Here is a 56707-nt window from a genome sequence, read left to right as displayed (position 1 = left end):
AGCTGGTAAAGCTGTGCGCCAAGGGTATCCGGGAAATTCAGGCTCTGCAGCGGAAGGTGCTGGAGGAGGGTGTTTGACCATGAAACTGGTGCTGGCCAGCAAGAATAAAAAGAAGCTGGTGGAGCTGGACACCATTCTCTCCCAGCTGGGGGTGGAGGTGTGCTCCGAAGCCGACGCGGGCGTGGACGTGGAGGTGGAGGAGACCGGAACCACCTTTGAAGAAAATTCCCTCCTGAAGGCCAAAGCGGTGATGGAGGCCTCCGGTCTGCCCGCCGTGGCCGACGACTCGGGACTGTGTGTGGACGCCCTGAACGGCGCCCCCGGAGTGTACTCCGCCCGGTACGGCGGGGAGGGGCTGGACGACACCGGCCGCTACCGCCTGCTGCTGGAGAACATGCGGGGCCAGATGCCCCGGACGGCTAAGTTCGTCTCGGTCATCACCTGCTGCTTCCCCAACGGAGATGTGATTTCCGCCCGGGGAGAGTGCCCCGGCACCATCGCCTTTGCCCCCATGGGGGAGGGCGGCTTCGGCTATGACCCGGTGTTCTTTGTACCCTCTCTGAAAAAGACCTTCGCCCAGCTGACGGCGGAGGAGAAAAACGCCATTTCCCACCGGGGCAAGGCCCTGGAAGCCTTCCAGGTGAAGCTGGAGGAATATCTGAAGAATCAGAAATGATACGATTGATGGAGCGTGACAAATGGAACTGACAAGCAAGCAGCGGGCCCAGCTTCGTGGCTTGGCCAACAGCATTGACACCATTTTGATTGTGGGCAAGGACGGCATTGGGGACAACCTGGTCAAGCAGGCCGACAACGCCCTGGAGGCCCGGGAGCTCATCAAGGGCCGGGTGCTGGAGAACTCCATGCTCTCTCCCCGGGAGGCTGCCGAGCAGCTGGCTCCCCTCACCCGCAGCGAGGTGGTGCAGGTCATCGGAACAAAATTTGTTTTGTATCGTCCAAGTCATAACAAGGACAAGAAGGACAAGATTGTACTGGTGGCAGACAAAAAGCGGAAGTAACCCGAGCGCCTGTCCGGAGATGCTGTCCCGCGGGTAGTCCCCCACGGGCAGAAGGAACCTGCGACAAAAATAAAATAAGGTGGTGCCTGTATGAAAATTGGAATCTACGGCGGAACCTTTAACCCTCCCCATCTGGGGCATCTGGCAGCGGCCAGGGCAGCGGTGGCGGCCCTGGGGCTGGATAAGCTGCTGTTTGTGCCGGCGGCGGTGCCGCCCCACAAGGAGCTGCCTCAGGATACCCCGTCGCCGGAGCACCGGCTGGCCATGGTGGAGAAGATGGCTGACGCCATGGCCATGCCCAAGGTGGTGGAAGCTTCGGGGATTGAACTGGAGCGGACCGGGAAAAGCTACACTTCGGAAACGCTGGAGCGCATCCACGAGAAGTATCCGGAGGCGGAGCTGTGGCTGCTGATGGGGACGGACATGTTCCTGACCCTGCACCTGTGGCACGACCCGGCGACCATCCTGCGGCTGGCCGGTATCTGCGCCTTTGGCCGGACGCAGCAGGACGGGGAGGAGCTCTTCGCGCCTCAGCGGGAGTATCTGGCCGAGAAATTTAACGCCCGGGTGACCACCATTACCCTGCCCGATCTGGTGAACATCTCCTCCACCCAGCTGCGGGACCTGCTGGCCCGGGGCGAGGGGCGGGAGTATCTGCCCCCGGCGGTGTACGGATACATTCTCCTGCACAACCTGTACGGCACCCATGCGGATCTCAAGCATCTGGACCTGCCCGAGCTGCGGGCCTGCTCCTACGCCATGATGAAGCAGAAGCGGGTGCCCCATGTGATGGGCGTGGAGGAGGAGGCGGTGCGCCTGGCGGAATTCTGGGGCGCGGACCCCGTATTGGCCCGGCGGGCCGGGATTCTCCACGACTGTACCAAGTACCTGGGGCTGGAGGAACAGCTGGCCCTCTGCGAACAGTACCACCTGGAGCTGGATCCCCTGGAGGAGCAGATGGTAAAGCTGCTCCACTCCAAGACCGGGGCGTGTATCGCCCGGTGGGTTTTTGGAGAACCTGATGAGGTGTACGAGGCCATCTACTGGCACACCACCGCCAAGGCGGATATGACCCTTCTGGAAAAAATCATCTACATGGCCGACTACATAGAGCCGAACCGGGATTTTGAAGGAGTGGATCGCCTGCGCCGACTGTCCTACGAGGACCTGGACAAGGCACTGCTGCTGGGGGTGGAGACCACCATCCAGGAGATGGAGGAACGCCGCCAGCCCATTCACCAAAAGACCATAGAGGCCCGTCAATGGCTGCGCAGCCATGGGGTAACAACAGAGGAAGGAACCGAATGAGTGATTTAAACAGACACGGTAAGCGGGAGCGCTCCCGCAAGGAGAGCTCCCTGGGACGGTATTGGAAGCAGTATAAGGATTGGGTGGCCGGATTGAACCGTGGACAGCGGATTCGTTACCGCTGTCTGCAGGTGGCCACCATTCTGGCCATTGTTGTGATTGTGGTGTGGGCGGTGCTCAGCGCTTGGATTCGCGTACCTGACCTGCCCGACTTTACCCAGGATGCCGATGGAGACGGCGTGTCCGACCTGACCTTCGACGGGGCGGAAGTGCCCGACATTGCCCGCAGCGGGCGCAAGGAGGGCATCTATACCTTCCTGGTAGCAGGACGGGACGTGGCCAGTGGCTCCACGGACACCATTCTGCTGCTCTCCTACGACACCAACAACAAGACCATCAAGGGCCTGAATGTGCCCCGGGACACCATGATCAACACCAGCGCCACCAGCAAGCGCATTAACTCGGTGTATACCCGGAACCGGGGTTCCTCCGACCTGCCCGAGAGTGAGCGGGTGGCTCAGGGCATGAAGGCCCTGGGACAGGAGGTGGCCAAGGTCACCGGTATCACACCGGACTTCTATGTTCTGGTGGAGTGGGAGGCCATCGGCGACCTGGTGAACGCTCTGGGCGGCGTTTACTTTGATGTCCCCTTTGACATGGACTATGACGATCCTTACCAGGATCTTTATATCCATCAGGAGGCGGGCTACCGCAAGCTGGATGGCGACGACGCCATGCAGGTCATCCGCTGGCGGAAGAACAATGATGGAAGCCATTCCGGCGGTGACGTTGCCCGTCTGGAGATTCAGCAGGAGTTTTTGAAGGCAGTGGCCACCGAGTGCCTCAAGCCTTCCACCTTCCTGAAAATTCCCGAGCTGGCCCGGATTTTTACCGAAAAGGTATATACCGACCTGTCTGTGGGTAACATTCTGGCCTTTGCCCAGATGGCCTACGGCATGGACCCGGAGAGCGGAGTGTCCTTTGAGACCGCGCCCATTGCTGATTCCTTCAAGTATAATGGCGCTGCTCTGATTACTCTGGACCCGGAGGGCATTCTGGAGATTGTCAATGACGGGATGAATCCCTACCAGCGTGACATTGAGACCCGGGATTTGCAGCTGGTCTATCGCAACAGCAACGGCAGCTTCGGCGTGACCAACGCGGAGCTGGCGGATCCCAAAATGGGCGGAGGGTCCTCCTCCTCCTCTTCCTCGTCTTCGTCGTCTTCTTCCTCCAGTTCCGACAAGGAGGAGGTGCCGGAAACGCCCGATACGTCGGACACCACCCAGACGGGTGACGGCAGCCAGAGCGGCGGCAGCAGCTCTGAGGGAGGACAGACCGGTGGAGACAGCAGTCAAACCGGCGGTGGAGATACCTCCCAGGGCGGCAGCCAGAGCGGCGGCGGAGATACTTCTCAGGGCGGCGGTCAGACCGGCGGTGACAGCAGTCAAACCGGTGGGGATGGCAGCCAGAGCGGCGGCGGAGATACCTCCCAGGGCGGCGGTCAGACCGGCGGCGACAGCAGTCAGGCCGGCGGCGGCCAGTCGGGAAGCGAGGGACAGGGCGGTTCCCAGTCCGTGAGCAGCAGCTCCGGCGCGGTACAGCCTGACCCCAACCCCAGCGTATCCCAGGGAAGCGAAACCAGCAACTCGGATCATACCGTGGCGGTTCTGCCGGCTCAGCCTGAGCCGGTGCAGCCCGCTGCGTAACGAATGAAAGGAGCGAATACAGTGACTTCCTATGATTTGGCGCTTTTGCTGGCCAAGGCTTTGGACAGCAAGAAGGGACAGGACATCAAGGTGCTCAAGACGCAGGATCTTACCACCTTGTGCGACTATTTTGTCCTGTGTACCGCTACTTCCAACACCCAGATTAAGGCCATGTCCGACGCCTGCGAGGAGGCGGCGGAGAAGCAGGGTGAGCCTGCCCACCACATTGAGGGACACCGGGGCGGCACCTGGCTGCTGATGGATTTCTCCTCGGTGGTGGTCCACGTCTTTACCGACGAGGCCCGGAAGTTCTATGATTTGGAGCGGCTGTGGGGCGACGCCCAGGCGGTGGATCTGACCCAGGTGCTTCAGCCAGAATGACAAAAATCCGGCAAGCAATCAGCTTGCCGGATTTTTTATGGCTTGTTCCGTTTATTTGCCCCGGAGAATGGTCAGGGCTTTGTTGCAGTTTTCCACCACATTGACGGTCTGGCCGCCTCCATACTCTCCGTCGATGGTCCAGTGGAGCGGCTCCTGGCCGGTAATGACCAGCCGGGAGGTCTGGAACTGAATGAGGGAGCCTGGGTCGCCGGGCTTCATGCTCAGAAACGCCTGGAAGCCGTTGGCCACGTCAGCCAGGGTGACAGGCTTTTTCACCAGGTAGACCTCGAACAGGCCGTCGTCCAAAACCACGTTGGAGCTGTTGGGCGGCCGCATGCCACCGATGGACAGGGCGTTGCTTACCATGCCGAAGAAGAAGTCATCCTCGATAACGCCCTGGTCATACTCCACCTTCAGGTGGATGGGGGAGATGGTGGGCAGCGAGGCGATGCCCTCCATCACATAGGCCAGATGGCCGAAGGTCTTTTTCAGGTCCTGAGGAGTGTCGTAGGCCACCTTGGTGAAGGCACCGAAGGCAGCCACATAGACAAAGGGCGTTCCGTTAAGACGGCCGATGTCGATGGGGGTGGGGATGCCGGTTTCGGCAGCAGCCTCAGCCGCCTGACGGGGCACCTTGGACAGGCCGAAGGTGGTGGCGCAGTCGTTGGTGGAGCCGGAAGGAATATAACCCAGTAAAGGAGGGTCTTTCAGATCGATGAGACCGGAAACCGTCTCGCTCAGCGTTCCATCTCCTCCGGCACAGACCACACGGGAGAAGGAGGGACCCAGTTCCCGGGCGATGCGGGTGGCGTCGCCCTTGCTCTGGGTGGGACGGACGGTGACCAGCCAACCGGCCTTGGTAAAGACATCCACAACGGATGACAGCTTTTCCGCCACCTGGCCCTTTCCGGCAGTGGGGTTATAGATAAACAGCAGATTGTCCAAGACGGAGCCTCCTAAACTTTGCGGTGCGCGGCGGGAATGTCCGCCTTTTGAATGATAGGCAGACGGGCGCAGTATCATATTCAGCAGACCTTATTATAGGTTAAAGAAAGGAAAAATCAAGGTAAAATTCATGAATTTTTACCCTTTCTTAATGCCTGACGCGCTGGAATAGAGGAGGGGGTTGCACAGAGCGGAAAAAACGAGTAGAATATGGTGAAAAATTTTTGTCGATGAGGTGACGTTTGTTCTATGAACCGAAGAGCACTGGCCGCGGCCTTCCCGGTGACCATGCCGGTTTTGATGGGCTATCTGGCCATTGGAATGGCCTTTGGACTGATGCTTCAGTCCATCGGATACGGAGTGGGCTGGGCCTTTCTCATGAGCCTGACCATTTACGCCGGATCCGGGCAGTACCTGGGTGTTTCGCTGCTGGCATCGGGAGCGCCGCTGACCCAGGTAGCCTTTCTGACGCTGATGATCAACTTCCGCCATCTGGTCTATGGCCTTTCCATGCTGGAAAAATTTCGGGGCATGGGAATACGTAAGCTCTATATGATGTTTTCCCTCACCGATGAGACCTATGCGCTGCTCAGCTCGGCCAAGGCCCCGGAGGGAGTGGACGAGCATGCCTTCTACTTTTCCGTGGCGCTCCTGGACCATAGCTACTGGATTCTGGGCTCGGTGATTGGTTCCCTGGTGGGGACTGCCCTGGGCTTTGACACCACCGGAGTGGACTTTGCCATGACCGCCCTGTTCCTGGTTATCGCCGTGGGACAGTGGAAGGCCGCGGGCAGCCATCTGCCCGCCCTGCTGGGCATTGCGGCCACGCTGCTGAGCCTGTGGGCTGTGGGTGCGGAGGACATGCTGCTGCCCGCCCTGGGACTCATTATTATGACGTTGGTGGTGCTCCGTCCCAGACTGGATGGCACGGCCGAGAAAACAGAGAAGGAACAGGAGGTGCTCCCATGACATTGACCGTTGGACAGACTCTGGCCTCCATCGCCGTCATGGCGGTGGTCACCTTTCTGACCCGGGCGCTGCCCTTCCTGCTCTTTGATCGGGGCGATCATCCGCCCAAGCTGGTCCTCTATCTGGGCAAGGTGCTGCCTCCCGCCATCATTGCCATGCTCATTGTCTACTGCCTGCGGGGGATGACCTTTTCCGCTCCGGCGGGCTGGGTGCCTTCTGCTCTGGCGGGGGTGACGGCGGTGCTCCTCCACCTGTGGAAGGGCAATGATCTGCTGTCCATCTTCGGGGCCACCGGCCTTTATATGGTGCTGGTTCAGGTGGTCTTTGTCTGAGTTGGGAGGAGAGAAGCCATGGAACAAAACGTATTGATTACCGGGGGCTCCCGGGGCATCGGTGCGGCGGCTGCCCGGCGCTTTGGGGCCTTGGGCTGGAATGTGGCTCTGGGCTGCCGGAGCGGCGCGGATCGGGCCGCAGAGGTGGCCCTGGAGCTGGAGACCCTGGGACGGCGCGCTCTGGTGGTTCAGGGAGACCTGGCTGACCCAAACCAGGCCCAGAGCATGGTGGAGCAGGCGGAGGAGAACCTGGGGCCACTGGACGCTCTGGTATGCTGTGCGGGGATAGCTCTGCCCCAGCAGCTGATCACCGACACCACCGATGAGCAGTGGCGGCAGGTGATGGGCGTGGACCTGGACGGGGTATTCTATACCCTGCGGGCCGCGGTGCCCTTCTTTGTTCGTCGGAAGCGGGGGGCCATTGTCACCGTGTCCTCCATGTGGGGGGTGACGGGCGGTTCCTGCGAGGTGGCCTACTCCGCCGCCAAGGCGGGGGTCATTGGGCTGACCCGGGCTCTGGCCAAAGAGCTGGGGCCCTCCCACATCCGGGTCAACTGCGTGGCGCCTGGTGTAATTGACACGGAGATGAATGCCCACCTTTCTGCGGAGGATCTGGCTGCCCTGGGGGAGGAGACCCCGCTGGGCCGCATCGGTACGCCGGAGGAGGCCGCGGCTGCCATCTGCTTTTTAGCCTCGGAACAGGCGTCCTTTATTACCGGCCAGGTGCTGTCCGCCGACGGAGGCATGGTTATTTAATTGGTAAAATATGGATTGTCAAGAGTGGGAAAACTTGATATAATAAAAACGTTCCTTTTTAAAGCGATATGGTTGAGACAGCGAGATAAAACGCAGGTTTTTTGTGGAAATAGAAGGAAAATTGATTTGGCGGCCTCCGGTATTGCGAAAGAGATACGGAGGCGGGACACATAGAAAGGAGGACCTGCCGTGCGCCGGTCTCAAAGGGGTTACAGCAGCTACCGGGGCCGCCGGACGCTGACGGATGTTTTAAAGATCGTAGCCGCTGTGCTGGGTGTACTTGCTGTGGTACTGCTGGTAGCGGTGTGGATCGGCGGGAAGGATGGACTGCCGCTGAAGCTGCCGGATGTCTCTCAGCAGGACGGAGGGCAGTCCGATGTTTCCGGGGACGGACAGGGGGACGACCAGTCCGGCGGAACCGGGTCGGAAAGCGGCCAGGAGGAACCGGATACCTCCCAGCCTGAACAGCCGGAGGAGCCGGAGCAGGAGAGCGTCATGACGGCGCTGGAATTGCCCATTTCCGCCATTCTGGACGGCACCGCGGCGGCTCAGCTGGAGCAGGCGGGCGCCAACGCCCTGGTGCTCACCATGAAGGATGAGGAGGGCATGCTGGCCTGGAACTCCCAGCAGGCTCTGGCCCAGAGCTATGGCGTCAACGCCGGAGATGAGACGGTTCAGCAGCAGCTGCAGGCCTGGAACCAGGGTGAGGTCTACACCGTGGCGCGGGTGTGCTGCTTCCGGGACAATACCATCCCCTACCACCGCAATGACCTGGCCATGCGGGCCAGCTACGGAAACTGGCGGGATGAGAAGGGCCTTCGGTGGCTGAACCCGGCCAGCGAAGGGGCGCGTGAGTATCTGGCCGGCCTGTGCGGTGAGCTGGCCGCCGTGGGCTTTGACGAGATTCTGCTGGAATGCGCCGGATTCCCCACGGCGGGCTCGGTGGATCGCATTACCTCCGGCGCCGGGGAGCAGGCCCAGGCCGTGTCAGCTTTTGTGGAGCTGGTGGAGCAGGCAGTGGCCCCCTATGGAACGAAAATTTCCCTGCGGGCAGAGGCGGGTACGCTCACCGGTGAGCTGCCGGAGTGCGGCATTACCACCGCGCTGCTGTCCGGCCTGGAAGGCCGAATTTGGATGGCATCGGGTACCGAACCTGCACCGCAGGCCCTGTTGACCCAGGCAGGTGTAACGGACGGCGAAGGGCGTCTGGTGGAGATTGTGCCCCAGCTGGAGCAGGATTCGGCCGTGCCCCAGGCAAAGCTGCTGGATGAAACAACTTGACGGTCTTGCAATTTCCTGGACTGACTTCGTGCAGTCCAGGAAATTTTTTTATGCAGATAATTAAAGGAGGAAAAAAGAAAAATAGACTGAAACGGATAAAAACTTAAAAAATGAGTAAAAAAGAATGATGACGCATAAAAAAGAAAAGTAAGATGGTGAAATGAGGCCTGAAGATGGATAATGATGGCGAAAGAAGCGGAAAATAGCGCTTGCATTTAAGGGGAATATCAAATAAAATAGGCCGTAGATAACGATTTAAATTGATAGAAGAATCTGCGATGAAGCAGAGGAAGGAACTAGAACTAAAGGTGGTGAGGATTATGGCAGTAGAGGCCATTCAAAAGGTGACCCAGGTGGAGCAGGAAGAGAAGCGGCGCAAGGATGCGGCTGCGGCGGAAAACAAGCAAAAGCTTCAGAACGCCCAGCGTGACGCCCAGCGTCTGCTGGAGCAAGCCCGGGCCCAGGCGGAGGCCAAGAACCGAACGGTGCTGGCCCAGGCGGAGGCTGAGGCGGCCCAGGAGGCCCAGCAGCTGATGGAAGAGGCCGGCCGGGCATGTGAGAAAATGAAGGAGAGTGCCCGCCAGCGGCTGGACCAGGCGGCACAGTTGATTGTAGAAAAGGTTGTGAATCGCTGATGGCCATCGTCAAAATGAAGCATTTGCGGCTGGTTGCCATGAGGGAGAACCGGGATACCCTTCTCCGTCTGCTCCAGCGCATGGGCTGCGTGGAGATTGATGAACCGTCGGTGGACGAGAGCGACCCGGTGTGGGCGGGGCTGACCCGGCCCGGTACCGGGGGCCTGTCCGAGGCCCGGGATCGGCACAGCGCCGTGGAACGGGCACTGGCGGTGCTCAAGCGGAGCGCTCCGGCCAAAGAGAGTCTGCTGAAGCCCCAGCCGGGGCTGACGGAGGGAGAGCTCTTTGACGAGCGGGCGGCCGAGGCCGCACTCCGGGAGGCGGAGGAGATCAATGAGATGGACCGCCGTCTCAGTACCATCCACGCGGAAGAAACCAAACTGCTCGCTCAGAAAGGAGCTCTGGCTCCCTGGCTGAGCCTGGACCTGCCTCTGGACACCCAGTCCACGGGACAGGTGGTCATTCAGCTGGGCACGCTGCCCGCCAACGTACCCTTCGCCCAGGCGGAGGGAGAGGTGCTGGCGGCAGGAGATCTGTCCCAGCTCACCCTGGTCTCCACCGATCGGGAGCAGCAGTATCTGCTTCTGGTGTGCCATGTGAGCCAGAGTGAGGCGGTACTCCAGACGGTGAAGGACCTGGGCTGGTCCCGGGCCAACCTCCGCGACTGGAGCGGCACGGCGGCGGAGAACACCGCCCAGCTGGACAAGGAACTGGAGCAGCTGGCCCAGGAGGCCGCCGCTCTGGAGGAGAAGCTCTCCGGCATGGGGAATTGCCGGGCGGATCTCCGGCGGCTGGCCGACCGCACCGCGGTGGAGGTCAGCCGGGAGGAATCCCGGAGCCATCTGCTGGACACCGGACAGACCTTCTACCTGGAGGGCTGGGTGCCGGCGGAAAACTGGCCCAGCCTGCAGAAGGCCATCTCCCCCTACCCCTGTGCCTGGGAGGTCACCGACCCCTCGGAGGACGAGTACCCCAGCGTGCCGGTGAAGCTGAAAAACAACTGGTTCACCCGGCCGCTGAACATGGTCACGGAGATGTACTCCCTGCCGGCCTACGGCTCGTTGGATCCCAACCCCCTCATGGCCCCCTTCTTCATCCTGTTTTACGGGATTATGATGGCGGACATGGGCTACGGCCTCATTATGATGCTGGCCTCGGTGGTGGTGCTGACCAAGAAAAAGCCCAAGGGTGGCATGGCCCACTTCTTCGGACTGCTGGGCCTGTGCGGCGTGAGTACCTTTATCATGGGTATTCTGACCGGCGGCTTCTTCGGCGACTTCCTGACCCAGATCAGTACCCTTATTAACCCGGACAATCCCATTACGCTGCCCGCCCTCTTTACCCCCCTTAATGACACCATGATGATTCTGGTGGGGGCCATGTGTCTGGGCGCTGTGCAGATTATCACCGGTATGGCCATCAGCTTCTATAAGAAGCTGCGGGACGGCCAGGTGATGGATGCCATCTGGGAAGAGCTGACCTGGTGGATTGTGTTTGCCGGCGCGGCGCTGGCCATCCTGGGCATCACCAATGTGGTGCTGATCGTGGGCGGCGTCATGGTGCTGGTGGGATCCGGCTGGAACGCCAAGGGCTTCGGCAAGGTGACGGCCGTGTTCGGCTCCCTCTATAACCATGTGACGGGCTACTTCGGCGACATCCTGTCCTACTCCCGTCTGATGGCCTTGATGCTGGCCGGCTCGGTCATTGCCCAGGTGTTCAACACCCTGGGCGCCATCCCGGGGAACGTTATCATCTTCCTGATCATTTCCCTGGTGGGCAACACGTTGAACTTCGCGCTGAACCTGCTGGGCTGCTATGTGCACGACCTGCGTCTTCAGTGTCTGGAGTACTTCGGCAAGTTTTATCAGGACGGCGGAAAGCCTTTCCGGCCCCTGTCCTGGAATACCAAATATTACGACATTGTAAAAGAATAAAAGGAGGACATAGTCATGAGTTTTCTGGAGACAATCGGCGGTCTGGCCATCGCCCTGCTGGGCGCCGGTCTGGCGGCGGTCCTGAGCGGCATCGGTTCGGCCAAGGGTACCGGCATCGCCGGCGAGGCGGGCACCGGCCTGCTGTGTGAGGACCCCTCTAAGTTTGGTAAGGTCATGATTCTTCAGGTTATCCCCGGCACCCAGGGTCTGTACGGCCTGGTGGTTTGGTTCTTCGCCGTGTTCCGCATGGGCCTGCTGTCCGGCACCCTGCCCGATCTGACCGTGGCTCAGGGCATGCAGTACTTCGTGGCCTGCCTGCCCATGGCACTGGGCGGCCTGTTCTCCGCCATCGCTCAGGGCCGCGTGGCTGCCGGCTCCATCAACATTCTGGCCAAGAAGCCCGACGACTGGTCCAAGGGCATGGTGCTCTGCATCACCGTTGAGTTCTACGCCATTCTGTCTCTGCTGGCCTCCATGCTGATGATCATCAACATCAGCGCTTAAGGCTGGGAAAGGAACCGGCTCTATGGAAGGTATTGAAAAAATTACGGCCAAAATTGTCCAGGACGCCCAGGCTGAAATTGCCCGCATGAACCAGGAGACCGACGAGAAGGTCCGGAGCATCGCGGAGGCAGCCCAGGCTCAGGCGGACAAGGAGACGGCCGATACTCTGGCCCGGGGACAGCGGGCCGCCCAGGAGCGCCTGGAGCGGCTGAAGTCCGCGGCCAAGATGGAACAGCGCAAGCTGGAGCTGGCCGCCCGGCAGGAGATGCTGGCTCAGGCCTTCGAACTGGCCCTGGAGAAGCTGTGCTCCCTGCCTGAGGAGGAATATGTGCAGCTGTTGACCCGCCTGGTGCTGGAGGCCTCCACCACCGGGAAGGAACAGCTGGTGTTCTCTCCCCAGGACCGCGCCCGGGTAGGCAAGCAGGTGGTCGTGGCCGCCAACGAGGCCATGGTCAAGCAGGTAGCCCCCGAGCTGCCCGATGCCATCACCGACACCAAGGTGGGGGCGTTCCTGGGCAAGGTAGTGAATTCCACCACCGCCATGGTCACCGGCACGGGTATGCTCACCCTCAGTGAGGAGACCCGGCCCATGAAGGGCGGCTTCGTCCTGGTGGACGGAGACGTGGAGGTCAACTGTGCCTTTGAGACACTGGTCCGTCTGCAGCGTGAAAAGCTGGAGAAGGAAGTGGACCAGGTGCTGTTCCCCAAGGCCTGAGCCCCAGCGGAACATAGAAGTGCTTTGCGTCCCATACCACCGAGCTGTGAAGCCCCGACGGCACTCAGTGCGGAGTTGGAACAGCCGGGTGAGTGAGCCTTCGCCGTAAGGCGGAGGCATGGGATACAAGGCTTGCGAGAAAATGGCGGCGGAACGCCGCCCCAAACCGGAGCCCAACGGAGTGGGTCCGGTTTGGAGAGGAGGAGCAGCGGAATGAGCGAGCTTTCGCCGTAAGGCGGAAGTGAGGGATATGAAGCTTGCGACGACGACGAAAGGAGGGATATCTTGTCCCACCGCAAAGATACGGATTATCTCTCCGTCTCGGCCCGCATTCGGGCCATGGAGAACCGGCTTCTGACCCGGGAGCGTATGGACCGGATGATTGAGGCCCGGGACAACAGCGAGGCCATGAAGGTGCTGACGGAGTGCGGCTACCCCGACGGGGGCGGCAGTCTGGACGCCGTGCTGGCCCAGGCCCGGGCAGACACCTTCCGGGATATGGAGAACGCCTCCCCGGACCGTCGGCTGACGGAGATTTTCCAACTGAAATATGATTACCACAATGCCAAGGTGCTTATTAAGGCCAAGGCTGTGGGGGCGGACCCGGAGCGGCTGCTGCTGCCCGGGGGCCGGTACGACCCCCAGCAGCTGCTGGACGGCTGGCGCCGGGAGGAGCTTCGGGGCTGCTCGGAGCGCTTCCAGCAGGCCATGAAGCAGGCCCAGGCCGTTCTGGCTGACACCCGGGACCCACAGCAGGCGGATCTGATTCTGGATAAGGCCTGCTACGGCGAGATGGGTGTGCTGGCCGACGAGCTGGACAGCGAGTTTCTCAGGGGCTATGTCCGCCTGTCGGTGGATGTGGCCAACCTGCGCGCCGCCGTGCGGGTGTACCGCATGGGCAAGGAGGGCGACTTCCTGCGCCAGGTTCTGCTGGAGGGCGGCAGCGTCTCGCCCCAGTCCATTGCCGCCGCCCGGGGCGACGCCCTGGGTGAGGTCTTCCGCACCGGGCCCCTGGCCCAGGCCGCGGAGATGGGCGCCAAGCTGACCCAGCCGGGCAGCGGGGCGCTGACCGGCTTTGAGAAGACCTGCGACGACGCCCTTACCGCCTATCTGTCCGCCGCCCGGCGGATTCCCTTCGGGGAGCAGACGGTCATCGGCTACCTCTACGCCAAGGAGGCGGAGCTGACCGCCATCCGCACCATTTTTGCAGGACGGGCCGCCGGCCTGGACGGCGACACCATCCGCGCCCGGCTGCGGGAAACCTATGTGTAAGGGGGTGGAGGGAAGATGTATAAGATTGCCGTGATGGGCGACATGGACAGCGTTCTGGGCTTCAAGGCCCTGGGCCTGGAGGTTTGCCCGGTGAATACCCCCGAGGAGGGGCATGAGGCCCTCCACCGCATGGCCAAGGAGAACTACGCCATCATCTATATGACCGAGCAGCTGGCTGCCAAGCTGAGCAGCGACATTGCCCGGTACAAGGACGCCCTGACCCCGGCTATCATTCTCATCCCCGGCAAGGAAGGCTCGCTGGGCATTGGAATGGCCAACGTGAAAACCGCTGTGGAGCGGGCCGTGGGTGCGGACATCCTGTAAGAGTGCAGAATGCAGAAATGCAGAATGCAGAATGAGTCGAAGGGTACCAATTCTGTGTTCTGCAGTTGAGAAAGAAGGTTTAGCCTATGGGAAAGATCGTCAAGGTCTCCGGCCCGCTGGTGGTTGCCACCGGCATGGAGGAGGCCAACATGGCCGACGTGGTCCGCGTAGGAGAGCAGCGCCTGATTGGCGAGATCCTGAACATGAGCGGCGATTCGGCCTCCATCCAGGTCTATGAGGAGACCTCCGGCCTGGGCCCCGGGGCGGAGGTTGTCACCACCGGCTCCCCCCTGTCCGTGGAGCTGGGCCCCGGCCTGGTGGAAAACATCTACGACGGCATCCAGCGCCCGCTGGAGGTCATTATGGAGAAGGTCAAGGGCAACAATCTGCCCCGCGGCGTGGAGGTCCCCGCCCTGGACCGGGAGAAGAAGTGGGACTTTACCGCTACGGTGGAGCCCGGCACCCAGGTCGTCGGCGGTGACATCATCGGCACCGTCCAGGAGACCGCGTCCATTCTCCATAAAATTATGATTCCCCCCAAGATGAAGGGCAAGATTGTCTCCATCCAGTCCGGCTCCTTCACCGTCACCGAGACGGTGGCCGTGCTGGAGCAGGAGGACGGCTCCAAGGTAGAGCTGCCCATGATGCAGAAGTGGCCCGTCCGTGTGGGCCGTCCCTACAAGCATAAGTATCCCCCCGTTATCCCCCTGCAGTCGGGCCAGCGGATTGTGGATACCTTCTTCCCCGTGGCCAAGGGCGGCACCGCCGCCATCCCCGGCCCCTTCGGTTCGGGCAAGACCGTCATGCAGCACGCTCTGGCCAAGTGGTCGGACGTGGATCTGGTGGTCTATATCGGCTGCGGCGAGCGCGGCAACGAGATGACCGACGTGCTCCGTGAGTTCCCTGAGCTGGTGGACCCCCGGACCGGCGAGTCTCTGATGAAGCGGACCGTGCTGATTGCCAACACCTCCGATATGCCCGTGGCCGCCCGTGAGGCCTCCATCTACACCGGCATTACCATTGCCGAGTACTTCCGGGACATGGGCTACGCCGTGGCCGTCATCGCCGACTCCACCTCCCGCTGGGCCGAGGCTCTGCGTGAGATGTCCGGACGTCTGGAGGAGATGCCCGGTGAGGAAGGCTACCCCGCCTACCTCAGCTCCCGTCTGGCTCAGTTCTACGAGCGCGCCGGCTCCGTCTCCTGCATCGGCTCCGACGAGGACCGCCGGGGCAGCCTGACCGCCGTAGGCGCCGTATCCCCTCCGGGCGGCGACCTCAGTGAGCCCGTGTCCCAGGCCACCATGCGGATTGTTAAGGTGTTCTGGGCGCTGGACGCCTCCCTGGCCTACCGCCGTCACTTCCCCGCCATCAACTGGCTGAACTCTTACTCCCTGTATCTGGATTCTCTGAAGCCCTGGTACGACGAGAACCTGGGCAAGGACTTCCTGGTGAACCGGGAGTGGGCCATGGCCGTCCTCCAGGAGGAGGCCAGCCTGAACGAGATTGTGCAGCTGGTCGGTAAGGACTCCCTGTCCGCCAAGGACCAGATCACCCTGGAAGTGGCCAAGATGATTCGGGAGGACTTCCTGCAGCAGAACTCCTTCGTGGACATTGACTCCTACTCTGAGTACGACCGCCAGGCCCGGATGCTGGCCATGATCCGCCAGTATGATACCCAGTGCCGCGCGGCCTCCGAGCGGGGCGGCGAGCTGAACGCTCTGTTCACCATTCCCGCCCGTGAGGGTATCGGCCGTGCCAAGTCCGTCCCCGCCGACCAGTATAAGCAGGCCTATGCGGACCTGACGGCTCAGATGGAGGACGAGATTAACGCCATCGCAGAGAAGGGAGAGGATGAGCTGTGATTCGGGAATATAAGACCATCCAGGAGATCTCCGGCCCTCTGATGGTGGTAAACAAGGTCAAGGGCGTCACCTACGACGAGCTGGCCGAAATCCAGCTTACCGACGGTACCATCCGCCGCTGTAAGGTGCTGGAAGTCAACGGCGATTCCGCCGTGGTGCAGCTCTTTGAGAGCTCCGCCGGAATTAACCTGAAGGACTCCAAGATCCGCTTTTTGGGCCACCCCCTGCAGCTGGGCGTGTCCGAGGACATGCTGGGCCGGGTGTTCAACGGCATGGGCCAGCCCATTGACGGCGGCCCCGCCATCCTGGCTGACGAGTACCGGGACATCAACGGCCTGGCCATGAACCCCGCCGCCCGGGACTACCCCAACGAGTTTATCCAGACGGGCATCTCCACCATCGACGGACTGAATACCCTGGTCCGCGGCCAGAAGCTGCCCATCTTCTCCGGTTCCGGTCTGCCCCATGCCGCCCTGGCTGCCCAGATTGCCCGGCAGGCCAAGGTGCTGGACGGCGAATCCAACTTCGCCGTGGTCTTTGCAGCCATCGGCATCACCTTCGAGGAATCTGAGTTCTTCGTCAGCGAGTTCAAGCGCACCGGCGCCATCGACCGTACCGTGCTGTTCACTAACCTGGCCAACGACCCCGCCGTCGAGCGTATCGCCACCCCCCGTATGGCCCTCACCGCCGCGGAGTACCTGGCCTTTGAGAAGGGTATGCACGTGCTGGTCATCCTGACCGACATTACCAACTACGCCGAGGCCCTGCGTGAGATCTCCGCCGCCAAGAAGGAGGTCCCCGGCCGCCGCGGCTACCCGGGCTATCTGTATACGGACCTTGCCACCATGTACGAGCGCGCCGGCCGTCAGATGGGCAAGGAGGGCTCCATCACCATGATCCCCATCCTGACCATGCCCGAGGACGACAAGACCCACCCCATCCCCGACCTGACCGGCTATATCACCGAGGGCCAGATCATCCTGTCCCGTGAGCTCTACCGCCGGGGCATCAATCCCCCCGTGGACGTGCTGCCCTCCCTGTCCCGTCTGAAGGATAAGGGTACCGGCGCAGGCAAGACCCGTGAGGACCACTCCGGCACCATGAACCAGCTCTTCGCGGCCTACGCCACCGGCAAGGAGAACAAGGAGCTCATGTCCATCCTGGGCGAGGCCGCCCTGAGCCCCACCGACCTTCTCTACGCCAAGTTCGCCGACGAGTTTGAAAAGCGCTACGTGGCCCAGGGGACGGAGGAAAACCGCTCCATCTTTGAGACGCTGGACCTGGGCTGGGATCTGCTGAGCATCCTGCCCCGGAGCGAGCTGAAGCGAATCAAGCCGGAGCTCATTGACAAGTATCTGCCCAAGAAGGATTAAGGGGGGATTTGAATGCCTTCCACAACCATAAATCCCACCCGTATGGAGCTGACCCGGCTGAAGGGCCGGCTGAAGACCGCCCAGCGGGGCCATAAGCTGCTGAAGGACAAGCGGGACGAGCTGATGAAGCAGTTTATGGACGTGGTCCGGGAAAACCGGGCGCTGCGCAAGCGGGTGGAGGAAGGGCTCATGCGGGCCCACGGTTCCTTTACCGTGGCCGCGGCCCTCATGTCCCCCGAGATGCTGGAGCAGTCCCTCCTGTACCCCAAGCAGAGCGTGGAGCTGGAGATGACCTTCCAGAACGTCATGTCGGTGGATGTGCCCCAGTACCGCTTCCACACCAGCAGCCAGGACCCGGGCGAGGTCTATCCCTACGGCTTTGCCCAGACCAGCGGCGAGCTGGACGACGCGGTGGACGCCATGTCCAAGGTATTTCAGGACATGCTGCGGCTGGCAGAGGTGGAAAAGACCTCCCAGCTGCTGGCGGAGGAGATTGAAAAGACCCGCCGCCGCGTCAACGCCCTGGAGTACGTGAAGATTCCCCAGATGCAGGAGAGTATCAAGTATATCACCATGAAGCTGGACGAGAACGAGCGTGCCAACACCATCCGGCTCATGAAGGTGAAGGATATGATCCTGAAGGAGGCCATCCAGGAGCGCCGGGAGGAGGATGCCAGGGCCGCACAGGCCTGGAGCGATTCCGGCGAAGCACCCGAGGGGGTATAAACAGGCACTCCCGCTGGAATATCCAATGAAAATGGAAAAAGAGACGCTGTCCGAATCATCCGGACAGCGTCTCTTTTTCTGGAAAATAAGCATAGAATGGGAGCAGAAAGAGGAAATAAAAGGTTGGGAACGACTTTTTTTGACAAAAGGAGAGGGATGGAGTATAATGCCCAATTGTACTGTTTCTTGCAGAAAACGGATTTATGAATGAAATGGACGATATGGAGCGAATGAAAGAAAAGAATTTGAAAAAGTGGATTTGGCAGACAGGGGCTCTGCTGCTGGCGCCGCTGACGGCTGTGTGGCTGATGCAGCTGGCTTACGGCGCCGCACCCTGGTCCATGTCCCCCACCGCGGCCCTGGCCAATGCCCTGTGTATTGCCTTGATGTACTGGCCGCTGTGCGGACTGACGGGTCGGATTGCCCCCTGCTGCATCGGCATTCACCTTGCTGCCGGCCTCTGGGGTGCGGCCAACTATTTTGTAAATGCCTTTCGGGGCACCCCCATTCTGCCCTGGGACCTGTCGGCCCTGGGTACCGCCGCCGCTGTGGCGGGAAACTACCGCTTTGTACCTACCCTCTCCATGCTGGGGGCCCTGGCTCTAATTGTGGCGCTCGGGGCCTTTCTCCTGAGAAAAAAGCAGAGAGCCATGCTCCGGCTGAGCAGAGAGCAGTGGGGGGTACGGCTGGCCTGTGTGGGCACGGGACTTCTCTGCCTGGCTTTGCTGCTCCCCACCCAGAAGCTGGGGAACCTGGGCGTAAAGACCGACGTGTGGGATCAGGCCGGGTCCTACCAAACGGGAGGGTGTCTGGCCACCTTCCTGCGGAACACGGAATTTCTGGAGGTGGAGGAGCCGGAGGACACCTCTGTGGAGCGGCTGCAGCAGATCGTGTCCCTGGTGGAGCAGCCGGAGCCGGTGGAGGTTTCGGTGGACCGGCCCAACATTGTGGCCATTATGAACGAGTCCTGGGCCGACTTTGAGGACTACGGGACCCTCTCCCTCAGTGAGAGCGTCACCGACTACATCCGCTCCCTGGACAACGCCATCTTCGGACACGCCTATACCTCCGTGTTCGGTGCGGGGACCAGCGCCAGCGAATTTGAGTTTTTAACCGGGAATTCCATGGCCTTCCTGCCCTCGGGCAGCATTCCCTATCAGCAGTACGTACTGGGGCCCACCGCCTCCCTGGCCTTCCACCTGAAGGAGCTGGGCTACGATACTCTGGCCTTCCACCCTGGAGAGAAGACTTCCTGGCAGCGGGACCGGGCCTATCCCAATCTGGGCTTTGACGACTACAAGTACGGCGATCTCATGGACGTGCCCCAGACCTTTGAGCACGGTTATGTGAGCGACCAGTCGGATTTTGACCAGATCATCTGGGAGTTTGAACATAAGGAGGAGGGACAGCCCCTCTTCCTGTTCAACGTCACCATTCAAAACCATGGCGGCTACACGGTGGAGGACTACCCGGCCGAGGTGGCCCTCACCGATGCGCCCGGCCGGTACCCCATGGCGGAACAGTACCTCACCCTGGCCAATAAGACGGACGAGGCCTTCCGCACCCTGGTGGAGTACTTCCAGCAGTTGGAGGAGCCCACCATCATTGTCATGTTTGGGGATCACCAGCCCTCTGTGGAGCAGGAGTTCCTGGACAAAGCCTATGGAGTCACCCAGGGGGAGATGACCATGGAGCAGTACATGGGCAAGTACTATGTCCCCTTTGTGATCTGGGCCAACTATGACCTGCCGGAGGAGGGACCTGAGGTGACCAGCCTGAATTTCCTGGGGCAGTATGTGCTGCGCTACGCGGGAATTGAGGCGACCGCCTATGACAGCTTTCTGTGGCAGCTCCAGACCCAGCTGCCCGCCGTCACCTTTGTGGGCTATGTGGACGAAGCGGGTCAGGCGTACAGCCACCTGGAGACCAACGACTTTACCGCTCTCATTGAGGATTACCAGAGGGTTCAGTACAACAACCTCTTTGGCGGCGGAGACCGGCAGGAGGGGCTTTTCACCCTCCGTCCGGTGAACAATGGGGAAATTGCAAAAACAGAATATGCTCCCGGACAGGACCGGTGAGCAAGGACATAAACAGGCCCCGGGCACGTTTTACAGCGTGTCTGGGGCCTGTTTTGATACGTGCAGAGTTTGCCCCGGACAATGGGAAGAGAACCTTGAAGAACCGTCAGAGAACCGGGGGAAAAGCGCGCTTTTTTTGTCCAATCTGATACTTGAATTGGAGGCGGATTTCAGGTAGCATAGAAAACCGCGAAAGGGAGTAGTCCGCACGGGTTTCCGTGTCTGCATGGTCGTCATCACGTTGTTCCCGGGAGAGCATCCGGTCATGCATTTCAGCGACGAGACTTTGCTGTTTCATGCAGCGAAGGTCTCGTTTTTTGTTTGTCCAGATGGGACCCTGAGCGGTAAATACTGGAGGGAATAAGATAAAAATGGAAATGTTAATTTCACTGCTTCTTCTGATTGTGGGCTTTGTGATGCTGGTCAAGGGCGCGGACTGGTTTGTGGACGGCTCTGCGGGACTGGCTTCCCGCCTGGGTATTCCCCAGCTGGTCATCGGTCTGACCATTGTAGCCATGGGCACCAGCGCCCCTGAGGCTGCGGTGAGCATTACCGCCGCCTTGAAGGGGAGCGCGGATATCACCATCGGAAACGTGGTAGGCAGCAATATCATCAACGTCCTGGTGATTCTGGGCCTGGCTGCTACGCTGACTACCATTGCCGTGGCTAAGTCCACCATCACCCGGGAAATTCCCTTTATGATCTTTGCCACCCTGCTGCTCCTGGTGCTGGGGCTGGACGGGACCATCTCCCTGCTGGACGGCGTGATTCTGTGGGCCTTCTTTCTGCTCTACCTCTTCTATCTGTTCCGTATGGCCCGCTCCGGGAACGGAGAGGACGAGGAAATCAATTCGGACCGCCCCCTGTGGCAGATGGGGCTCTGGACCGTGGTGGGCCTGGTGTGCATCGTGGCGGGCAGCAATGTGACCGTCAATGCGGCTTCCAACATTGCCCGTATCCTGGGGCTGAGCGAGCGCCTCATCGGTCTGACCATTGTGGCTCTGGGAACCTCCCTGCCTGAGCTCTTCACCTCGGTCTCCGCGGCCCGGCGGGGCAACGCGGATATCGCCATCGGAAATATTGTGGGCAGCAATATTTTCAACATCCTCTTTGTGGTGGGCACCTCCGCTCTGGTCACCCCCGTGCCCTTTGCCCACGCCTTTCTCAGCGACACGGTTATCGCCGTGGTGGCGGCGGTCCTGCTCCTGCTGTGCTGTCTGCATCACTCCCGCCTCTCCCACAGAAGCGGCGTGACCCTGCTGACCAGCTATGTCACCTATTTTATTCTGGTCCTGCTGTGAGAACAGAAAACCGCCCCTTCGGATTACGTCCGAAGGGGCGGCTTTTTTTGTAGAGGAGCGGCTCAATAGCCCATGTCCAGACCGGCTTTCCGGCGGCTGCGGAACTCGGCAGCCGCGGTAAAGAGTACGTCGGAGGAGGAGTTGAGGGCGGTCTCGCAGGAATCCTGAATGACGCCGATGATGAAGCCGATGCCCACCACCTGCATGGCGATGTCGTTGGAGATGCCGAAGAGGCTGCAGGCCAGGGGAACCAGCAGCAGGGAGCCGCCGGCCACGCCGGAGGTGCCGCAGGCAGCCACAGAGGACACCAGGCTCAGCAGGAAGGCGGTGGGGAAGTCCACCGTCAGACCAAGGGTGTTGGCGGTGGCCAGGGTAAGCACGGTGATGGTGATGGCGGCGCCGGCCATGTTGATGGTGGCACCCAGGGGGATGGAGACGGAGTACTTGTCCTCATCCAGCCCCAGCTCCTTACACAGGTTCATGTTCACCGGGATGTTGGCGGCGGAGCTGCGGGTAAAGAAGGCCATGATGCCGCTGTGGATGAGGCAGCGCAGCACCAGGGGATAGGGATTGCGGCGGATGCACAGGAAGACGATGAGGGGATTGACGATAAAGGCGACAAAGAGCATGCAGCCTACCAGCACGAAAATCAGCTGGGCATAGGTCTTGAAGGAGTCAAAGCCGGTGGTGGACACAGTGGTGAACACCAGACCCAGAATGCCGAAGGGGGCGCACTGAATGACCCAGCGGATGGCGGTGGAGAGCATGGAGGACAGGTCGGAGAGAATGTGCTTGGTGCCCTCGCCTGCCTCCCGCAGGGCAAGGCCAAAGACCACTGCCCACACCAGTACGCCAATATAGTTGGCATTGGAAATGGCGGAGATGGGGTTGCTCACCGCGTTGTTCAGCAGGGTAGTCAGCACCTCGGCAATGCCGCCAGGGGCCTCAGAGGTGGCACCCTCCGCCAGAATCAGGGTGGAGGGGAACAGGAAGCTGGCCGCCACGGCGCACAGAGCGGCCAGGAAGGTGCCGATCAGGTAGAGAACAATGACCGTGGTCATATTGCTCCGGGCGCCCTTCTGGTGCTTTGCCAGGGAGTCCATGACCAGGAAAAAGACCAGCAGGGGGGCCAGAGCCTTCAGTGCGCCCACAAACAGGGTGCCCAGCATCCCGATGCCGGAGGCCTGGGGCAGAGCTACGCCCAGAATCGCGCCGAAGATCAGACCCAGTACAATTCGGAGTACCAGATGAATGCGGTTCCATTTGCGAATCAGTTCCATACAAACTCCTCTTTCCAATGAAACAACTCTTTTGTTTGCTAGGGTCAGAATTAGTATTTACCTGCCTGCAAAAAAATCCCACCCGAATGGGTGGGATTTTTAGCTGGAGCGAGTGACGAGGCTCGAACTCGCTACCTCCACCTTGGCAAGGTGGCGCTCTACCAGATGAGCTACACTCGCAGCGACAAATGGTATTATAGCAGATATTCGGCCGATGTCAATAGAAAAATGAAAAATTTTTAAAATTTATGATCCGCAGGCTGGAACGGTGCTGGTGTCCCAGGAATAGCCCTTGGCGGAGAGCTCTTGGTCGGTATAAAAGGACTGCCCGGAGGAGGAAGAAACGGTCAAATCCATGTGCCGCCACCCGGAATCGCTTTCCACCACATTCCAGAAGTGAGGCTGTCCATCCAGTGTGCCGGTGACCACCTGGCAGGAGAGGTCCATGGTCTGGCACAGCAGGGCCATGGCCAGAGCCAGTCCCTCACTGTCCGCGCCGCCGGTCAGAAGAGCGTCGTAGGCGGTGCTGCCCCCGGAAGACGGGCGGCCGTTGGTGTTGACCACCGTTTTGGCCGCAGCCAGGAACGCCGCATCCCCTTCCAGGGAGGAGAGGGGATGGGTGAGCGACTGCGCCTTCTGTTCCAGCAGATTCTGCCTCTGTTCCAGCTCCGCCGCATCCAGCGGGTATGTGAGCAGGATTTCCACAATCCGCTGCCGGCCGCTGTCGGGGTAGATGTGGATTTCCGCCTGGGGCATGCCCAGGGCAGCGGCCGGGGTGGCGTAGTAGGCCTCCCGTACCAGTTCCAGGATGTAGTCCGCATCTCCGTCAAAGTAGCTGATGCGCAGCACCTGTTCCGGGGCAAAGGAAGCCAGGGCAGACTTGAGTTCGCTCCGGATGGCAGTAGTGCCGGTGACGGAGACAATGGAGGAAATCTGTTCCTTAGTCCGGCGGTAGGTAATCTGCACGTCCGCCTGCTCATAGGTGACCACAGGGGTGACGCTGTACTTGATGTATTCCACCGCATAGGCGCCCAGAGCGTCTTCATGTGACACCTCCAGACAGGCCTTTTCCAGGTCATCCTCCACGGACTCAGAGTCCATATACAGCCGGACGGTGCCGGTTTCCACGCCCTGATTGATGAAGTAAATGAGGGCGTTGACCAACTCCTGGTAGCTCTCTGCCCGCAGGGTGAAGGGGTCCCCTTCCGTGGTAGGGGAGGCCGTATTGTGGGTTGTGACGTCCACAAAGTCCCGGTTGAGCATGGAGGAGCATCCCGGGGTAAGCAGCAGAGTGATGGCGGTCATACCCGCCAGAAGTTGTCGTTTCATGGGAGCGTCCTCCTTTGCATGAGAGCGGGCTGATGGGGATATCAGTAACCCAGCTCCTGGTTAATCAGCAGTACTTCGGTGACCTCAGCTCCCCCCATGGGCTCCCACAGCACTGTCAAGCCCCGGCAGATCCGCTCGGGACTGCTGCAGTTGTAGCAGCGGTCGCCCTTGACTGCGCAGGGGGTCTTCCGGCCCAGACGCTGGGCATTTTTGGGGGAGGCAATGTTACGGGCGCGCCACAGGGCGGCATCGTAGTCGGGGGCAATCTTGTTGACGCCCACCACAAAATAGACCCGGCGGTGGCCGAAGAGGGTGGAGGCCACCCGGTTGCCGGTGCCGTCAATGTTGATAAGCTCCCCCGTCTCAGCCAGGCCGTTGACGGAGGTGATGTACGCGTCGGTGCTCATGGCCTCCTGGAGGGTGCCGCCCTCCCAGTGCCAGATGGCCCGGTTGTGGGCGGCCAGCCGGGGATAGAGGCCCATCTGCTGGGCGGTGACGGAGCCGCCGAAGGCCACCGAGGTCTGATCAATCTGGCGGTCCAGGTAGTCAGCGACCTGCTCAGCGGTGTCAAAGCACCGGACTACAAAGCCCCGCTTCTCCAGATTTTGTGCCGTTTTTGTAATATCAGCCATAAAAATTCCACCTTGTATTTAAATATCCTGGCTGTGGTAGCGGCGGAAGCCGTTGCCCAGCACCTCGTGGGTGTTGCACACAATGAGAAAGGCGTCGGGGTCCAGGTCCTTCACCCGCTGCTTCATGGAGACAATCTGGCGCTGCTTGAAGGCGCACATCAGGACCTGGCGGGACTCTCCCGACCAGGCGCCCTCCCCCTGGAGGATGGTGACGCCCCGTTCCAGGTCCTGTGTCAGGGCCTGGGCGACCTGCTCGGGGCAGGCGGTGATGATGAAGGCCACCTTGGCGGTGTCCAGACCATAAAGGACCATGTCCATCACGGTTGTGGACAAGTACAGGGCCACCAGGCCGTACAGGGCAGTGTTCAGATTTTGAAACACCAGGGCGCAGGTACAGATGACCACCAAATCCAGTGCCAGCAGCAGCTTGCCCATGGGCAGCCAGGGCAGGGGCAGCTTCAAGAGCCGGGCCAGCAGGTCGGTGCCGCCGGTGGTGGCCCCCTGTCCCAGGATCAGCCCCAGGGAGACCCCCAGGATGGCTCCGCCGTAGATACAGGCAAGCAGAGGGTCCATGGGGGAAAAGGACACCAACCGATCCAGCAGGTCGATGAGAAAGGAGGAGAGGGTCATGGCGTACAGGGAGGACACGAGCAGCTGTCCGCCCAGCAGCTTCCAGCCCAGAAAGAACACAGGCAGGTTGAGGAAAAACACCAGCGTGCCCACGGAGAGAAAGCCGCCCAGGCTGTTGATAATCTGCGCCACGCCGGTGAAGCCCCCGTAGGCGATGTCGTTGGGGGCATAGCACCAGTTAAAGGCCAGCGCATAGATGAGGCAGCCCAGAGAGATGATGGCATAGCGGCGCAGAGTGGTTTTCTGCATAGCGGCTCCTCCTTTCCTTGTTCCGTTACAGAAGGGTCATTTGTTCCTCGCCCCGGTCCTCCTCCTTCAGCAGGGCTCCGGCCACAGGCAGGGAGCGGGAGCGGTAGCGGGCGGTGTTGACAATCGAGGTCTGCGTCAGGGGCAGAACCTTTTCCACCCGGTACTTGGGCTTCAGGGTCATCACGTTGACGCCCTGGGTGGTGCGGGTGGTCTTGGGGTTGAGACTTGCGGTGTGGAAGATGAGGCAGCGTCCTTCTGTGGAGATGACGGCGGCCTCAAAGTCCTCCTTCACCAGGAAGGCGGACACCAGGGGTGCCTTGTCCGAGTAGGCCCCGGTGAGCTTCTTCCGCTTGGTCTGGGTCTGGTAGGCGGACACCTCCACCCGGGCGATCTTGCCGTTGTCAAAGCAGAAGAGAATGCTGCCGGAGTAGTCCCCGGGGATGCAGGCCCAGACGGCCCGCTCGTCGGGATCCATGCCCAACTTGGTGGGCAGGTAATCACCCAGCACGCTGGCCTTGGAGTCGTCGAAGTCGCTCATCCGGGTCTTGTAGCACTGCTGCTTGTCGGTAAAGACCAGCAGCTCGTCCCGGTTGGTGGCTTCCCACTGGAGGAAGGGGCCATCCCCCTCCTTGTACTTCTGGTCGCTGGCCATGCGCAGAGACTGGGGGGTGATCTTCTTCAGATAGCCCTCCCGGGAGAAGAACACCGTCACGGGATAGTCGGGGGTCTCATCCTCCTCCGCGGCGGCGGTCTCCTGCTCCACGTCGTAGAGAATGTCCGTGCGCCGGGGCTGGGCATACTTCTTTTTCACGTCCTCCAGCTCGGAAATGATAATCTTCTGGATGCGCTTGGGGGAGTTGACGGTGTCCTCCAGGTCAGCAATCTCATCCGCCAGGGCGTCTACCTCCTGGGTGCGCCGGAGGATGTACTCCTTGTTGATGTTGCGCAGGCGGATGTCGGCCACGTACTCGGCCTGGACCTGGTCGATGCCGAAGCCGATCATCAGGTTGGGGACCACCTGGTCGTCCTCTTCGGTCTCCCGGATGATTTTGATGGCCCGGTCAATGTCCAGCAGGATGCGCCGCAGGCCTTTCAGCAGGTGCAGCTTCTCCTTTTTCTTGTTCATGGAGTAGTATATCCGCCGGCGTACCGATTCCATGCGCCAGGCCACCCACTCCTCCAGAATTTCCCGCACGCCCATCACCCGGGGCATGCCGGCGATGAGAATGTTGAAGTTGCAGGACTGGCTGTCCATCAGGGGGGTGAGGCGGAAGAGCCTCTGCATGAGCTTGTCCGGGTCGGTTCCCCGCTTCAGGTCAATGGTCAGCTTCAGACCGGAGAGGTCGGTCTCGTCCCGGATGTCGGCAATCTCCTTCAGCTTGCCGCCCTTGATGAACTCGGTCACCTTGTCGATGATGACCTCGGTGGTGGTGGAGTAGGGGATCTCATAGACCTCGATGAGGTTCTCGCTTTTGATATAGCGCCACTTGGAGCGCACCTTGAAGGAGCCCCGACCGGTGCGGTAGATGTCCGACAGGGCGGCCTCGTCGTAGATCAGCTCACCCCCGGTGGGCAGATCCGGAGCCTTCAGGGTGGTCATGATGTCGTGGTCGGGATTCTTGATGTAGGCGATGGTAGTGTCGCACACCTCGCCCAGATTGAAGCCGCACAGGTTGCTGGCCATGCCCACGGCGATGCCCTGGTTGGCGGAGACCAGCACGTTGGGGAAGGTGGTGGGCAGAAGAGTGGGCTCCTTCATCTTGCCGTCGTAGTTGTCCACGAAGTCCACGGTGTCCTGGTCGATGTCCCGGAAGAACTCACTGCAGATGGCGTCCAGCCGCACTTCTGTGTACCGGCTGGCGGCCCAGGACATGTCCCGGGAGTAAACCTTACCGAAGTTGCCCTTGGAGTCCACCAGGGGGTGGAGCAGGGCCCCGTAGCCCCGGGAGAGGCGCACCATGGTGTCGTAGATGGCGGCGTCGCCGTGGGGGTTTAACTTCATAGTCTGGCCCACCACATTGGCGCTCTTGGTACGGGCCCCGCCCAGCAGCTTCATCTGGTACATTGTGTAGAGAAGCTTGCGGTGGGAGGGCTTGAGGCCGTCGATCTCCGGGATGGCCCGGGAGACAATGACGCTCATGGCGTAGGGCATGTAGTTGAGTTCCAGCGTCTCAGTAATGGGCTGCTCCAGCACCTCGGCCCGCAGGCCCATCACGTTGCTGCTGTCTACCCGGGGCTTGCTGTCCTCCGGGTTCTTTTTCTTAGCCATTGGTATCAGTCCTTATCTATTTCCAGTTGAGAAATCAGGTTGCATGGGCAGGCAGAGATACTGTGCGTGCAGAGCTAAGCCCGCGCCCGGTGGAAGGCAGGAATCAGGCCCGCGAAGCAAATGACAAAAAAGCCCAGCATCTGAGCGCCCAGAATCAAATCCGAATCGAAGCGCACAACGTACCACAGCAAAAATCCCAGGGGACACAGGGCGGCGTTGAGCAAATACAGAATTCCCAGCACCCGGCACCATTTCCAGCGCACTTCTGCCGGGATCTGCTTGCTGGACCGGGAGTCGGGCAGCTCCCGGAACATCAGGCAGGCCCGGCCAAACAGAAACGAGGCCGCGGTGATGACGCCATACAGCACCGGAAGGGTGGGAAAATCGTCCCACAGCACGTTGAAAAACATGGTGGCGGTAAAAATTCCAATCAGTGTTGGCATGAATCGTTCCATAAACTATTCCTCCCTGGGCATATACTGCTGCCCGAAGGGGGTGGCGGCCAGGCCGCCCTTGCCCGTCTCCCGCAGGGTGTGGGGGAGGGAGCGGCCCACCTCAGCCATGGCATCCAGCACCTGGTCGGGAGGCACCCGGCTTTCAATGCCTGCCAGAGCCATCTGGGCGGCGGACAGGGCGTCCATGGCCCCGATGACATTCCGCTTGACGCAGGGTACCTCCACCAGACCGCCCACCGGGTCGCACACCAGCCCCAGCAGGTTTTTCACCGCCATGGCGCAGGCGTTGGCCATCTGCTCCGGCGAACCTCCCTGGAGATGGACCAGGGCGGGGGCGGCCATGGCGGCGGCGGAGCCGATCTCCGCCTGACAGCCTCCCTCGGCTCCGGAGATGGAGGCCCGGGCGGCGATGACCATGCCGAAGCCGGAGGCCACATACAGAGCCTCAATGAGTTTGGCCTCCTCAGCCCCAAAGTGGCGGGCGTAGGGCAGCAGCACCGCCGGCAGTACGCCGCAGGCACCCGCCGTGGGGGCGGCCACAATGCGCTTCATGCAGGCGTTGCACTCCCCCATGCGCAGGGCACCCGCCATCACCTCGGAGAGGAAGGGGCCGCACAGGGTGTCGCCCTGCCGGGCGCAGTCGGCCATTTTGCCGCCGTCGCCCCCCACAAGGCCGCTCTGAGAGCGGTCCTGGGCGCGGTAGTTCTCGTCGGCCTCCTTCATGGCCCGGAGCATCCCCGCCATTTTGGAGAGGGACTCCTCCCGGGAAATGCCCTGGCTTTGACAGTCGGCTTGCAGGATGGCCTCCCACAGGGGGAGTCCTTCCTCCCGGGCGGATTCCAGCATCTGATGAATGGACGTAAACTCGATCATTGGGCTGCCTCCTGTTCCGGGGTGTAGCGGCTCACCCGGAGAATGCCGGGCAGAGCCCGGATCTCCCTGGCGGCCTCCGTGGGGATGGGCTGGTCGCACTGGATGACCATGACGGCGCTGCCGCCCCGACCGCCCCGGTTTAATTGAAGGGTGGCCACGTTGATGCCCCGGTTTGCCAGCACGCCGGTGACCTGGCTGACGCAGCCGGGCTGGTCGCTGTTGTGGACCACAAGGGTGGGCAGTTCCCCGTTGAAGGAGGTGTCCAACCCGTCCACCTGAAAGACCCGGATGCGTCCGCCGCCGGGGGAGGAGGCGCCTACCTCCAGATGTCCGCCCTCTGCCCCATCCAGGGTGATGAGCACGCTGTTGGGGTGGACATCCCGCAGGGTGCAGGTGCCGAAGGAAAATTCCAGTCCCTGCTCCTTGGCCAGAGCAAAGCTGTCCGGCACCCGGCTGTCGTCGGGGGCCAGCCCCAGAAGGCCGGCAATGAGGGCCTGGTGGGTGCCGTGGCCCTTGCCGGTGGAGGCGAAGGAGCCGTGGAGCAGCAGCTGAGCCCGAAGGGGCCGCTGGCCCAGCAGGGCCCGGGCCACCCGGCCGATGCGCACGGCCCCGGCGGTGTGGGAGCTGGAGGGCCCCACCATCACAGGCCCCAGAATGTCAAAGAGGTTCATGGACACACTCCTTACCAAAGCAAATAAGGGAAAGCAGGCGGTCAGCTGATGTCTGCCAGGTCCAAATATTTATACCCATTGTCGGCAATATGATTCTTCCGCCCGGTGAGATCGTCTCCCAGCAGCAGGTCAAAGACCTGGGCGGTGCGCTCCACGTCCTCGGGCATGACCTTGATGAGACGGCGGGTTTCGGGGGACATGGTGGTCAGCCACATCATCTCTGGGTCGTTCTCGCCCAGACCCTTGGAGCGCTGGACGTCGTACTTCTTGCCCTGGAGGGTGGCCACAATGTCATTTTTCTCCTTGTCGGAGTAGGCAAACCAGGTCTTTTCCTTGCAGGTAATCTCATAGAGGGGGGACTCGGCGATATACACGTAGCCCTCCTGGATGAGGGTGGGGGTGAGGCGGTAGAGCATGGTGAGAATGAGAGTGCGGATCTGGAAGCCGTCCACGTCGGCATCGGTACAGATGACCACCTTGTTCCAGCGCAGGGCGGACAGGTCGAAGGCGGCCATGTCCTTGGCCCGCTTGTCCTTTACCTCCACGCCGCAGCCCAGCACCTTGAGAAGGTCGGTGATGATCTCGCTTTTGAAGATCTTGCCGTAGTCGGCCTTGAGGCAGTTGAGGATCTTGCCCCGCACGGGCATGATGGCCTGAAACTCGCCGTCCCGGGCCTGCTTCACGCTGCCCAGAGCCGAGTCGCCCTCCACGATGTAGAGCTCGCTGCGGGTCACGTCCTTGGTGCGGCAGGGGACGAATTTCTGGACCCGGTTGGAGATGTCCATGGAGCCGGTGAGTTTCTTCTTGATGTTCAGCCGGGCCTTCTCCGCCGTCTCCCGGGAGCGCTTATTGATGAGCACCTGTTCGGCGATCTTCTGGGCGTCCTGGGGATTTTCGATGAAGTAGACCTCCAGCTGGGCCCGGAGGAACTCGGTCATGGCCTCCTGAACAAACTTGTTGTTGATGGCCTTCTTGGTCTGGTTTTCGTAGGAGGTCTGGGTGGAGAAGTTGTTGCTCACCAGCACCAGGGACTCCTGAATGTCGTTGAAGGTGACCTTGCTCTCCGTCTTGGTGTACTTGTTCTGCTGCTTGAGCCAGGCGTCGATGGCGGAGACGAAGGCGGAGCGCATGGCCTTCTCCGGAGAGCCGCCGTGCTCCAGCCAGGAGGAGTTGTGGTAGTGCTCGATGATCTGGACCCGGTTGGAGAAGCAGAAGGATACGGACAGCTTCACCTTGTACTCCGGCTTGTCCGCCCGGTCCCGGCCCTTGCGCTCGGTCTGCCAGAACACGGGAGTGGTCAGGGCGTCCTCCCCGGCCAGCTCGGTGACGTAGTCCACGATGCCGTTTTCATAGCAGAAGTCGGTGGTCTCAAACTTGCCGGGGGTGGTCTCCACCTTCAGGCGGAATACCACGCCCGCGTTGACCACGGCCTGGCGCTTGAGCACGTCCTGGTAGTACTCCACGGGGATGTCGATGTCGGTAAAGACCTCCAGGTCAGGCTTCCAGCGGAAGGTGGAGCCCGTCTTTTTGCCCCGGTCCGTGGGCTCCTTCTGAAGCCCGCCGATGTTTTCACCCTTCTCGAAGTGGAGGGAGTATTTAAAGCCGTCCCGGCGGATGGTTGCGTCAAAGTATTCGCTGGCGTACTGGGTGGCGCAGGAGCCCAGGCCGTTGAGACCCAGGGAGTACTCGTAGTTGTCGCCGTCGCCGCCGTATTTGCCGCCGGCGTACAGCTCACAGAAGACCAGCTCCCAGTTGTATTTCTGCTCCTTCTCGTTCCAGTCCACCGGACAGCCCCGGCCCTGGTCCTCCACCTGGATGGATTTGTCCAGGTAGCGGGTGACGGTGATAAGCTGTCCGTGGCCCTCCCGGGCCTCGTCGATGGCGTTGGACAGAATTTCAAAGACCGCATGCTCACAGCCCTCCAGGCCGTCGGAGCCAAAAATAACGCCCGGGCGCTTTCGGACACGGTCGGCGCCTTTGAGGGCGGAGATAGATTCGTTGCCGTAGGTGGTTTTCTTCTGGGCCATGTTGTTCCTTCCTCACTCTTTCAAACATGTGCAATGTGCGCAACTATACAGCATAATGATATCAAAAGATAAGGTCGAAAGTCAAGGAATTGGGGCATGGGGGCAGGGAGACATGCGCATAATTCCGGAAAAAACTCAAACACTGTCCCCATGTAAGGGGGCTCGGTATGGAACAATTTTGTGTGGTGGAAGAGGACGAGGGAATCGGCAGAGCGATCCGGCAGGGCCTGCGGGGCCGGACGGGCCAGGGAGGTGTGAGCGCAGGCCATCCCACGCTTTTGGTGGTATCCCCCCAGGCGGCCCGCCGGGGACTGCACCTGCCGGCGGCCTGTCGGACGGTGCTGCTGCCGGGGGACGCGGGACAGCTTCTGGAGGGTGTGCGGGCGGCCAGTGCGGTCAGCTACGGCGTCTCTCCACGGGACAGCCTGACCATTTCCAGCCGGGAGGGAGACCGGCTGTGGGCGGCGCTGCAGCGGGAGCTGGTGACCGTGGACGGCCAGGTGGTGGAGCGGCAGGAGTTTCCCCTGGCGGTGCCCCGGGGCACCCGGGAGCTGTCTGCCCTGGCCGTGGCGGGGGCTCTGCTGCTGCTGGGCGTCCCGCCGGAGGAGCTGGACCAGGAGCAGACCGGGAAGCAGCGGACAGACCCGCCTCAATGACAGGAGGATTTCCAAGGGCTGGGAAACAAATCCAGACAAATTCCTGCATATCCCATCTTTTCCTGCGGATACTAAAGTTTGCTTCCTAAAATTCACAGCCATTGGAGGAATTTGTGATATGAAGGCAACAGGCATTGTGCGCCGCATCGACGATCTGGGCCGGGTTGTCATCCCCAAGGAGATCCGGAGAACCATGCGGATTCGGGAGGGCGACCCGCTGGAGATTTACACCGATAAGGATGGCGGCGTTATTTTTAAGAAGTATTCCCTCATGGGGGGAATTACGGAGTTTGCCAGCCAGCTGTGCGATACCCTCAACCGGACTACCGGTCACCTGACGGTTATTACCGACCGGGACAACTGCATCGCGGTCACCGGAGCGACCCGCCGGGAGCTTTTGGAGCGGGCCATCTCCCCGGAGCTGGAGCGGCTGATGGAGGGGCGGCAGATTTATCAGCACAAGGCGGGAGAGACCGCCATTCCCCTGCTGGCGGAGGACGGACGATTCTCCCTGTCCACGGCGGCCCCCATTTTATCGGAGGGCGACGTGCTGGGCTGCGTGGTGTTTGCCAGCCAGGGCGAGGAGCCGGAGGGCGGCGAGGTGGACTACAAGCTGGCCCAATCCATTGCCGGCTTTCTGGGCCGCCATATGGAAGGATAAAAAAGGACCCCGGACGTGTAATCCGGGGTCCCTTTGTGTTATTTCTTTTTCATGATGACAAACTTCATCATGGGGTAGTTGATGGCCACCTGCAGCACGATGTTCACCGCGTTGGCCACCGTGGCGGAGAAGCCGCCCAGGTAGGGGGTCAGCACGGGTACCAGGTAGCCGGGCAGGGCCACGCTGATGATGCCGGCCACCACCACGGTGAGGATATACCAGCCGATGGTCTTGCTGATGTCGATGGTGGCGCCGAAGACCAGCTTGCGCTGAACAATATAGTTGACGATCTGGGCGCACACATAGGCCAGCAGGAAGGCCAGGAATCCACCCAATCCCCCGGAGGCGGGAGAGGTGTAGTCAAAAATGAAAAACTGGAAGGGCTCGGTCATAGAGCCGAACAGGAAGGCGGAGGAGAGCCACAGAACCACGAAGTTGGTTACCGTGGCGCAGTTTGACAAAATGTTGAACAGAATGAACTCCCACAGGTCGGGGTGCTCTCTCTTCCACTTGCGAAAGGCTTCCATCAGATCCCATTTCTCCTCTCATTTTTCAGCTTGCGGCCGTCCAGAAGACCGCGGATGACGCCGCCCAGTCCCCGGAAGAAGTGTCCGTTGACTATGAGCAGAATGGAGCGGGCGGTCTTCTCCGTGGCCATGCCGCCGGTCATCTTGGCGATGCCGCGGAAGGGCATGTTGCACACGAAGAGGATGTTCAGGTCAGCAGAGCGGCCTGCCAGACTCTTTTCCATCTTGCCCACGATGATCTTGCCGGCCAGACGGGCCAGGGGATTTCTGGCGTCGGGCAGGCGGAGCAGGGCGTCGTTCCAGCCCAGCGGGGCCTTGGGGTCCCAATGGCTTTCGGGCAGGGGACGGCCCAGCAGAGCCTCGAATTCCTGGCTGCACACCGCCTCCACGTGGCCGCTGAAGTAGGAGGGCAGCTCCTTGGGGTCATAGGGCAGGGGAGCGCCGGTGCCCTCCACGGTGAGGGAAGCGGTGAGGCGGATGTCCTGCACGCTGGCGCCTACCTGGACGGAATACTCGCCGCCCTCCACCTCCCAGGCGTTGGTCTTCACGTTGAAGTAGCGGAAGGCCTTGTCGTCCAGGGGGATGGTGACGGTGCGGCTCTCGCCGGGCTCCAGGAACACCTTGGCAAAGCCCTTCAGCTCCCGGGCGGGACGGAAAATGCCGCTGTTCACGGCAGAGAGATACACCTGGGCAATCTCCCCACCGGCGCGCTTTCCGGTGTTGGTAATGGTAAAGGAAACCTCGTTCTGGGTAGCCTTCAGGTCGGAGTAGGCGAAGGTGGTGTAGCTCAGGCCGAAGCCGAAGGGGAAGCGGACGGCCTTGCCCACCGTCTCGTAGTAGCGGTAGCCCACGTAGATGGACTCCCGGTACTCCGCGGTGCGCTGGCGACCAGGAAAGTAGGTGTGGTTGGGGGTGTCCTCATAGCGGATGGGGAAGCTCTCCGCCAGCTTGCCGGAGGGGTTGACCGCTCCGGTGAGCAGGTCGGCCATGGCACCCGCCCCGGCCTGGCCGGACAGGTAGCCGTGGATGAGGCCCTTGCACTGGTCCACCCAGGGCAGCTCCACCGCACTGCCGCCGGAGATGACCACCACCAGGTTGGGGTTGACCTCGGCCACGGCGTACAGGAGCTTCTCCTGGTTGGCGGGCAGCCGCATGTGCTGGCGGTCCATGCCCTCGCTCTCGCTGATCTCGGGCAGACCCAGGTAGAGCAGCACCACGTCGGCGTTCTTGGCAGCGGATACCGCGCTGTCCAGCAGCGCCTGGTCCTCCTTGCCGTCCCGGCGGTAGCCCTGGGCCTGGCCGGTGATCTCCAGATCGCAGGCCCGCAGGCAGTCAATGGGCTTGTCCAGCTTGGTGGGGTTGACCACCGAGGAGCCGGCTCCCTGATAGCGGGGCTCCAGGGCCATGTCGCCCAGGACTGCCACCCGGGTGCCGGGGGCCAGGGGGAGGATGTCCTCCTCATTTTTCAGCAGCACGGCGGTTTCCGCGGCGGCCTTCCGGGCCAGGGCGTGGTGGGCCTCCACATCAAATTCCTTGGGGCCGTCGGCGGTGGCGGCGTGGGTGGAGAGAACGACGTCCAGCAGCTCGTCCACCCGCTGGTCCACCTCGGCCTCCGTGAGGGTACCGGCCTCCAGGGCGGCAAAGATCTCCTGGTCGCTGTCGCCGCCGGTGCCGGGCATCTCCAGGTTGCCGCCCGCACGGACCGCCTGGGCGTGGTCATTGGAGCCGCCCCAGTCGGTGACGACAAAGCCGTCAAAGCCCCACTCCTTCCGAAGCACATCGGTGAGCAGCCAGGCGTCGTCGTTGGCGTAGGTGCCGTTAATCAGGTTGTAGGAGGACATAATGGACTTGGGGTGGCCTTCCTTCACCGCGATTTCAAAGTTGGTGAGGTACAGCTCCCGAAGAGCCCGCATATCCACCACGCTGTCGCTGGCCATGCGCAGCAGCTCCTGGCTGTTGGCAGCGAAGTGCTTGGGGCAGGCGGAGATGCCGTTTTCCTGAATGCCCCGGATGAGGGCGGCGGCCATCTTGCCCGAGAGGTAGGGATCCTCGGAGTAGTACTCAAAGCTGCGTCCGCCCAGAGGGTTGCGCTTGGTGTTCAGACCTGGGCCCAGCAGCACGTTGACCTGCTGGCAGGCGGCTTCCCTGCCAATGGTCCGGCCGATCTCCTCGGCCAGGTCGGGGTTCCAGCTGTTGGCTACGCCGGCGGCGGTGGGAAAGCAGGTAGCCGGCTGGCTGGCGTTGAGGCCCAGGTGGTCGGAGGCCCCCAGCTGCTTTCGAACCCCGTGGGGGCCGTCAGAGAGGTACATAGCGGGGATGTTCTGCTGGGGAATGGGATAGGTGCTCCAGATGTCCCGCCCGGACAGGAGGGCCACCTTTTGTTTTAACGTGAGCGCTTGAATGAGTTCGGGATGCTTCATGGCGTCCTCCTTGTGATTGGCCGGCAGGCCCCTGTGAAAGGGACCTGCCGGTGAAAATAGGGGTGAATGTTAATTCTGGGTGTCATCCGTCTCGGTGGGAATGACAGGCTCGGACTGAGCGATGGTGCGGGACTTCTTCAGAATGGCCACGGCGCCCAGCAGCAGAGCGGCAGCGACTACCACATCGATGACGATAGCGGCAATCTGCCAGCCCTGGAGTCCGCCGCCGGAGAGATTGGCGGGGTCATAGGCGCGGGAGTTCACAGTGGTATACAGGATGTTCTTGCAGGCCTGACGCATGGCCAGCACGGAGGTGGCGCTGGTGGTGTCGGTGACGTGGTTGGTCTCAGTGTCATAGGCGACCAGCATGCAGTCGGTGCCGCCGCGGATGGCCTGGTCAGAGTCCATGTAGCCGTACACGCCGAAGTAGTCGGTGAGGACGAAGCCCTGGAAGCCCCACTCGTCCCGCAGAACGTTGTTGAGTAGCTCGGTGCAGGCGCCCGCCCAGGTGTTGCCGATATAGTTGAAGGAGGACATGACCGCCTGGCAGCCGCCGTCCTTCACGGCAATCTCGAAGGGCTTGAGGTAAATCTCACGGATGGCCTGCTCATTGGACCAGGTGCACAGCATACCGCAGCGGTTGGTCTCCTGGTCGTTGAGGGCGAAGTGCTTCATATAGGCGTACACGCCGTGCTCCTGGGCGCCCAGAATGGCGTTGGCCGCCATGTTTCCGCCCAGAACGCCGTCCTCGGAGTAGTACTCGAAGTTACGGCCGGCAAAAGCGGAGCGGTGGGTGTTCATGGCGGGGGCGTACCAGCCGGAAACGCCCATCTCGTCGGCCATCTTGCCGATGCCGTCGCCAAAGGCGTTGGCCAGATCCACATTCCAGGTGGCAGCAATCATCACGGCGGCGGGGAAGCCGATGGAGCCCTTGCCGGTGAAGTTGTTGTTGATGGAGGCAGGGCCGTCGCAGTCGATGGTCTGAACCTTGTCGATGCTGGAAACGGCGGAGGTCTGGTAGCCGCCCAGGGCGATGAGGGTATCCATATCAGACACGGTCAGCTGGTCCAGCAGGGAGTCCCACTGAGGATCGTCGTAGTCCACGCCCCGCAGGTCGGACAGAGTCAGACCATTCTTGGCGCCGGTGGTGGGCATCACGTCGTCGGGGTTATTAAACGCATTGGGATCGTAGTTGCTGTTGTTGTAGAAGGTGGCCTTGGTCTCCTCATCCATAGTGAAGTTGGTGGGAGCGGCAGTGGCCTCGGCGTAGTTGGCAAAGCCGTCGGCGCGGCTGAGGTAGGTCACATTGCCCTCAGCAAAGGCAAACTGGTTGGAAGCGGCCACAGCGTCAGTGGAGCGGGCGCTGTCCGTGCCGTAGGTGATGGTTTCAGCGACGTTGTAGGTCTGGGAATCAAGGATGGTGTGGGAGTCAGAGTTGATGGAGATGACGTAGTCACCGGCCTCCAGCACGTAAGCGCCGGCGCCGTAGGTGTCATAGGAAGCCATGTCCTCCGCGTTGAAGGAGATGGTCAGAGTCTGGGAAGCGCCGGGCTCCAGCAGGTCGGTCTTGTCGAAGGCGATGAGGTTGGCGGTGGCCTTCTCGATGCCGCCGTTGGTGTAGGGAGGATTGTAGTAGACCTGAACCACGTCCTTGCCGGCCACATCGCCGGTGTTGGTGACGGTCACGTCAAAGGTGATGGTGCCGTTGTTCTCAGAGATGGCGCCCATCTCCTGGGTGAAGGTGGTGTAGCTCAGACCGTAGCCGAAGGGATACTGGACGGTGGCGTCGTAATCAATGAGGCCCTCGGCAGCGGCGGTCTCATAGAACTTGTAGCCCACGTAGATGCCCTCTACGTAGTTGACGAAGGAGGGGACAGCGCCGTCTACGGCAAACTCGTCCATGTTATCATAGAACATGCTGCCGAAGTTGTTCCAGGTGGGGGTAGCGGTCAGGTCATAGACATAGGTGTCCACCATCTTGGCGGAGGGGTTCACGTTGCCCACCAGGATCTCGCCCAGGGCGTTGAATCCCTTCTGGCCGGGGCCGGCCATCACCAGGGCGCCCTTGATGGAGTCGTACTGGTCCAGCCAGCCCAGCTCCATGGCGTTGGCGGCGTTGATGACCACAATGACGTTGTCAAACTCGCTGGTGACGCGCTCCACCATGGCGATCTCGCGGTTGGAGAGCTCCAGGTAGTGCTTGCTGGCGTCCAGGTCATCGGTCTGGGAGCTCATGCGCATGCCGGAGGCACCGAAGGTGCCGCCCTCCTGGAAGGTGTCCTCGCCGTCGTAGCTGGTGGGCAGGTCGGCGCCCTCGCCGCCGGAGCGGGAGATGACGATCAGAGCGGTGTCGGAGAACTCCTTGGCATTCTCAAAGATGCCGGCGGCGTCATACTCCTCCATGGTGGGCTCGGGGATGGTCCAGTCCTGGCCCCACATGCCCACGGTGGGACGGGAGTCACGGAACTGGGTGTAGAAATCGGAGATGGTGGTGTTGTACTCGATGCCGGCGTTGCTCAGGCCCTCCAGCAGGGAGACGGTGGGATAGGACTCGGACAGGCCGCCGGAGCCGGTGCCGCCATAGACAGGGTTAGTGGAGGACCAGCCGAACACGTTCAGCTTGGTGTTGCTGAGGGGCAGGGCACCCTCATTCTTCACCATGACGATGCCCTCTTCGGCAATGGTCTGGCACAGCTCGTTGGCGGAGGCAGCGGTCTCGTCGGTGACGGAGCCGTCGCCCATGGCCAGGGAGATGAGGCTGCTCATGGGACCAAAGCAGATGAGGTTCACGGTGACGGCAATGGCCAGCACCATGGCCAGGGCGGCCTCGCCCCGGACCAGGAACTTCTTGGAGCGGGACATTTTGCTGGCGCCGATCATGGCTGCGATGGCCAGAATCAGCACCACGCCAAGCCCGATGAGATAGGGCTTGACTGTGTTCAGGACGTTTAAAACGTCTTCGATGTTGATGGCTAACATTTCATCAATCCTCCTGCAAGTGTAATCGGGACCGGGACACGCGCGTCCGGCCTCAGTTCTGTACCGGATTTTAACCTACTTTTTACCTCAGTGAACGGGTTTCTCGCAAACTGTACGTTTTTCACCGTAAATTGTACCCAGATAACTGCAATTTACACAAAAACAGCCCATGCCATTTGACAAATCAAACAACATGGGCTGTTTACTTATCCCATTGCAGTTTGGGGCTGAGGCAGAAGCACATCCAGTTCAAACCAGTGGTCCTTTACGCTGACGGAGATGGAACCGCCGTACTTCTGGGCGGTGTAGCGGATGGATTTCAGGCCGTATCCGTGATAATCCGTGCTGCCCTTGGTGGTGACGGGGAGGCCGTCGGAAAAGGACAGCTCGTCCTGACAGTAGTTTTCAAAGCGCAGCAGCACAAACCCTTTTCGGGCGGACACCGTCACATGAATAAGCCGCTTCTCCTCCTGAGGGATGGAGCGGACATATTCCATGGCGTTGTCCAGGGCATTTCCGAAGATGGTGCAGATGTCCATGACCTCCAGAAAGGAGAGCAGGGAGCCGTCCGCCACGCAGGTGAGCTGGATGTGGTTCTGGACACAGGAGAGGCTTTTGCTGGTGAGTACCGTGTCCAGCACCGAGCTGCCCGTCTTGTTCTGGGCCTCATAGGTGCGGATCTCCTGTTCCATCTGGTCCAGAAAGGCGGAGCGCCGGTCCGCGTCGCTCTCCGCCCGCAGGAGGGCGATCTGATGCTTCAGGTCGTGGTATTTCCGGTTGATGAGGTCGATGCTCTCCTTGGACTGCTGGTACTGGGCGTACTGGGTCTGGAGAATGTTCTGGATGGCGTCCAGCTCCCGGCGGGTGTGGAGCTGCTGGCGCTGCAGATGGTAGGCGCAGAGAATGACCAGGCCGGCCAGATCCACCAGGGTGCGGATGTTGTAAATCTCCGGGACCAGGGAGGAGCTGAAGGGAGTGTTGGAGTAGACAAAGCTGAGGTTGCTCACAAAAAAGGCGCACAGGGCAATAAGAGCCACGGACCCAAGCTCCGCCGGAGTGACGGTCAGCGGAATGTGGGAGGAGAGGCGCCGTTCCAGACGCCAGGCCAGAGCAAACACCACCACATAGGTGATGGCCATGAAGGCCCAGGACAGGGCGGTGCTGTACCGGGCCAGGCGGTAGGCGGTGTAGAAATAGAGCTGCCACTCCAAAGAGGCGGCAAACTCTGCCAGAATGAAGGCACGCACCGTGCAGTACCCCGCGGAGAGGGGAGACAGGTCGGAGCACACCCAGATGAGCAGAAACATCAGGCCAACCGCCGCCGCCATAGCCGGGATCCAGAAGGCCACTGGCAGAGGGTCGGTCACCTCCAGAAAGATGCACTGGACCACCAGCGCGCCTGTGCAGGCCGAAACCAGCCGTATGCCCGACAGCCGCCGGGGGGAGGAGAAGATGAAAAGCAGACAGGACAGCCACTCGGCCAGGGCGGTGAAAAGGCGGGGAATGTTGGGAAACAGCTCGTCCATTACTTGCTCACCCCGCCTGCGTAGCCGGCCAGCGCCTCCAGAAAGGCGTTCTTTCTGGGGCGGCTCACCACCAGCCGCTCCCCCTTTACCAGGGCGCAGCCATCCTGAAAGCCATCCACATGCTCCAAATTCAACAGATAGCCCTTGTTGCTGCGGAAGAAGCCCAGGGGGACCAGCTTTTCTTCCCACTCCCCCATGGACCCGGCGGAGATGTGGTCGCCGCCGGCGGTGTGGAAGACGAGGCGGTGCCCCTGGCTCTCCAGGTAATAAAGCTCGCCCGCGTCCAGCTTCAGCGCACCCCCCTTGATGGGAACCGTGAAAAAGTGCCGCTGGCGGTTTTTCATCCGCCGGATGGCCCGGGAAAGCCGCTGGGAGAGGGCAAAGTAACTCACCGGCTTGAGCACATAGTCCATGGCGTCCACGGCGTAGCCCCGAATGGCGTACTGGGCCATGTTGGTAATGAAGATGATGACCACCTCGGGGTCCTGCCGGCGGATGAGCTCGGCGGCCGTCATTCCGTCCAGAAAGGGCATCTCCACATCCAGAAGGATGATGTCAAACTGGGCTTTGTAGCTCTCGACCAGCTCGTCCCCGTCGGAGTAGGAGGTGACCTCCACAGCCAGGCCGGACTCCCGGCTGAAATCCTGAATATAGTCCTGCAGCTGCTTGGCGTACGAAGGCTCATCCTCCGCAATGGCAATTCGAATCACATCCTGCGCCCCCTCTCCGGACCTTACGTTTCACCTTAGTATAACAGAAAGAGAAATGACCGTAAAGAAGTGAATTGGTTGGAAATGCTGCCAAAGGAGAAGAAATTTGACGAAAAAAGTCCGGAAGCCCAGAAAAGGGCTTCCGGACCGGAAAAGCCGGGATTCAGCGGGAGACGGGCCCCAGTCCCGCCAGGGGATTGGGGTCGGTCCGGTCCCGGAGCATGGCCTCCACCTCGTGGCGGGGACAGCGGCAGTCCCCCTCGCCCCGGCGGTAGTAGGTGCCGGTGAAGGGGTCCTCCCCCAGATAGACCGGCCGGTGGCGGAAGTCCGCCCGGGGCACGAAAATGGCCACAATCTGATTGCGGCCGCTGCTCACGATCTGCACATCTTCCGGCTGGAGAATGTTGGCGCTGACCACCTTGGGGTCGTTCACCATGGACCAGAACTCGTCCACCAGCTCCTGAGGGTCGAAGAGGGGAACGGAATAGAGAGATTTGTCCTCTCCCTCCGCCACCCCCAGCAGAATGACGCCGCCCAGGGTGTTGGCAAAGGCGGAGTAGGTCTCCCACAGGCTGTGGGGCAGGCCGCCCTGGGCCCGCTTGGCCTCAATGCGGTTGTCCTCCCGGTAATCGGACAGAAAATCCAGTGTATCCAGCATGTCCCGCATGACGAGCCCCCCTTTTCTCCCAGTATAGCCCGGGGTGAAAGGGGCTGCAAGAGCATGGGTCAATTTTTGGCGAAAAAGTCCAGGGCATTGCGCCATAAAATCCGATCTGCCGCCCCGGAACCCAGCGGATCGGCCAGAACGGCGCCCAGTTGGGGCACCTTCTCGCAGTTGTTCAGGCAGGGGGGCAAATCGGCCCCGTCAAAGTCGGAGCCCAGTCCCAGGGAGTATTCCCCGCCCAGGCCCAGAATATGCCGGGCGTGGCGGAGCAGGTCGTCAAAGCCGGCCTCGCCTTCCGAACGCAGGAAGGGGGAGTAGTAATTGAGGCCAATGAGACAGTCCCGGGCGATGAGCTCCCGCAGCTGCTCGTCGGTGAGGTTCCGCGGGTGGGGGCATACCGCCCGGGCGTTGGAGTGGGTGGCCAGAAAGGGGCGGCGGGCCACATCCAGCACATCCCGAAGCCCCGCGTCGTTGAGATGGGACACATCCAGGAAGATGCCGCAGTCCTCCAGGACTCCTACCGCCTCCCGGCCCAGGGACGAGAGCCCCTCCCCGGTCTGATGGCCGGAGCCCAGTGCGTTTGGACCGTTCCAGGTGAGGGAGGCGATGCGCACGCCGTCCCGCCGGAGCTCCTCTGCCCGGCTGAGGTGGCCGCCCAGGAAGGAGGCGTTTTCCACCGTAAGGATGAGGGCGGTTTTTCCCTCTGCCCAGGCCCGCTCCACGTCCTCCGCGGTGCGGCAGGGGAGGGCACAGGCGGAAAACCGCTCCATCTGGCGGAAGAAGCGGTCCCGATGGAAGCGGTAGTACCCCCAGGCCTCCTCCTCCGTCAGACCGTCGGGGATAAACACCGCGCAGCATTGGCACCAATGTACCCCACTTGGGATCCGGGACAGGGCAAAGGCGGAGGCCGGGTCATTGAGCGTATCCGGGCAGCGGATGGGGTCCATGAAGGCGGTGAGGGTGTCGCAGTGGAGATCAAAAACGGTACAGCTAGGCATGTGGGGGCCTCCTCCAATTCAACATTACCGTATTGTATGTTCGGTGGAATGGAAATGGAACCAGTTTACTGCGGCTTTTTCATGGTCAGGCTGATGCGCTTTTTCTTCTCATCCACGTCAATGACCCAGACGGTGACCACATCGCCCACGGAGAGCAGCTCCGAGGGGTGCTGCACCCGCCGGGGCAGCTTGCTGATGTGGACCAGGCCGTCCTGGTGGACGCCGATGTCCACAAACACGCCAAAGTCAATGACGTTGCGCACTGTGCCCTTAAGCTCCATGCCCGGCTTCAAATCCTTGGCCTCCAGCACGTCGGTGCGGAGAATGGGGGCGGGCAGTTCATCACGGGGGTCACGGCCCGGCTTCATCAGCTCCTTGAGGATGTCCGCCAGGGTGGGGGCGCCCACGCCGCAGGTCTCCGCCAGGCGGTCGAGACCAATCTCCTCCGACTTCTCCTTCAGTCCGGCGATATTCCCCGCCTTCACATCCTCCAGGGTGAAGCCGCAGGCCGCCAGCAGCTTCTCCGCCGCGGCGTAGCTCTCCGGGTGGACGCCGGTGTTGTCCAGCACGCTCTTGCTCTCGGGCACCCGGAGGAAGCCTGCGCACTGCTCAAAGGCTTTGGGACCCAGCTTGGGCACCTTTAAAAGCTGCTTGCGGGCGGTGAAGGGACCGTTTTCCTCCCGGTACTTCACCACGTTTTTGGCGGTGGCGGCGGTGAGACCACTGACCCGCTGGAGGAGGGAGGGGGAGGCAGTGTTGGCGTCCACGCCCACCGCGTTGACGCAGTCCTCCACCACCCCGTCCAGGGCCTCGCTCAGACGGGCCTGGGGCATGTCGTGCTGGTACTGGCCCACACCGATGGCCTTGGGGTCAATTTTTACAAGCTCCGCCAGGGGGTCCTGAAGGCGCCGGGCGATGGACACCGCCGAGCGCAGGTTCACGTCGTACTGGGGGAACTCCTCCGCGGCCAGCTTGGAGGCAGAGTACACCGAGGCCCCCGCCTCGCTGACGATCATGTAGCTGAGCTTGCCCCCCAGTTGGCGGATGAGCTCCACCGTCATCTGCTCGGTCTCCCGGCTGGCGGTGCCGTTGCCGATGGCGATGTGCTCCACCCCGTGGCGGCGCACCAGCTGGGACAGCTTGGCGATGGCCTCCTGCTTCTGCCGCTCCCCGTGGGTGGGGTAGACCACCGCCGTGTCCAGCACCTTGCCCGTGCCGTCCACCACCGCGACCTTGCAGCCCATGCGGTAGCCTGGATCCAGGCCCATGGTCACCTTTCCCTTCACCGGGGGCTGCATCAGCAGGGGCTTTAAGTTCAGGGCAAACATGTGGATGGCCCCCTCGTCGGCCTGCTCGGTGAGGTAGGCGCGGATCTCACGCTCCATGGAGGGGCCGATGAGCCGGTCGTAGGCGTCATCCGCCGCGGCGCGGACGAAGTCCATGGCCGCCGCCCCGGGTACAGCGCCCCGGCGCACCGCCACGTGGGCAGTCTCGGGGTCCAGAGCCACGGAGACCTTCAAAACGCCCTCCCGCTCGCCCCGGTTGACGGCCAGCACCTGATAGCCCTGAATCTTGTGCACCGGGCACTTGAAGTCGTAGTAGAGGCGGTACACCGTGTCCTCCGGCTCCTTGTCCGCCGCCTGGGACACCAGCAGGGCCCGGCGCAGATAGAGCTGCCGCAGGTCCTTGCGGATATCTGCGTCGTCAGAAATTTCCTCGGCGATGATGTCGCTGGCCCCCTGGAGGGCGTCCTCCACCGTCTCAACCCCCTTCTCCGGGTCCACAAAGTCTTTTGCCGCCTCCTGAGGCACCATGGCGGGACCCTTGTCAAAGAGCAGCCGGGCCAGGGGCTCCAAGCCCTTTTCCCGGGCGATGGTGGCCCGGGTGCGGCGCTTGGGCTTGTAGGGGCGGTACAGGTCCTCCACCTCCGCCAGAGTGGCGGCGGCATCGATGGCGGCGGCGAGCTCGTCGGTGAGCTTCTCCTGGTTCTGAATGGAGGACTTGACCTCCTCCTTCCGGGCCTGGAGGTTTCTCAGGTACTGAAGCCGGTCGTAGAGCTGGCGCAGCAGCTGGTCGTCCATGGAGCCATGGAGCTCCTTGCGGTAGCGGGCGATGAAGGGAATGGTGGCGCCCTCATCCAGGAGGGTGACCACATTTTTTACATGCTCCGGGGAGCGTCCCAGCTCTCGGGCCAATGTCTCAAGAATAATGTCCATAATCGTCTCCTTGGTGAACGTGGTGTCCCTGACAGTGTAGCGGAAAACGGGGAAAATGTCCAGCCGGGCAGCGCCGGCTCAAATTGCACCCCGGAGAGAAACGTGCTATAATGGCAGCAACCAAAGGCGGCAGGTCCGCCGGAAGAAGGGGGAAGGGAAATGCGTACCCAGGAGGAGCTGGATCGGGAGCTGGAACAGGCCGGGCAGGCGCTGGAACGGGCGCGGAAGCTGGAGGCGGTGCTCCGGGATCTGCAGGCGCAGCGGGAGCAGTGCTGTCAGGCGGAGGCTGAGGCCCGGGACGTCCTGGCCCGGGAAGAGGCGGACGTGGACGAACTGGAGGGCATATCTCTGGCCTCCTTCTGGGCCCGCCTGAAAGGAGAACGTGAGGAGCGGCTGGACCAGGAGCGCCGGGAGGCTCTGGCGGCCAAGGCGCGCTATGATGCGGCCCGGCGGGCGCTGGAGGACCTGGAGGGCCGGCTGGCCTCCGTGCAGAAGGAGCGGGACAGCCTGCTGACGCAGCAATCCCGCTACCAGGCGCTGCTGGAGGAAAAAGAGGAGCTGCTGCGCCGGATGGGGGGCGAACAGGCCCGGACGCTCATCCGGCTGGAGGAGGAAAACCGGGAGATCCAGCGGCAGCTGCGGGAAGTTCAGGAGGCTGCCTCAGCGGGAGTGGAGGCCCTCAGAGCGCTGGAGGAGATGGGCTCCGCCCTGGACAGTGCCTCAAACTGGGGCACCTGGGACATTTTCGGGGGCGGTATGCTGGCCACCATGGCCAAGCACAGCGCCATGGACGACGCCCAGCGGTTGGCGGACCAGGCCCGGTGGGCGCTGAGCCGGTTCCGTACGGAGATGGCCGACGTGTCGGCGGTGGAGGTGCCTGACGTAGAGATCGGGGGCTTTGCCGCCATGGCCGATTATCTCTTTGACGGCTTATTTGCCGATCTGTATGTTCAGGGCCAGATTTCGGATGCCCAGGCGGGCGTCAGCCGCAGTCTGGACCAGGTGACGCAGCTGCTGAGCAGCCTGGACAGGGAGCGGCAGACCCTGGAAGGAAATGCGGAGCGGCTGGAGCGGCAGCGGGAAGCGTTCCTGTCTGCCCGGTAGAGATTGCTGGAAAAGGAGTGGGAAGGAAATGGAAGCGGAACAAAAGATTTTACAGCAGTGGATTGACGACAGCCGGGCCATTGTCTTTTTCGGCGGGGCAGGTGTGTCCACGGAGAGCGGCATTCCGGACTTCCGCAGCGTGGACGGGCTCTATAACCAGAAGTACGACTATCCTCCTGAGGAGATTTTGAGCCGCAGCTTCTTTGACGCCCGCCCGGAGGAGTTTTACCGGTTTTACCGGGACAAGATGCTCTGCTTGGACGCCCAGCCCAACCCCGCCCACCGGAAGCTGGCAGAGCTGGAGGCGGCGGGCAAGCTGCGCTCGGTGGTCACCCAGAATATCGACGGGCTGCACCAGAAGGCGGGCTCCCGGCGGGTGTGGGAGCTGCATGGCAGCGTCCACCGCAACCGCTGCATGCGCTGCGGCAAGTCCTATCCGGTGGAGTTTATCCGGGACAGCAAGGGGGTGCCCACCTGCTCCTGCGGCGGCACCGTGAAGCCCGAGGTGGTGCTCTACGAGGAATCCCTGGACAGCCGGGTGCTGGAGGGAGCGGTGAGCGATATCGCAAATGCGGATATGCTCATCATCGGCGGGACCTCCCTGGCGGTGTACCCCGCCGCCAGTTTGGTGCACTACTACCGGGGACACCGGCTGGTGCTCATCAATAAGAGCCCCACGCCCTACGACACCCACGCCGACCTGATGATCTCCGCCCCCATCGGACAGGTGCTGGGAAGCATTAAAGTTCGCTGAGTCAAATACTTGAGGCCGCCCCCTGGTGGGGGTGGCCTTTTTTCATGGGAGAATTTGGATTGTGGGGTGGGGGCCGTTATGCTATAATGATAAAAATTGTGCGTTTTGGATAAGAGAGAGAGACGTGGGGCAATCTGGTACCAAGTTTGGAAGGGCCCGGAAGGGGCCCGGACAGGAGAAAACATGATGACACGGACACTTTATTACGGCGGCCCCATTCTCACGATGGAGCAGCCACTGTACGCCCAGGCCCTGGTGACCCAGGGGGAGAACATCCTTTACGTGGGAGAGCTGGAGGAGGCCAGAACCCTGGCGGGTCCTGACGCCCGGCGGGTGAATCTGGAGGGGCGGTGCCTGATGCCCGCCTTTGTGGACCCCCACAGCCACCTGGCCGCCTGTGCCAACGCCCTGCTTCAGGCCCCTCTGGGGGAGTGCGTCACCCAGGAGGAGATCTGCAAGCGCATGTCGGACTTTGTCCGGGACAGCGGCGCCGAGCCCGGAACGTGGGTCATGGGGGCGGGCTATGACCAGAACAACCTGGTGGAAGGCGTGCCGCCCGACTGCTGGGCCCTGGACCGGGCCTGCCCGGAGAATCCCGCGGTTATCCAGCATGCCTCCGGGCACGTGGGGGTCTTTAACTCTCTGGCTCTGGAGCAGCTGGGTGTGGGGGAGGACACCCCCTGCCCCGACGGCGGCGTCATGGAGCGGGACGGGGAGGGGCGGCTCACCGGCTATATGGAGGAGAACGCTTTTCTGACCCTGCTGGGCCGGGCGCCCATGAGCGACGCATCCAAATTCCTGGAGGCCTTCTCCACGGCCCAGAAGCAGTACGCCGCCCGGGGCATCACCACCGTTCAGGAGGGCATGTTCCCCCGGCAGCTGGCGCCCCTCTACCACCAGCTGCTGGAGCATCAGATGCTGAAGCTGGATGTGGTGGCCTATGCCGATGGGGCGGACCCGGCTCTGGTGGAGGAGTTTGCCGACTATGTGGGAGGCTACCGCCGCAATTTCAAGCTGGGCGGCTTCAAAATTTTTCTGGACGGCTCCCCCCAGGGGCGTACTGCCTGGATGCGGGAGCCCTACGCCGGGGAGGCGGACTACCGGGGCTATCCCACCCTCACCGATGAGCAGGTCTATGAGCGGGTGCGGATGGCCGGAGAAAAGCACATGCAGCTGCTGGCCCACTGCAACGGGGACCGGGCGGCCCAGCAGTATCTGGATGCCCTGAAGCGGGCGGCAGGGGAGGGCAAGTGCCCGCCCCGCCCGGTGATGATCCACGCCCAGCTGCTGGGCCGGGACCAGCTGGAGCGGGTCAGAAAGCTGGGGGTTATCCCCTCCTTCTTTGTGGCCCACGTCTACCACTGGGGCGACGTCCATGTGAAAAACTTCGGCCTGGAGCGGGCAGAGCACATCAGCCCTGCCGGCAGCGCCCTGGCTCAGAACATCCCCTTCACCTTCCACCAGGACGCCCCCGTCATCAAGCCGGATATGCTGGAGACGGTGTGGTGTGCCGCCAACCGGCTGACCCGCAGCGGGCGCCTGCTGGGCGAGGACGAGCGGATTCCTGTCCTGGAGGCCCTGCGGGCGGTGACCGTCAACGCCGCCTGGCAGTACTTTGAGGAGGAGCGCAAGGGCTCCCTGTGCCCGGGTAAGCGGGCGGACCTGGTGCTGTTGTCCGCCGATCCCCTGGCCGTCCCGGCGGAAGAGATCCGGGAAATCCAGGTGCTGGAGACCATAAAGGCCGGGGAAACCATTTATCAGTCCGAGAACGAAGGAGGACCGAGAGCATGAAAAGCATTCTGAATGAACAGCGCCGCAGCAGCATCGCCGCCGCGGCGGTGACCATCCTGCTGGGGCTGATCCTGGTGTGGTGGCCCAATGGGTCGGTGCGCCTTTTGTGTATGCTGCTGGGCTTTGCGGTGTTTGTCACCGGAGTCATCTATCTGCTGGGCTGGATCTCCCGGCGCCGGGAGGGCTACCCCATTGTGTTCCTGCTGCCGGGAGTGGTGCTGTGCGCCATCGGCGTGTGGCTGATGACCAGCCCGGAGTCCGTGGTTGTCCTGATTCAGTATATCTTCGGCGCCATTCTGATCTTCCACGGCATCGTGGACCTTCAGGGCGCGGTGGCCCTGATGAAGCAGAGCTGGTCCCGGTGGTGGCTGGACCTGGCCCTGGGCGCGGTGACAGTAGCCCTGGGTGCTCTCGTTTTAATCAACCCCTTCGGGACCTTTGCCACGCTGATTATGCTCATTGGTCTGGCCCTTGTTTTTGACGGGGTCAGCGACCTATACATCATCTGGCGGCTGAGCCGGGCCTTCCGCCAGGCGGAGCGGGATCTGGACGATGACCGGTCGGACTGGTGAGCTGAGGGAGGTCAATCTGGAGCATGGCCTGCCCACCGTGGACCAGGCCATCCGCCAGCTGACCTTTGAGATCCACCGCAGCCGCAGCCTGGGGTTCCGGGCGCTGAAGATTATCCACGGCTATGGCTCCTCGGGGACAGGAGGCCGCATCCGGGTGGAGAGCCGGAAGTATCTGGGCCGGCTGAAAACCCGGGGAGAGATTGCGGACTTTATTCCCGGGGAGGAGTTCTCCATCTTCCATGCCGGTACCCTGGCCGCCTTCCGGCGCTGCGACGCCCTGCGGCGGGACCCGGACCTGGAGCGGCACAACAACGGCGTGACCTTTATTTTGCTATAAAGCAATAAAAAACTATTGTGATAAAGTGGAAAAGTTGTGCAAACAGACGGAAAAATGAAGGGCGAAAACGGAAAACTTGCGTTTTGTGCGTGCTATCAGGTATAATTGTCTCTAATCAGCGGACTGCGGGCAGGAATCTGCAGTGTGACGCAGGAAGCGGGAGAAATGAGTAGGGAGAGGAAGCGAGGATATGTTAGAGACGATTACTGCCATTAACAAAGCGGTCAACGGCTTTGTGTGGGGCCCCATTATGCTGGCACTGCTGGTAGGGACCGGCATTTTCCTCACCTTCCGCACCGGCTGGGTACAGGTGCGGCGGTTTGGCTACATTATGAAAAACACGGTGGGCTCGCTGTTCCGCAAGTCGGACGCGGACCACGGCAGCAACCTGTCCCCATTCCAGGCGGTGACCACCGCTCTGGCGGGCACGGTAGGTACGGGCAACATCGCCGGCGTCACCGGAGCCATCTTTGTGGGCGGACCGGGCGCGGTGTTCTGGATGTGGGTGTCCGCCTTTTTCGGCATGTGCACCAAGTATTCTGAGATCGCCCTGGCGCTGAAATTCCGCGTCACCGATGAGAAGGGCGTGCACAAGGGCGGCCCCATGTACTACATTGAGAGGGGCATGGGCAAAAACTGGAAGTGGCTGGCGGTCATCTTCGCCCTGCTGGGCGGCCTGGCCTCCTTCGGCATCGGCAACATCGCCCAGTGCAGTGAGATTGCCGGTGCTATGAAGGGCCTGTTCGGCTTGGATCCCCTGGTCACCGGCATCGGGCTTGCGGTGGTGGCAGGAATCGTCATTCTGGGCGGCGTGCAGCGCATCGGCCAGGTGACCTCCTACATGGTGCCCTTTATGGCCATCTTCTATATTGCCGCCGGCGTGGTGGTCATTGCCCTGCGCATCACGGAGGTGCCTGCTGCACTGGCCCTCATCGTGAAGAGTGCCTTCAGCTTTGAGGCTGTGGGCGGCGGCGTGTTCGGCTACGCCATTGTGGTGGCCATGCGTCAGGGCTTTGCCCGGGGTGTGTTCTCCAACGAGGCGGGCCTGGGCTCTGCCCCCATCGCCCACGCCGCCTCCTCCAACAAGGACCCCGGCGACCAGGCCATCTGGGGCGTGTTTGAGGTGTTTATCGACACCATCGTCATCTGCACCATTACCTCCCTCACCGTGGTTCTCTCCGGCCTGGAGCTAGGGGAAGAGGCTCTGGCGACTTACAGCTCCAACGGTGCGGCGGCGGTGGCTGCCTTCAACACCATCCTCCCCGGCACGTTGGGCGGCACCATCATCCAGGTGAGCCTTCTGTTCTTTGCCCTGTCCACCGTGCTGAGTTGGAGCTACTACGGCGAGCGGTGCTGGGGCTACCTGACCCACGACAGCAAGGCGGTCAACCTGCTCTATAAGGTTGTCTTTGTGCTGGCGTGCATTGTGGGCGCCACCGGGTCCGGCAAGCTGATGTGGGACATCTCCGACACCCTCAACGGCATGATGGCCATTCCCAACCTCGTCGCCCTGCTGGCCCTGTCCGGCGTGGTGGCCAGGGAGACCAAGCGGTATTTCAGCGGAAATCGCCTGTCCTGAACCCTTTATTGACACAGAAAAATCCCTCCGGAACATCCGGAGGGATTTTTTTAATCTTTTTTCGCCTTGGCCAGCTGTTCCAGCCGCTGGAGGAGAACACTCCGCTCGTTGGGGAGTATTCCCTCCGCCACCTGCTCCAGCAGGGCGCGCAACACCCGGCCGATGTCCGAACCCGTCAGTCCGGCGGCCATGGCGTCCCGGCCGTTCACTTCCAGCTCCTTCAGGGTGAGGCAGGGGCGCTGCCCGAGCACCTGCCGGGCCAGGACCTCGGCCTGTTTCCGGGCCTCTTCCCGTCCGTCGGCGGGAGTGCCGCAGGCCAGGCCATCTGCTGCCTTCAGCTCCATAAGCTGGAAGAAGGCCTCCTCGCCCAGCCGGGACAGCCACCGGCCCACCCACTGCCGGGTAGGCTCCACAGGCAGGTCGTGGCGGGCGACGAGGAGCAAAACCCGCTCCCGGGTGTGGTTGTCCAGCCGCAGACGGAGAAGGGCGTCCTCGGCCAGCCGGGCGCTCACCTTGGGGTGGCCGTAGAAGTGGCCCACGCCCTGTCCATCCAGAGAGAAGGAGGGGGGCTTGCCCACGTCGTGGAGGAGGGCGGCCAGCCGCAGAGCAGGGACGGGGGAGACCGCCTCCAGCGCCCTGACGCTGTGGGTATAGACGTCGTAGCGGTGATGGGGATTGCGCTGGTCAAAGCCCACGCAGGGCCTAAGCTCGGGTATGACCTGGACGGCGGCATCGGGAAAGTCCAATAAAATCCGACCCGCCGCAGGAGAGCAAATGAGGCGGACAAATTCGGCGGAGATGCGCTCCCAAGCCACATGGGAGAGCTGGGGTAGGTTTCGGCGGATGGCGTCGGCGGTGTCCGGATGGAGAGAAAAGTCCAGCTGGGCGGCCAGCCGCAGCCCCCGCAGCAGGCGCAGGGCGTCCTCCTGAAAGCGGAGGTCCGGACAGCCCACGCAGCGCACCTGACGCGTTCTCAGGTCCTCCTGCCCGCCGAAGAGGTCAGTCAGTCCCTCTGGTCCCCAGGCCATGGCGTTGATGGTGAAATCCCGCCGCTTCAGGTCCTCCTCCAGGCTGGTGGTGAAGGATACCTGGTCAGGGTGGCGGTGGTCAGAGTAGGTTCCCTCCCGGCGGAAGGTGGTCACCTCCACGGGGAGCCCCTGGCACAACACGGTAACGGTGCCGTGGGCAATACCAGTCTCCACGCACCGGAACTCCGAGCAGGCGGAGAGAATTTCCTGGGGCAGGGCGGAGGTGGCGGCGTCATAGTCGTGGGGGGCAAGGCCCAGCAGCCCGTCCCGTACGCAGCCCCCCACCAGCACCGCCTGGTGCCCGGCTTCTTTGAGCCGCTCCAGGACCCGAAGCGCCCTTGGGTCAAATTGGGTCATACCTCCACCTCCTTTTTCTCTGCCATAGTACCAGAGCTTTGGGAAAAAAACAAGGCGGAGGCGCGTATGCGCCTCCGCCTTGAACACATTACTGCCCCAGCAGGAACAGGTTCTGGTCGGTAACGAAGTTGGAGAAGGAGTAGAGCACCACCACATTGTCGATGTCGTGCTCCTCGATATAGCTCTTCAGGCTGGTCTTGTTGTAGCGCAGGTCGAAGAGGTGGATCTCCGAAAAACGCTCCGTGAGGAAGGGGGCCAGGGAGTCGGAGTAGGAATCCCGGACGATGAGCACGCTGGGAGCGTCGGTGTGCTCGGTCTCAATGACACACAGAGCCTGGTTGCCGCCCAGGAAGTAGGAGTACTTATCCTTCACGTCCAGGTAGCTGTCCACATAGAGAGAGCCCTGGGAGGGATTGCCGCCGAAGTAGGAGGTGACGGTGACGCCGTCCCCGGGGACGTAGGTGTCAATGCAGTCGGGCTTCACCCACCGTACGCCGGAGGAGGAGAAGGTGGTGCCGTAGAACTGGTCGGAGACAGTGGTCTTCTGATAGTCGTCCAGATTGAGAGGCTCCATTCCCATGGCCTCCAGCAGGGCGTTGGCGCCGTAGAAAGCCCCAAGGCTGGTCCAGTGGTGGTCGGTGCGGTAGTAGATGTCCTCGTCATTGTGCTCGTTGAGGGCGGAATACAGGTCCACGGTGTTGGCCCCGGTGGTGAAGTAGAGCTGGTCAATGATGGACTGCTCATCCGCGGTGGGGGCCCCGGCGGGGAGCCGGTCGGCCCAGATGGCGGCGGAGGTGGGGATGAGGCCGAAGTAGACGGGAATGGTGGTGTTGCTCACCAGAGAGTCCACGTAGCCCATGTCCTTGTTCAGCTTGTCCATGTCCGGGTCCTTCACCCGGTTGATGAGGGTGTCCTCCTTGCCGAAGTAGACCCCGTTATTCTCGTGCTTGCCGCTCAGGCGCTCGCTCCAGGCCTTGGCGGCCACCCAGAAGTCCCGGCCCACAATGTGGTCGGAGACATAGTCCTCCGCGTCCTCCATGAAGGTGCCGTCCGACAGAGTTTCCAGGCTCAGCTTTGGAGGCTTTTCCAGGTAGCGGTTTTCCAAGGGGGAGAACTCTTTTTTGGGCAGCAGCAGGCTGATGAGGAATACCCCGCCGATGAAGGCGCAGAACAGAACGGTAAGGAAAATGCTGTATTTTTTGGTCATGGTACTGCGCCTCCTTTAAAAGCGGAAATAGAGGAAGGGGTTGTAGGTGCCGTCCACCAGATAGGCAGTGCATACCACCAGTCCGGCTACCACCAGCACCGTGCAGGCCACCTGCTGAACCCGGACGCTGCCCCGGCGGTACAGGCTCACGCCAAGAGGCGTGGAGGCCAGGGCGGCCACGCACAGGATGGGCAGGTAGCTGGACAGATAGTAGCCCAGTTCCCCGTTGATCAGGGGCACGCCGCCCAGACCGAACATGACCTTCAGGTAGGCGGTGAGCTGGGTAAAGTTTTCCAGACCGAAGATGGCCCAGCTGACCAGCACAAAGAACAGGGTATAGACGTGTCCCACCAGAGCGGGAGCTTTTTTCAGCAGATTCAGCAGGAAGAACTTCTCCATCATGAGCAGGACAAAGAAGTAGAGACCCCACAGAAGGTAGTTCCAGCTGGCGCCGTGCCAGATACCGGTGGCGGCCCACACCACCAGCAGGTTAAACATCCAGCGGGCCTTGGAGCAGCGGTTGCCCCCTAGGGGAATATAGAGGTATTCCCGGAACCAGGTGGACAGAGAGATGTGCCAGCGCCGCCAGAACTCGGTGATGCTCTTGGAGATATAGGGGTAGTTGAAGTTGGCCAGGAACTCAAAGCCCAGCATCCGCCCAAGGCCGGTGGCCATATCGGAGTAACCGGAGAAGTCGAAGTAAATCTGGAAGGTGAAGGCCAGCACACCCAGCCAGGCCCCGGCCACGGTCAGGTCTCCGGGAGCCATGGCCTTGTAGGTGTCCCACAGCATACCCACGTTGTTGGCGATGAGCAGCTTCTTGCCCAGACCTACCATGAAAATCTGCACGCCGCTGGCGAAGCGCTCGGAGGAGTAGGTACGGCTGTCAATCTGGTCGCCCAGATCCTTATACTTAATGATGGGGCCGGCGATGAGCTGAGGGAAAAGGGTGACGAAGGTACCGAAGTTAATGATGTTGCGCTGGGCCCGGGCGTCCCCGCGGTAGACGTCAATGGTGTAGCTCATGGTCTGGAAGGTGTAGAAGGAGATGCCGATGGGCAGGTGGGTGTTCAGCACCGGCATAAAGGTCAGACCGACGGCCTGGAGGGAGGAGGCAATAAAGTCCCAGTACTTGAAGAAGAACAGCAGGGCCAGATTAAAGATGACCGAGGAGGCCACCGCCCACCGGGCGCCCTTGTCGTTGCCATTTTTCTGGCACCGTTCCACCAGAAGACCGTGGGTGTAGTCGATGGCGGTGGACAGGAGCATAATAAGGACAAAGACCCGCTCGCCCCAGAAATAGAAGAACAGGGAGGAGCACAGCAGTACTACATTGCGCAGACCACGGGGGACCAGGTAATAGACCAGTAGGGTCAGGACCAGAAAACAGAATAGAAAAATGGGGGTGGAAAAAACCATGGGAAGCCTCCTCATAGAAACGGCGGACGACTCGCTCGTCCGCCGTTTGAGATGTAAAACGCGCGCTTAACTAGTATGTGGAACAGGAAATCAAATTAAAACAGGGCGTTGAAGTCCTTCACGATGGAATCGCAGTCGCCGCAGACCACCAGCATCACGTAGTTGCCATTGGATACGATGCGGGAGTCTTCTTTCCACATGCGGATGGGCTCGGGATACCAGGCGGCGCCGGGATTCTCGTCGGTGCCCACCATGTTGTCAATGCGGGCCTGGAAGATGGACTTCACAGCGGCCACATCCTTGCTGTCCTTCACCTGCACCAGCACCAGGTCGCCGGCGGGGGAGGGAGACATCTGGCAGGTGTAGGCCGCCAGCTGGGCGGACAGATCGGACAGGCCGGGCAGGTAATTGGTCAGCATGGTGCTGTCCATCGCAGACATGAAGGGCAGCTCGTAGTCGGCAATCACGGTGTCGGCAAAGGCCTTCAGGTCCACGGTCTGGCTGGAGGATCCGCCGGAAGAGGAGCCGGAACCGGAGCTGGAAGAGCCGCCGGAAGAGGAACCGCCGTTGTCGGGCTGCTCGGGCTTATTCTCCGCCTTGCAGTACACCTTGCAGGTGGCGGTCAGGCCGCCGGCAGTGGCGGTGATGGTGGCGTTGCCGGCAGCGACGTAGGTGACGGTGCCGTCCTCGCCTACGGTGGCTACCTTGTCATTGCTGGACTTCCAGGTGACGGTGGCGCCCTCAGGGATTCCGGCGGCCTTCAGACGGAAGGAGGAGCCGGTGGTGAACAGGGCAAACTCGGTGCGGTTCAGGGTCAGCTTGCTCTGCTCGGGCTGGGAAACGTCAGGCTGCTGGGAGCTGCTGGCGGAGCCAGAGGACTGGCTGCCCTCGCTCTGGGAGCCGTCGATCAGGGAGGAGCCGGGGGCGGACACGTCGGAGCCATCCTGGCTGGAGGAGGATCCGCTGGACAGGTCGGAACCGCTGCCGGACACAGAGGAACCGCTGCCGCTGTTTCCTCCGCAGGAGGTCAGCAGGGCCAGAGACAGGGCGCAGGCCAGCGCCAGAGCAAAAATGCGTCGCTTCATGGTAAAACTCCTTTTCGGGCTGAGTCAATTCAGCGTATTTGGTTCGTCAGTGGGTTTGACGCAGGCCCGGAAAAAAAGTTCCCACTTTTTTCAACTATTTTTTTCGCCGGTTACCCAGGTCACCCCATTGCCGGTGTGCTCCCGTCGGCCGGGGAACAGAGGCCCCTCCGGCAGGCCAAGGGCCAGAGAGCAGCAGGGGAACTCGCTGGGCTGGGCGCCCAGCTCAGAGAGCAGAGCCTGCATCTCCTCGTCCTTGCGCAGGTGATAGGGCTGGT

Annotated in this window: 52 protein-coding genes and 1 tRNA gene (2 of these 53 only partly in view); 29 read left to right on the top strand and 24 right to left on the bottom strand. The window is 61.6% G+C overall.

Features of this window, described 5'->3' with window-relative positions:
- The 6 genes from rph to rsfS form a co-directional block, all read left to right on the top strand.
- Positions 1-77, top strand: the final stretch of a protein-coding gene (gene rph / locus AC3YUO_RS00780) for a ribonuclease PH (protein WP_489961142.1). It extends 646 nt beyond the left edge of the window; only the last 77 of its 723 coding nucleotides appear in the window; its start codon lies beyond the left edge, outside the window; the stop codon is at positions 75-77.
- A gap of 2 nt (positions 78-79) precedes the next feature.
- Complete coding sequence (locus tag AC3YUO_RS00775; protein ID WP_489961141.1) at positions 80-676, top strand: XTP/dITP diphosphatase; 597 nt, start codon at positions 80-82, stop codon at positions 674-676.
- A gap of 22 nt (positions 677-698) precedes the next feature.
- Positions 699-1019 carry a ribosome assembly RNA-binding protein YhbY gene (gene yhbY, locus AC3YUO_RS00770; protein ID WP_489961140.1) on the top strand — a complete coding sequence of 107 codons (321 nt, stop codon included), beginning with the start codon at positions 699-701 and terminating at the stop codon, positions 1017-1019.
- 90 nt (positions 1020-1109) lie between these two features.
- Positions 1110-2327: a nicotinate (nicotinamide) nucleotide adenylyltransferase gene (gene nadD, locus AC3YUO_RS00765; RefSeq protein ID WP_489961139.1), complete on the top strand. Its 1218-nt coding sequence runs from the start codon at positions 1110-1112 to the stop codon at positions 2325-2327.
- Positions 2324-4036: an LCP family protein gene (locus AC3YUO_RS00760; RefSeq protein ID WP_489961138.1), complete on the top strand. Its 1713-nt coding sequence runs from the start codon at positions 2324-2326 to the stop codon at positions 4034-4036. Before nadD ends, AC3YUO_RS00760 begins: the two co-directional genes overlap by 4 nt.
- Before the next feature lie 21 nt (positions 4037-4057).
- Positions 4058-4417 carry a ribosome silencing factor gene (gene rsfS / locus AC3YUO_RS00755; protein WP_489961137.1) on the top strand — a complete coding sequence of 120 codons (360 nt, stop codon included), beginning with the start codon at positions 4058-4060 and terminating at the stop codon, positions 4415-4417.
- 51 nt (positions 4418-4468) lie between these two features.
- Here the strand turns inward: rsfS and AC3YUO_RS00750 are convergent, their stop codons facing one another.
- Positions 4469-5362, bottom strand: coding sequence for a diacylglycerol/lipid kinase family protein (locus AC3YUO_RS00750; RefSeq protein ID WP_489961136.1), 894 nt, complete (start codon positions 5360-5362; stop codon positions 4469-4471).
- Positions 5363-5611: 249 nt separating this feature from the next.
- On the opposite strand from AC3YUO_RS00750, the gene AC3YUO_RS00745 reads away from it, so the two are divergent.
- From AC3YUO_RS00745 to AC3YUO_RS00675, 15 genes are all read left to right on the top strand, one after another.
- Positions 5612-6331 (top strand): AzlC family ABC transporter permease, encoded by a 720-nt coding sequence (locus AC3YUO_RS00745; RefSeq protein WP_489961135.1) that lies wholly within the window; start codon positions 5612-5614, stop codon positions 6329-6331.
- Positions 6328-6663 (top strand): branched-chain amino acid transporter permease, encoded by a 336-nt coding sequence (locus AC3YUO_RS00740; protein WP_489961134.1) that lies wholly within the window; start codon positions 6328-6330, stop codon positions 6661-6663. The genes AC3YUO_RS00745 and AC3YUO_RS00740 overlap by 4 nt, the downstream gene beginning before the upstream one ends.
- Positions 6664-6681: 18 nt before the next feature.
- On the top strand, positions 6682-7419 hold the full coding sequence (ymfI, locus tag AC3YUO_RS00735) for an elongation factor P 5-aminopentanone reductase (RefSeq protein WP_489961133.1): 738 nt from the start codon (positions 6682-6684) through the stop codon (positions 7417-7419).
- Positions 7420-7608: 189 nt separating this feature from the next.
- A complete protein-coding gene (locus AC3YUO_RS00730) occupies positions 7609-8700 on the top strand; it encodes a putative glycoside hydrolase (RefSeq protein WP_489961132.1) in 1092 nt (363 codons plus the stop codon).
- Positions 8701-9020: 320 nt separating this feature from the next.
- On the top strand, positions 9021-9335 hold the full coding sequence (locus AC3YUO_RS00725; protein WP_489961131.1) for a hypothetical protein: 315 nt from the start codon (positions 9021-9023) through the stop codon (positions 9333-9335).
- A complete protein-coding gene (locus tag AC3YUO_RS00720; RefSeq protein WP_489961130.1) occupies positions 9335-11269 on the top strand; it encodes a V-type ATP synthase subunit I in 1935 nt (644 codons plus the stop codon). The genes AC3YUO_RS00725 and AC3YUO_RS00720 overlap by 1 nt, the downstream gene beginning before the upstream one ends.
- Before the next feature lie 15 nt (positions 11270-11284).
- Positions 11285-11773 (top strand): V-type ATP synthase subunit K, encoded by a 489-nt coding sequence (locus AC3YUO_RS00715; protein WP_118640768.1) that lies wholly within the window; start codon positions 11285-11287, stop codon positions 11771-11773.
- A 22-nt stretch (positions 11774-11795) separates the two neighbouring features.
- Positions 11796-12488: a V-type ATP synthase subunit E gene (locus AC3YUO_RS00710; protein WP_489961129.1), complete on the top strand. Its 693-nt coding sequence runs from the start codon at positions 11796-11798 to the stop codon at positions 12486-12488.
- Between the two features lie 285 nt (positions 12489-12773).
- A complete protein-coding gene (locus AC3YUO_RS00705; protein ID WP_489961128.1) occupies positions 12774-13760 on the top strand; it encodes a V-type ATPase subunit in 987 nt (328 codons plus the stop codon).
- A gap of 15 nt (positions 13761-13775) precedes the next feature.
- On the top strand, positions 13776-14084 hold the full coding sequence (locus AC3YUO_RS00700) for a V-type ATP synthase subunit F (RefSeq protein ID WP_489961127.1): 309 nt from the start codon (positions 13776-13778) through the stop codon (positions 14082-14084).
- Between the two features lie 86 nt (positions 14085-14170).
- Positions 14171-15946, top strand: coding sequence for a V-type ATP synthase subunit A (locus tag AC3YUO_RS00695; protein ID WP_489961126.1), 1776 nt, complete (start codon positions 14171-14173; stop codon positions 15944-15946).
- The gene (locus AC3YUO_RS00690; RefSeq protein WP_489961125.1) at positions 15943-17319 is read left to right on the top strand and encodes a V-type ATP synthase subunit B; all 1377 of its coding nucleotides are present in this window, start codon (positions 15943-15945) and stop codon (positions 17317-17319) included. Before AC3YUO_RS00695 ends, AC3YUO_RS00690 begins: the two co-directional genes overlap by 4 nt.
- Positions 17320-17331: 12 nt before the next feature.
- Positions 17332-18045, top strand: a complete 714-nt coding sequence (locus tag AC3YUO_RS00685) for a V-type ATP synthase subunit D (RefSeq protein WP_489961124.1) — start codon at positions 17332-17334, stop codon at positions 18043-18045.
- A gap of 230 nt (positions 18046-18275) precedes the next feature.
- Complete coding sequence (locus AC3YUO_RS00680; RefSeq protein WP_489961123.1) at positions 18276-20126, top strand: LTA synthase family protein; 1851 nt, start codon at positions 18276-18278, stop codon at positions 20124-20126.
- 377 nt (positions 20127-20503) lie between these two features.
- Positions 20504-21427: a calcium/sodium antiporter gene (locus AC3YUO_RS00675; RefSeq protein ID WP_489961122.1), complete on the top strand. Its 924-nt coding sequence runs from the start codon at positions 20504-20506 to the stop codon at positions 21425-21427.
- Between the two features lie 62 nt (positions 21428-21489).
- Here AC3YUO_RS00675 and sstT read toward each other — a convergent pair whose 3' ends face one another.
- From sstT to AC3YUO_RS00625, 10 genes are all read right to left on the bottom strand, one after another.
- Positions 21490-22707, bottom strand: coding sequence for a serine/threonine transporter SstT (gene sstT / locus AC3YUO_RS00670; RefSeq protein ID WP_489961121.1), 1218 nt, complete (start codon positions 22705-22707; stop codon positions 21490-21492).
- Between the two features lie 104 nt (positions 22708-22811).
- Positions 22812-22887 (bottom strand) — tRNA-Gly (locus AC3YUO_RS00665).
- 66 nt (positions 22888-22953) lie between these two features.
- Positions 22954-24036: a transglutaminase domain-containing protein gene (locus AC3YUO_RS00660; protein ID WP_489961120.1), complete on the bottom strand. Its 1083-nt coding sequence runs from the start codon at positions 24034-24036 to the stop codon at positions 22954-22956.
- 41 nt (positions 24037-24077) lie between these two features.
- A complete protein-coding gene (locus tag AC3YUO_RS00655) occupies positions 24078-24668 on the bottom strand; it encodes a lactate utilization protein (RefSeq protein ID WP_489961119.1) in 591 nt (196 codons plus the stop codon).
- A gap of 18 nt (positions 24669-24686) precedes the next feature.
- Positions 24687-25547 (bottom strand): YitT family protein, encoded by an 861-nt coding sequence (locus AC3YUO_RS00650; RefSeq protein WP_489961118.1) that lies wholly within the window; start codon positions 25545-25547, stop codon positions 24687-24689.
- 25 nt (positions 25548-25572) lie between these two features.
- The gene (locus tag AC3YUO_RS00645) at positions 25573-27816 is read right to left on the bottom strand and encodes a DNA gyrase subunit A (RefSeq protein ID WP_489961117.1); all 2244 of its coding nucleotides are present in this window, start codon (positions 27814-27816) and stop codon (positions 25573-25575) included.
- 74 nt (positions 27817-27890) lie between these two features.
- A complete protein-coding gene (locus tag AC3YUO_RS00640) occupies positions 27891-28271 on the bottom strand; it encodes a hypothetical protein (RefSeq protein WP_489961116.1) in 381 nt (126 codons plus the stop codon).
- A gap of 3 nt (positions 28272-28274) precedes the next feature.
- Entirely contained in the window at positions 28275-29141 is an 867-nt protein-coding gene (gene sdaAA, locus AC3YUO_RS00635) for an L-serine ammonia-lyase, iron-sulfur-dependent, subunit alpha (protein WP_489961484.1), read from the bottom strand.
- Positions 29141-29815, bottom strand: a complete 675-nt coding sequence (sdaAB, locus tag AC3YUO_RS00630) for an L-serine ammonia-lyase, iron-sulfur-dependent subunit beta (RefSeq protein ID WP_489961115.1) — start codon at positions 29813-29815, stop codon at positions 29141-29143. Before sdaAB ends, sdaAA begins: the two co-directional genes overlap by 1 nt.
- A 41-nt stretch (positions 29816-29856) precedes the next feature.
- Positions 29857-31842 (bottom strand): DNA gyrase/topoisomerase IV subunit B, encoded by a 1986-nt coding sequence (locus AC3YUO_RS00625; RefSeq protein WP_489961114.1) that lies wholly within the window; start codon positions 31840-31842, stop codon positions 29857-29859.
- A 167-nt stretch (positions 31843-32009) separates the two neighbouring features.
- Between AC3YUO_RS00625 and AC3YUO_RS00620 the strand changes: the two genes are divergently transcribed.
- A complete protein-coding gene (locus tag AC3YUO_RS00620; RefSeq protein ID WP_489961113.1) occupies positions 32010-32498 on the top strand; it encodes a hypothetical protein in 489 nt (162 codons plus the stop codon).
- Positions 32499-32616: 118 nt separating this feature from the next.
- A complete protein-coding gene (locus AC3YUO_RS00615; protein WP_489961112.1) occupies positions 32617-33159 on the top strand; it encodes a stage V sporulation T C-terminal domain-containing protein in 543 nt (180 codons plus the stop codon).
- Positions 33160-33197: 38 nt separating this feature from the next.
- Here AC3YUO_RS00615 and AC3YUO_RS00610 read toward each other — a convergent pair whose 3' ends face one another.
- The 8 genes from AC3YUO_RS00610 to AC3YUO_RS00575 form a co-directional block, all read right to left on the bottom strand.
- On the bottom strand, positions 33198-33686 hold the full coding sequence (locus AC3YUO_RS00610; RefSeq protein ID WP_489961111.1) for a GtrA family protein: 489 nt from the start codon (positions 33684-33686) through the stop codon (positions 33198-33200).
- Complete coding sequence (locus AC3YUO_RS00605) at positions 33686-36106, bottom strand: glycoside hydrolase family 3 C-terminal domain-containing protein (RefSeq protein WP_489961110.1); 2421 nt, start codon at positions 36104-36106, stop codon at positions 33686-33688. Before AC3YUO_RS00605 ends, AC3YUO_RS00610 begins: the two co-directional genes overlap by 1 nt.
- A gap of 69 nt (positions 36107-36175) precedes the next feature.
- Positions 36176-39085: a glycoside hydrolase family 3 N-terminal domain-containing protein gene (locus AC3YUO_RS00600; RefSeq protein WP_489961109.1), complete on the bottom strand. Its 2910-nt coding sequence runs from the start codon at positions 39083-39085 to the stop codon at positions 36176-36178.
- 206 nt (positions 39086-39291) lie between these two features.
- Entirely contained in the window at positions 39292-40611 is a 1320-nt protein-coding gene (locus tag AC3YUO_RS00595) for a GHKL domain-containing protein (protein WP_489961108.1), read from the bottom strand.
- On the bottom strand, positions 40611-41321 hold the full coding sequence (locus tag AC3YUO_RS00590; RefSeq protein WP_489961107.1) for a LytR/AlgR family response regulator transcription factor: 711 nt from the start codon (positions 41319-41321) through the stop codon (positions 40611-40613). Before AC3YUO_RS00590 ends, AC3YUO_RS00595 begins: the two co-directional genes overlap by 1 nt.
- A gap of 163 nt (positions 41322-41484) precedes the next feature.
- Positions 41485-41979 carry an AlbA family DNA-binding domain-containing protein gene (locus AC3YUO_RS00585; protein WP_489961106.1) on the bottom strand — a complete coding sequence of 165 codons (495 nt, stop codon included), beginning with the start codon at positions 41977-41979 and terminating at the stop codon, positions 41485-41487.
- A gap of 68 nt (positions 41980-42047) precedes the next feature.
- Positions 42048-42983 (bottom strand): dipeptidase, encoded by a 936-nt coding sequence (locus tag AC3YUO_RS00580; RefSeq protein ID WP_489961105.1) that lies wholly within the window; start codon positions 42981-42983, stop codon positions 42048-42050.
- A gap of 65 nt (positions 42984-43048) precedes the next feature.
- Complete coding sequence (locus AC3YUO_RS00575) at positions 43049-45199, bottom strand: Tex family protein (protein ID WP_489961104.1); 2151 nt, start codon at positions 45197-45199, stop codon at positions 43049-43051.
- 159 nt (positions 45200-45358) lie between these two features.
- On the opposite strand from AC3YUO_RS00575, the gene AC3YUO_RS00570 reads away from it, so the two are divergent.
- From AC3YUO_RS00570 to AC3YUO_RS00545, 6 genes are all read left to right on the top strand, one after another.
- A complete protein-coding gene (locus AC3YUO_RS00570; RefSeq protein WP_489961103.1) occupies positions 45359-46303 on the top strand; it encodes a hypothetical protein in 945 nt (314 codons plus the stop codon).
- Positions 46304-46331: 28 nt separating this feature from the next.
- A complete protein-coding gene (locus AC3YUO_RS00565) occupies positions 46332-47057 on the top strand; it encodes an NAD-dependent protein deacylase (RefSeq protein ID WP_489961102.1) in 726 nt (241 codons plus the stop codon).
- Positions 47058-47240: 183 nt separating this feature from the next.
- The gene (locus AC3YUO_RS00560; RefSeq protein WP_489961101.1) at positions 47241-48848 is read left to right on the top strand and encodes an amidohydrolase; all 1608 of its coding nucleotides are present in this window, start codon (positions 47241-47243) and stop codon (positions 48846-48848) included.
- Positions 48845-49420 (top strand): HdeD family acid-resistance protein, encoded by a 576-nt coding sequence (locus AC3YUO_RS00555; protein ID WP_489961100.1) that lies wholly within the window; start codon positions 48845-48847, stop codon positions 49418-49420. Before AC3YUO_RS00560 ends, AC3YUO_RS00555 begins: the two co-directional genes overlap by 4 nt.
- Entirely contained in the window at positions 49401-49757 is a 357-nt protein-coding gene (locus AC3YUO_RS00550; RefSeq protein ID WP_489961099.1) for a Smr/MutS family protein, read from the top strand. The genes AC3YUO_RS00555 and AC3YUO_RS00550 overlap by 20 nt, the downstream gene beginning before the upstream one ends.
- A gap of 190 nt (positions 49758-49947) precedes the next feature.
- Positions 49948-51336, top strand: a complete 1389-nt coding sequence (locus tag AC3YUO_RS00545) for an alanine/glycine:cation symporter family protein (RefSeq protein WP_489961098.1) — start codon at positions 49948-49950, stop codon at positions 51334-51336.
- Between the two features lie 50 nt (positions 51337-51386).
- On the opposite strand, the gene AC3YUO_RS00540 is transcribed toward AC3YUO_RS00545, so the two are convergent.
- The 5 genes from AC3YUO_RS00540 to AC3YUO_RS00520 all read right to left on the bottom strand — a co-directional run.
- Positions 51387-52721 carry a CCA tRNA nucleotidyltransferase gene (locus AC3YUO_RS00540; RefSeq protein ID WP_489961097.1) on the bottom strand — a complete coding sequence of 445 codons (1335 nt, stop codon included), beginning with the start codon at positions 52719-52721 and terminating at the stop codon, positions 51387-51389.
- An 88-nt stretch (positions 52722-52809) separates the two neighbouring features.
- A complete protein-coding gene (locus AC3YUO_RS00535; RefSeq protein ID WP_489961096.1) occupies positions 52810-53928 on the bottom strand; it encodes a DHHW family protein in 1119 nt (372 codons plus the stop codon).
- 15 nt (positions 53929-53943) lie between these two features.
- Complete coding sequence (locus AC3YUO_RS00530) at positions 53944-55347, bottom strand: MBOAT family O-acyltransferase (protein ID WP_489961095.1); 1404 nt, start codon at positions 55345-55347, stop codon at positions 53944-53946.
- A 95-nt stretch (positions 55348-55442) separates the two neighbouring features.
- Positions 55443-56432, bottom strand: coding sequence for an Ig-like domain-containing protein (locus AC3YUO_RS00525; protein WP_489961094.1), 990 nt, complete (start codon positions 56430-56432; stop codon positions 55443-55445).
- Positions 56433-56522: 90 nt separating this feature from the next.
- Positions 56523-56707, bottom strand: partial view of a nitroreductase family protein gene (locus AC3YUO_RS00520; RefSeq protein WP_489961093.1) — the 3' portion only. The gene runs 358 nt beyond the window's last position; the window shows 185 of its 543 coding nt (coding positions 359-543); the start codon falls outside the window, past its right edge; the stop codon is at positions 56523-56525.

The organism is Pseudoflavonifractor sp. HNCC25GI2, from assembly GCF_058136395.1.
Note: the sequence above shows the minus strand (reverse complement) of the source record. Positions and strands in the feature narration are given on the sequence as shown.

Excerpts from the sequence above, each read along its gene's own strand:
- AC3YUO_RS00775 (WP_489961141.1), top strand. The coding sequence starts at position 80 with ATGAAACTGGTGCTGGCCAGCAAGAATAAAAAGAAGCTGGTGGAGCTG.
- yhbY (WP_489961140.1), top strand. The coding sequence starts at position 699 with ATGGAACTGACAAGCAAGCAGCGGGCCCAGCTTCGTGGCTTGGCCAAC.
- nadD (WP_489961139.1), top strand. The coding sequence starts at position 1,110 with ATGAAAATTGGAATCTACGGCGGAACCTTTAACCCTCCCCATCTGGGG.
- AC3YUO_RS00760 (WP_489961138.1), top strand. The coding sequence starts at position 2,324 with ATGAGTGATTTAAACAGACACGGTAAGCGGGAGCGCTCCCGCAAGGAG.
- AC3YUO_RS00745 (WP_489961135.1), top strand. The coding sequence starts at position 5,612 with ATGAACCGAAGAGCACTGGCCGCGGCCTTCCCGGTGACCATGCCGGTT.
- AC3YUO_RS00740 (WP_489961134.1), top strand. The coding sequence starts at position 6,328 with ATGACATTGACCGTTGGACAGACTCTGGCCTCCATCGCCGTCATGGCG.
- ymfI (WP_489961133.1), top strand. The coding sequence starts at position 6,682 with ATGGAACAAAACGTATTGATTACCGGGGGCTCCCGGGGCATCGGTGCG.
- AC3YUO_RS00725 (WP_489961131.1), top strand. The coding sequence starts at position 9,021 with ATGGCAGTAGAGGCCATTCAAAAGGTGACCCAGGTGGAGCAGGAAGAG.
- AC3YUO_RS00720 (WP_489961130.1), top strand. The coding sequence starts at position 9,335 with ATGGCCATCGTCAAAATGAAGCATTTGCGGCTGGTTGCCATGAGGGAG.
- AC3YUO_RS00715 (WP_118640768.1), top strand. The coding sequence starts at position 11,285 with ATGAGTTTTCTGGAGACAATCGGCGGTCTGGCCATCGCCCTGCTGGGC.
- AC3YUO_RS00710 (WP_489961129.1), top strand. The coding sequence starts at position 11,796 with ATGGAAGGTATTGAAAAAATTACGGCCAAAATTGTCCAGGACGCCCAG.
- AC3YUO_RS00700 (WP_489961127.1), top strand. The coding sequence starts at position 13,776 with ATGTATAAGATTGCCGTGATGGGCGACATGGACAGCGTTCTGGGCTTC.
- AC3YUO_RS00695 (WP_489961126.1), top strand. The coding sequence starts at position 14,171 with ATGGGAAAGATCGTCAAGGTCTCCGGCCCGCTGGTGGTTGCCACCGGC.
- AC3YUO_RS00685 (WP_489961124.1), top strand. The coding sequence starts at position 17,332 with ATGCCTTCCACAACCATAAATCCCACCCGTATGGAGCTGACCCGGCTG.
- AC3YUO_RS00680 (WP_489961123.1), top strand. The coding sequence starts at position 18,276 with ATGAAAGAAAAGAATTTGAAAAAGTGGATTTGGCAGACAGGGGCTCTG.
- AC3YUO_RS00675 (WP_489961122.1), top strand. The coding sequence starts at position 20,504 with ATGTTAATTTCACTGCTTCTTCTGATTGTGGGCTTTGTGATGCTGGTC.
- sstT (WP_489961121.1), bottom strand. The coding sequence starts at position 22,707 with ATGGAACTGATTCGCAAATGGAACCGCATTCATCTGGTACTCCGAATT.
- AC3YUO_RS00660 (WP_489961120.1), bottom strand. The coding sequence starts at position 24,036 with ATGAAACGACAACTTCTGGCGGGTATGACCGCCATCACTCTGCTGCTT.
- AC3YUO_RS00655 (WP_489961119.1), bottom strand. The coding sequence starts at position 24,668 with ATGGCTGATATTACAAAAACGGCACAAAATCTGGAGAAGCGGGGCTTT.
- AC3YUO_RS00650 (WP_489961118.1), bottom strand. The coding sequence starts at position 25,547 with ATGCAGAAAACCACTCTGCGCCGCTATGCCATCATCTCTCTGGGCTGC.
- AC3YUO_RS00645 (WP_489961117.1), bottom strand. The coding sequence starts at position 27,816 with ATGGCTAAGAAAAAGAACCCGGAGGACAGCAAGCCCCGGGTAGACAGC.
- AC3YUO_RS00640 (WP_489961116.1), bottom strand. The coding sequence starts at position 28,271 with ATGGAACGATTCATGCCAACACTGATTGGAATTTTTACCGCCACCATG.
- sdaAB (WP_489961115.1), bottom strand. The coding sequence starts at position 29,815 with ATGAACCTCTTTGACATTCTGGGGCCTGTGATGGTGGGGCCCTCCAGC.
- AC3YUO_RS00625 (WP_489961114.1), bottom strand. The coding sequence starts at position 31,842 with ATGGCCCAGAAGAAAACCACCTACGGCAACGAATCTATCTCCGCCCTC.
- AC3YUO_RS00620 (WP_489961113.1), top strand. The coding sequence starts at position 32,010 with ATGGAACAATTTTGTGTGGTGGAAGAGGACGAGGGAATCGGCAGAGCG.
- AC3YUO_RS00615 (WP_489961112.1), top strand. The coding sequence starts at position 32,617 with ATGAAGGCAACAGGCATTGTGCGCCGCATCGACGATCTGGGCCGGGTT.
- AC3YUO_RS00610 (WP_489961111.1), bottom strand. The coding sequence starts at position 33,686 with ATGGAAGCCTTTCGCAAGTGGAAGAGAGAGCACCCCGACCTGTGGGAG.
- AC3YUO_RS00605 (WP_489961110.1), bottom strand. The coding sequence starts at position 36,106 with ATGAAGCATCCCGAACTCATTCAAGCGCTCACGTTAAAACAAAAGGTG.
- AC3YUO_RS00600 (WP_489961109.1), bottom strand. The coding sequence starts at position 39,085 with ATGTTAGCCATCAACATCGAAGACGTTTTAAACGTCCTGAACACAGTC.
- AC3YUO_RS00595 (WP_489961108.1), bottom strand. The coding sequence starts at position 40,611 with ATGGACGAGCTGTTTCCCAACATTCCCCGCCTTTTCACCGCCCTGGCC.
- AC3YUO_RS00585 (WP_489961106.1), bottom strand. The coding sequence starts at position 41,979 with ATGCTGGATACACTGGATTTTCTGTCCGATTACCGGGAGGACAACCGC.
- AC3YUO_RS00580 (WP_489961105.1), bottom strand. The coding sequence starts at position 42,983 with ATGCCTAGCTGTACCGTTTTTGATCTCCACTGCGACACCCTCACCGCC.
- AC3YUO_RS00575 (WP_489961104.1), bottom strand. The coding sequence starts at position 45,199 with ATGGACATTATTCTTGAGACATTGGCCCGAGAGCTGGGACGCTCCCCG.
- AC3YUO_RS00570 (WP_489961103.1), top strand. The coding sequence starts at position 45,359 with ATGCGTACCCAGGAGGAGCTGGATCGGGAGCTGGAACAGGCCGGGCAG.
- AC3YUO_RS00565 (WP_489961102.1), top strand. The coding sequence starts at position 46,332 with ATGGAAGCGGAACAAAAGATTTTACAGCAGTGGATTGACGACAGCCGG.
- AC3YUO_RS00560 (WP_489961101.1), top strand. The coding sequence starts at position 47,241 with ATGATGACACGGACACTTTATTACGGCGGCCCCATTCTCACGATGGAG.
- AC3YUO_RS00555 (WP_489961100.1), top strand. The coding sequence starts at position 48,845 with ATGAAAAGCATTCTGAATGAACAGCGCCGCAGCAGCATCGCCGCCGCG.
- AC3YUO_RS00550 (WP_489961099.1), top strand. The coding sequence starts at position 49,401 with ATGACCGGTCGGACTGGTGAGCTGAGGGAGGTCAATCTGGAGCATGGC.
- AC3YUO_RS00545 (WP_489961098.1), top strand. The coding sequence starts at position 49,948 with ATGTTAGAGACGATTACTGCCATTAACAAAGCGGTCAACGGCTTTGTG.
- AC3YUO_RS00540 (WP_489961097.1), bottom strand. The coding sequence starts at position 52,721 with ATGACCCAATTTGACCCAAGGGCGCTTCGGGTCCTGGAGCGGCTCAAA.
- AC3YUO_RS00535 (WP_489961096.1), bottom strand. The coding sequence starts at position 53,928 with ATGACCAAAAAATACAGCATTTTCCTTACCGTTCTGTTCTGCGCCTTC.
- AC3YUO_RS00530 (WP_489961095.1), bottom strand. The coding sequence starts at position 55,347 with ATGGTTTTTTCCACCCCCATTTTTCTATTCTGTTTTCTGGTCCTGACC.
- AC3YUO_RS00525 (WP_489961094.1), bottom strand. The coding sequence starts at position 56,432 with ATGAAGCGACGCATTTTTGCTCTGGCGCTGGCCTGCGCCCTGTCTCTG.